At 72.1% G+C, this 57,283-nt stretch carries 52 protein-coding genes and 1 pseudogene (2 of these 53 running past the window's edge); 39 read left to right on the top strand and 14 right to left on the bottom strand.

Features of this window, described 5'->3' with window-relative positions:
• Positions 1–637, bottom strand: the 5' portion of a protein-coding gene (locus OG294_RS36105; protein ID WP_327070782.1) for an alpha/beta hydrolase. Its footprint begins 485 nt before the window's first position; only the first 637 of its 1,122 coding nucleotides appear in the window; it begins with the start codon at positions 635–637; its stop codon lies beyond the left edge, outside the window.
• Entirely contained in the window at positions 634–1,182 is a 549-nt protein-coding gene (locus tag OG294_RS36100; RefSeq protein WP_442789285.1) for a SigE family RNA polymerase sigma factor, read from the bottom strand. Before OG294_RS36100 ends, OG294_RS36105 begins: the two co-directional genes overlap by 4 nt.
• A 412-nt stretch (positions 1,183–1,594) precedes the next feature.
• Here OG294_RS36100 and OG294_RS36095 point away from each other — a divergent pair, with 412 nt between their 5' ends.
• Positions 1,595–1,930 (top strand): NAD-dependent epimerase/dehydratase family protein, encoded by a 336-nt coding sequence (locus OG294_RS36095; RefSeq protein WP_327070780.1) that lies wholly within the window; start codon positions 1,595–1,597, stop codon positions 1,928–1,930.
• Here OG294_RS36095 and OG294_RS36090 read toward each other — a convergent pair.
• From OG294_RS36090 to OG294_RS36080, 3 genes are all read right to left on the bottom strand, one after another.
• Entirely contained in the window at positions 1,914–2,276 is a 363-nt protein-coding gene (locus OG294_RS36090; RefSeq protein ID WP_327070779.1) for a hypothetical protein, read from the bottom strand. The two genes, OG294_RS36095 and OG294_RS36090, sit on opposite strands and share 17 nt — an antisense overlap.
• Positions 2,277–2,382: 106 nt before the next feature.
• Entirely contained in the window at positions 2,383–2,511 is a 129-nt protein-coding gene (locus OG294_RS36085; protein ID WP_327070778.1) for a hypothetical protein, read from the bottom strand.
• Positions 2,512–2,550: 39 nt separating this feature from the next.
• On the bottom strand, positions 2,551–3,399 hold the full coding sequence (locus tag OG294_RS36080) for a patatin-like phospholipase family protein (RefSeq protein WP_327070777.1): 849 nt from the start codon (positions 3,397–3,399) through the stop codon (positions 2,551–2,553).
• A gap of 92 nt (positions 3,400–3,491) precedes the next feature.
• Between OG294_RS36080 and OG294_RS36075 the strand changes: the two genes are divergently transcribed.
• Positions 3,492–4,052 carry a TetR/AcrR family transcriptional regulator gene (locus tag OG294_RS36075; RefSeq protein ID WP_327070776.1) on the top strand — a complete coding sequence of 187 codons (561 nt, stop codon included), beginning with the start codon at positions 3,492–3,494 and terminating at the stop codon, positions 4,050–4,052.
• Between the two features lie 222 nt (positions 4,053–4,274).
• On the opposite strand, the gene deoC is transcribed toward OG294_RS36075, so the two are convergent.
• On the bottom strand, positions 4,275–4,964 hold the full coding sequence (gene deoC, locus OG294_RS36070; protein WP_327070775.1) for a deoxyribose-phosphate aldolase: 690 nt from the start codon (positions 4,962–4,964) through the stop codon (positions 4,275–4,277).
• 313 nt (positions 4,965–5,277) lie between these two features.
• Here deoC and OG294_RS41265 point away from each other — a divergent pair.
• The 6 genes and pseudogenes from OG294_RS41265 to OG294_RS36045 form a co-directional block, all read left to right on the top strand.
• A pseudogene (locus tag OG294_RS41265) lies at positions 5,278–5,499 on the top strand (GntR family transcriptional regulator); the annotation flags it as partial.
• 84 nt (positions 5,500–5,583) lie between these two features.
• Positions 5,584–6,027, top strand: coding sequence for a GntR family transcriptional regulator (locus OG294_RS36065; RefSeq protein ID WP_327070774.1), 444 nt, complete (start codon positions 5,584–5,586; stop codon positions 6,025–6,027).
• A gap of 151 nt (positions 6,028–6,178) precedes the next feature.
• Positions 6,179–7,324, top strand: a complete 1,146-nt coding sequence (locus OG294_RS36060) for a zinc-dependent alcohol dehydrogenase (protein ID WP_327070773.1) — start codon at positions 6,179–6,181, stop codon at positions 7,322–7,324.
• A complete protein-coding gene (locus OG294_RS36055) occupies positions 7,321–8,499 on the top strand; it encodes an MFS transporter (RefSeq protein ID WP_327070772.1) in 1,179 nt (392 codons plus the stop codon). The genes OG294_RS36060 and OG294_RS36055 overlap by 4 nt, the downstream gene beginning before the upstream one ends.
• 36 nt (positions 8,500–8,535) lie before the next feature.
• On the top strand, positions 8,536–9,819 hold the full coding sequence (locus OG294_RS36050; RefSeq protein WP_327070771.1) for an MGH1-like glycoside hydrolase domain-containing protein: 1,284 nt from the start codon (positions 8,536–8,538) through the stop codon (positions 9,817–9,819).
• Positions 9,820–9,828: 9 nt separating this feature from the next.
• Positions 9,829–10,782, top strand: a complete 954-nt coding sequence (locus OG294_RS36045) for a Gfo/Idh/MocA family protein (protein ID WP_327070770.1) — start codon at positions 9,829–9,831, stop codon at positions 10,780–10,782.
• Between the two features lie 229 nt (positions 10,783–11,011).
• On the opposite strand, the gene OG294_RS36040 is transcribed toward OG294_RS36045, so the two are convergent.
• The gene (locus OG294_RS36040) at positions 11,012–11,860 is read right to left on the bottom strand and encodes a helix-turn-helix domain-containing protein (protein ID WP_327070769.1); all 849 of its coding nucleotides are present in this window, start codon (positions 11,858–11,860) and stop codon (positions 11,012–11,014) included.
• Between the two features lie 312 nt (positions 11,861–12,172).
• On the opposite strand from OG294_RS36040, the gene OG294_RS36035 reads away from it, so the two are divergent.
• The 7 genes from OG294_RS36035 to OG294_RS36005 all read left to right on the top strand — a co-directional run bounded on the left by OG294_RS36035 (position 12,173) and on the right by OG294_RS36005 (position 16,920).
• Complete coding sequence (locus OG294_RS36035) at positions 12,173–12,862, top strand: aldehyde dehydrogenase family protein (RefSeq protein WP_327070768.1); 690 nt, start codon at positions 12,173–12,175, stop codon at positions 12,860–12,862.
• A gap of 41 nt (positions 12,863–12,903) precedes the next feature.
• Complete coding sequence (locus OG294_RS36030) at positions 12,904–13,260, top strand: nuclear transport factor 2 family protein (protein ID WP_327070767.1); 357 nt, start codon at positions 12,904–12,906, stop codon at positions 13,258–13,260.
• Positions 13,261–13,329: 69 nt separating this feature from the next.
• Positions 13,330–13,554: a hypothetical protein gene (locus OG294_RS36025; RefSeq protein WP_327070766.1), complete on the top strand. Its 225-nt coding sequence runs from the start codon at positions 13,330–13,332 to the stop codon at positions 13,552–13,554.
• 84 nt (positions 13,555–13,638) lie between these two features.
• On the top strand, positions 13,639–14,562 hold the full coding sequence (locus tag OG294_RS36020) for an FAD-dependent monooxygenase (protein WP_327070765.1): 924 nt from the start codon (positions 13,639–13,641) through the stop codon (positions 14,560–14,562).
• Positions 14,559–15,128, top strand: a complete 570-nt coding sequence (locus OG294_RS36015) for an FAD-dependent monooxygenase (RefSeq protein ID WP_327070764.1) — start codon at positions 14,559–14,561, stop codon at positions 15,126–15,128. Before OG294_RS36020 ends, OG294_RS36015 begins: the two co-directional genes overlap by 4 nt.
• A gap of 26 nt (positions 15,129–15,154) precedes the next feature.
• Positions 15,155–16,432, top strand: a complete 1,278-nt coding sequence (locus OG294_RS36010) for an amidohydrolase family protein (protein WP_327070763.1) — start codon at positions 15,155–15,157, stop codon at positions 16,430–16,432.
• Positions 16,433–16,434: 2 nt separating this feature from the next.
• Positions 16,435–16,920: a VOC family protein gene (locus OG294_RS36005; RefSeq protein ID WP_327070762.1), complete on the top strand. Its 486-nt coding sequence runs from the start codon at positions 16,435–16,437 to the stop codon at positions 16,918–16,920.
• A gap of 300 nt (positions 16,921–17,220) precedes the next feature.
• On the opposite strand, the gene OG294_RS36000 is transcribed toward OG294_RS36005, so the two are convergent.
• The 3 genes from OG294_RS36000 to OG294_RS35990 all read right to left on the bottom strand — a co-directional run bounded on the left by OG294_RS36000 (position 17,221) and on the right by OG294_RS35990 (position 20,017).
• Positions 17,221–17,847, bottom strand: coding sequence for a TetR/AcrR family transcriptional regulator (locus tag OG294_RS36000; protein WP_327070761.1), 627 nt, complete (start codon positions 17,845–17,847; stop codon positions 17,221–17,223).
• 420 nt (positions 17,848–18,267) lie between these two features.
• The gene (locus tag OG294_RS35995; protein ID WP_327070760.1) at positions 18,268–19,182 is read right to left on the bottom strand and encodes a glutaminase; all 915 of its coding nucleotides are present in this window, start codon (positions 19,180–19,182) and stop codon (positions 18,268–18,270) included.
• A 322-nt stretch (positions 19,183–19,504) separates the two neighbouring features.
• The gene (locus OG294_RS35990) at positions 19,505–20,017 is read right to left on the bottom strand and encodes a MarR family winged helix-turn-helix transcriptional regulator (RefSeq protein WP_327070759.1); all 513 of its coding nucleotides are present in this window, start codon (positions 20,015–20,017) and stop codon (positions 19,505–19,507) included.
• 274 nt (positions 20,018–20,291) lie between these two features.
• Between OG294_RS35990 and OG294_RS35985 the strand changes: the two genes are divergently transcribed.
• Positions 20,292–21,998, top strand: coding sequence for a chloride channel protein (locus tag OG294_RS35985; RefSeq protein WP_327071796.1), 1,707 nt, complete (start codon positions 20,292–20,294; stop codon positions 21,996–21,998).
• 171 nt (positions 21,999–22,169) lie between these two features.
• Here OG294_RS35985 and OG294_RS35980 read toward each other — a convergent pair whose 3' ends face one another.
• Positions 22,170–23,942 (bottom strand): PucR family transcriptional regulator, encoded by a 1,773-nt coding sequence (locus OG294_RS35980; protein ID WP_327071795.1) that lies wholly within the window; start codon positions 23,940–23,942, stop codon positions 22,170–22,172.
• Between the two features lie 339 nt (positions 23,943–24,281).
• Between OG294_RS35980 and dnaK the strand changes: the two genes are divergently transcribed.
• The 8 genes from dnaK to OG294_RS35940 all read left to right on the top strand — a co-directional run bounded on the left by dnaK (position 24,282) and on the right by OG294_RS35940 (position 33,540).
• Positions 24,282–26,180: a molecular chaperone DnaK gene (dnaK, locus tag OG294_RS35975; RefSeq protein WP_327070758.1), complete on the top strand. Its 1,899-nt coding sequence runs from the start codon at positions 24,282–24,284 to the stop codon at positions 26,178–26,180.
• 10 nt (positions 26,181–26,190) lie between these two features.
• On the top strand, positions 26,191–26,757 hold the full coding sequence (locus OG294_RS35970) for a nucleotide exchange factor GrpE (RefSeq protein ID WP_327070757.1): 567 nt from the start codon (positions 26,191–26,193) through the stop codon (positions 26,755–26,757).
• Between the two features lie 7 nt (positions 26,758–26,764).
• A complete protein-coding gene (locus OG294_RS35965) occupies positions 26,765–27,742 on the top strand; it encodes a J domain-containing protein (protein ID WP_327070756.1) in 978 nt (325 codons plus the stop codon).
• Positions 27,739–28,128 (top strand): chaperone modulator CbpM, encoded by a 390-nt coding sequence (locus OG294_RS35960; protein WP_327070755.1) that lies wholly within the window; start codon positions 27,739–27,741, stop codon positions 28,126–28,128. Before OG294_RS35965 ends, OG294_RS35960 begins: the two co-directional genes overlap by 4 nt.
• Positions 28,119–30,743 carry an ATP-dependent chaperone ClpB gene (gene clpB, locus OG294_RS35955; protein ID WP_327070754.1) on the top strand — a complete coding sequence of 875 codons (2,625 nt, stop codon included), beginning with the start codon at positions 28,119–28,121 and terminating at the stop codon, positions 30,741–30,743. Before OG294_RS35960 ends, clpB begins: the two co-directional genes overlap by 10 nt.
• Entirely contained in the window at positions 30,743–31,273 is a 531-nt protein-coding gene (trxA, locus tag OG294_RS35950; protein ID WP_327070753.1) for a thioredoxin, read from the top strand. The genes clpB and trxA overlap by 1 nt, the downstream gene beginning before the upstream one ends.
• Before the next feature lie 109 nt (positions 31,274–31,382).
• Complete coding sequence (locus tag OG294_RS35945) at positions 31,383–33,053, top strand: FAD-dependent oxidoreductase (RefSeq protein ID WP_442789384.1); 1,671 nt, start codon at positions 31,383–31,385, stop codon at positions 33,051–33,053.
• Positions 33,054–33,099: 46 nt separating this feature from the next.
• Positions 33,100–33,540: a DUF1931 family protein gene (locus OG294_RS35940; protein WP_327070752.1), complete on the top strand. Its 441-nt coding sequence runs from the start codon at positions 33,100–33,102 to the stop codon at positions 33,538–33,540.
• A gap of 285 nt (positions 33,541–33,825) precedes the next feature.
• On the opposite strand, the gene OG294_RS35935 is transcribed toward OG294_RS35940, so the two are convergent.
• A complete protein-coding gene (locus OG294_RS35935; protein ID WP_327070751.1) occupies positions 33,826–34,308 on the bottom strand; it encodes a DoxX family membrane protein in 483 nt (160 codons plus the stop codon).
• A 36-nt stretch (positions 34,309–34,344) separates the two neighbouring features.
• Entirely contained in the window at positions 34,345–35,007 is a 663-nt protein-coding gene (locus tag OG294_RS35930) for a hydrolase (protein ID WP_327071794.1), read from the bottom strand.
• Positions 35,008–35,358: 351 nt separating this feature from the next.
• On the opposite strand from OG294_RS35930, the gene OG294_RS35925 reads away from it, so the two are divergent.
• The 6 genes from OG294_RS35925 (at position 35,359) to OG294_RS35900 (ending at position 41,878) form a co-directional block, all read left to right on the top strand.
• Positions 35,359–36,192 (top strand): alpha/beta fold hydrolase, encoded by an 834-nt coding sequence (locus OG294_RS35925; protein WP_327070750.1) that lies wholly within the window; start codon positions 35,359–35,361, stop codon positions 36,190–36,192.
• 28 nt (positions 36,193–36,220) lie between these two features.
• Positions 36,221–38,110, top strand: coding sequence for an amidohydrolase (locus OG294_RS35920; RefSeq protein ID WP_327070749.1), 1,890 nt, complete (start codon positions 36,221–36,223; stop codon positions 38,108–38,110).
• A 96-nt stretch (positions 38,111–38,206) separates the two neighbouring features.
• Positions 38,207–38,902: a YoaK family protein gene (locus tag OG294_RS35915; protein WP_442789284.1), complete on the top strand. Its 696-nt coding sequence runs from the start codon at positions 38,207–38,209 to the stop codon at positions 38,900–38,902.
• A 164-nt stretch (positions 38,903–39,066) separates the two neighbouring features.
• Positions 39,067–39,987, top strand: coding sequence for a glyoxalase (locus tag OG294_RS35910; RefSeq protein ID WP_327070748.1), 921 nt, complete (start codon positions 39,067–39,069; stop codon positions 39,985–39,987).
• 161 nt (positions 39,988–40,148) lie between these two features.
• Positions 40,149–41,246 (top strand): LLM class flavin-dependent oxidoreductase, encoded by a 1,098-nt coding sequence (locus OG294_RS35905; RefSeq protein WP_327070747.1) that lies wholly within the window; start codon positions 40,149–40,151, stop codon positions 41,244–41,246.
• Complete coding sequence (locus tag OG294_RS35900) at positions 41,243–41,878, top strand: FMN reductase (protein WP_327070746.1); 636 nt, start codon at positions 41,243–41,245, stop codon at positions 41,876–41,878. Before OG294_RS35905 ends, OG294_RS35900 begins: the two co-directional genes overlap by 4 nt.
• 376 nt (positions 41,879–42,254) lie before the next feature.
• Here OG294_RS35900 and OG294_RS35895 read toward each other — a convergent pair whose 3' ends face one another.
• Positions 42,255–43,226: an alpha/beta hydrolase gene (locus OG294_RS35895; RefSeq protein ID WP_327070745.1), complete on the bottom strand. Its 972-nt coding sequence runs from the start codon at positions 43,224–43,226 to the stop codon at positions 42,255–42,257.
• 437 nt (positions 43,227–43,663) lie between these two features.
• On the opposite strand from OG294_RS35895, the gene OG294_RS35890 reads away from it, so the two are divergent.
• The 9 genes from OG294_RS35890 to OG294_RS35850 all read left to right on the top strand — a co-directional run.
• Positions 43,664–44,644 carry a helix-turn-helix domain-containing protein gene (locus OG294_RS35890; protein ID WP_327070744.1) on the top strand — a complete coding sequence of 327 codons (981 nt, stop codon included), beginning with the start codon at positions 43,664–43,666 and terminating at the stop codon, positions 44,642–44,644.
• 121 nt (positions 44,645–44,765) lie between these two features.
• On the top strand, positions 44,766–45,359 hold the full coding sequence (locus OG294_RS35885; RefSeq protein ID WP_327070743.1) for a Dps family protein: 594 nt from the start codon (positions 44,766–44,768) through the stop codon (positions 45,357–45,359).
• Between the two features lie 49 nt (positions 45,360–45,408).
• Complete coding sequence (locus OG294_RS35880) at positions 45,409–46,731, top strand: cytochrome ubiquinol oxidase subunit I (protein WP_327070742.1); 1,323 nt, start codon at positions 45,409–45,411, stop codon at positions 46,729–46,731.
• On the top strand, positions 46,724–48,016 hold the full coding sequence (locus OG294_RS35875) for a cytochrome d ubiquinol oxidase subunit II (RefSeq protein ID WP_327070741.1): 1,293 nt from the start codon (positions 46,724–46,726) through the stop codon (positions 48,014–48,016). Before OG294_RS35880 ends, OG294_RS35875 begins: the two co-directional genes overlap by 8 nt.
• The gene (locus tag OG294_RS35870; protein WP_327070740.1) at positions 48,013–49,779 is read left to right on the top strand and encodes an ATP-binding cassette domain-containing protein; all 1,767 of its coding nucleotides are present in this window, start codon (positions 48,013–48,015) and stop codon (positions 49,777–49,779) included. Before OG294_RS35875 ends, OG294_RS35870 begins: the two co-directional genes overlap by 4 nt.
• Positions 49,776–51,428 (top strand): ATP-binding cassette domain-containing protein, encoded by a 1,653-nt coding sequence (locus tag OG294_RS35865; RefSeq protein ID WP_327070739.1) that lies wholly within the window; start codon positions 49,776–49,778, stop codon positions 51,426–51,428. Before OG294_RS35870 ends, OG294_RS35865 begins: the two co-directional genes overlap by 4 nt.
• Before the next feature lie 47 nt (positions 51,429–51,475).
• Positions 51,476–52,942, top strand: coding sequence for a dihydrolipoyl dehydrogenase family protein (locus OG294_RS35860; RefSeq protein ID WP_327070738.1), 1,467 nt, complete (start codon positions 51,476–51,478; stop codon positions 52,940–52,942).
• Positions 52,943–53,035: 93 nt separating this feature from the next.
• Positions 53,036–55,258 (top strand): helix-turn-helix transcriptional regulator, encoded by a 2,223-nt coding sequence (locus OG294_RS35855; protein ID WP_327070737.1) that lies wholly within the window; start codon positions 53,036–53,038, stop codon positions 55,256–55,258.
• Positions 55,259–55,325: 67 nt separating this feature from the next.
• Positions 55,326–57,283 carry the 5' portion of an AfsR/SARP family transcriptional regulator gene (locus OG294_RS35850; protein ID WP_327070736.1) on the top strand. Its footprint extends 850 nt past the window's final position, so the window shows 1,958 of its 2,808 coding nt (coding positions 1–1,958); it begins with the start codon at positions 55,326–55,328; the stop codon falls past the right edge of the window.

Genomic DNA, 57,283 nt, shown 5'->3' with positions numbered 1-57,283 from the left:
GGATGTCGGAGCAGTCCAGCGACCGGTGCTCGTCACCGGTCAGGTTCTGCACCGGCATGATCATGATGAAGGGGTGCGCCTTCTGCTCCTGGACGAGCTGGGCATCGATCTCCTGGATCGGCAGTTGGTTGTCCGCCCAGGTGTTGTAGCCGTCACCCCGGCCGCCCCCGAAGAGGGTGAGCACGGGGAAGCCGAACTTCGCGTACTTCGGGTCGTCGTACTGCGGCGGCAGCCAGACCCAGACCTGGCCCGACACGCCGGACTTCCGGCCCGCCAGGGTGGTCACCATGATCGGCCCGGCCTTGGTGTCACGGTCCTTCTTCAGGTCGGCAGCCGGACCCGTCGGCATCACGACCCTGGAGTCCTTAGGCGCCGCGCCGCCCGCCGCCGGAGCCCGGCCGGGCGGGGGAGCCGGATGGCGGCCCGGGAGCAGCGCGAGGGTGAGGGCGGGCAGGACGACCATCGTGACGGCCAGCGCGGTACGCACGGCCGTCCGGCGCCGGCGCAGCCCCCGGCCGTCACGGACGATCGCGGTGTACGGCGCCGGGGAGACGACGATGTCCGCCGCGCCCTGGGCGAGCGCGCGGCGCAGCCCTGGTTCGTCAGTGGGGATGTGGCTCTCGTCAGGCCAGGTCATGCGGACACCTTCCATCGGGAGTCGGTCGTGGCCGGCGTGCTGAGGTCGGTGAGGCCGGAGTCGGCGCGCAGCTTGGCCAGTCCCTTGGCGGCCTGGCTCTTGACGGTGCCGGTGGAGCAGCCGAGCGCGGCGGCGACCTGCGCTTCGGAGAGGTCCTCCCAGTAGCGCAGCACCACCACGGCTCGCTGCCGCGCGGGCAGCGCGGCGAGAGCGGCGAAGAGCACTTGGCGCTGGTCGACCTGCGCGCTGGCGTCCGTCGGGTGCGGGCCGCTCGGCTCCAGCGGTTCGTCGGTCGAGTACTCCGCCAGGCGGTGCTTGCGGAAGCGGTCGAAGTTGCTGTTCACCAGGATGCGGCGCACGTACGCGTCCGGGCTGTCGCTGCCGCTCACTCGTCGCCAGGACGCGTACACCTTGGCCAGCGCGGTCTGCGCCAGATCCTCCGCGTCGTGCTGGTTCCCGGTCAGCAGGTACGCCGTCCGGACCAGCCCGTTCCACCTGCCCTGTACGAAGTCACTGAACTCCGCCTCCTCGTCGTAGCTGCCCATCAGCATCACCCCCCTCAGATGTTCAGACCACGAACTCCGTGAATCAGGTTGCCTGGGGGGAGCAGTCAGTACTCAGTGGGCATGTGACGAGAGCATTTTGCCCTTTGTGTCCCAGCAGGTGGCTCGCCAGGTCGATGTGCTCCCGTCCGTCATGGGCGCTGCGGGTGTCGCATTTTCGTCAGCAGCGCGAGCAGGGTGTCCTGTTCCTGCGCGTCGAGACCGGCGAACAGCCCGGAGGCGTGCAGCCGTGTTCTGAGCGCCTCCTGCCACATCCCGCATCGTCGGGGGTCCGGTTCCCGGGGCAAGCGCCCACAACGTGCCGGCGACGGAGGTCGGGACTCCGAACTCGCCGAGCACCTGGGCCACGACCCCGTCCGCGGCGTGCCCACCACCGATGCCCTTCGGCTCGGGCGTGGACCTCATCACCACCGCCCGTGAGGGCACCCGTCGCGTCCTGGGCGCCGCCGCGCTCGCCGGGGTGAGGCGCGCCGCGTTCACCTCGTCCGGCGTCACGGCCGACACCGGCGCCCCGGACACACCCGCGACCGAGACGACGTGGACCACGCCATCGGGCACCCTGGTTCGCGCGTGCCCCGATTCCAAGATCCTCGCCGAGCGCGACGCGTGGGACCTCGCCGCCGCTACCGGGATCGAACCGACCGCCGTCCTCCAGACGTTCGTGCAGGGCCCGATGCTGGGCACAGCGATCAGACGACGCCCGGTGCTATCGGCTATCGGGGAGCCGTGAGGGCGGCATCGCTCACCAGGACGCGGTCCCCGAGGTGGTCACTCTGGTAGCCGGCCTCCGCCAGGGTCGTCGCGAGGCGCAGCGCGAGCAGGAAGCCCTCGGAGCGGACGGCCGCACTGCCGTGGACCCGGATGCGCCCGGTGGTCGCCCCGCCCCGCACTCCCGGGCCCGGTTGGCCCCCTCGTGCGCCGGCCTTCCAGGACACCGTCACGCCGTGCTTCCCGCAGGAGACGGCCACACCTTCACCGACGCCGCCGCCCCCGGCAAATGGGTAGCCGGCGGCCCGCAGGGTGTCGATCACGGAATGGTGCAGGACGGAGTGCGTGGCGTGATCCTGGCTGGGCATGACAGCCAGCCTACAGGCGAACATCGGATTAACTGATGATGAAGCTGACATGGCGTCAGTCGGCGGCCTCGGACACGGCGAAGGAGCACCACCGCCCTCGACACCTTCACCACCTCGCGTACATGATCCAGCTGCCGCAGGTCATCGCCGTGATCGCCGACGACCTGGCCTCGGCCATCGAGGCCCGGAGCAGCACCGACCAGCTCCCGCCGCCGCGCCCCGCCTGGCGGCTCAACCTCCCGGGTCCAGGTGGCCGACCCGACCTGATCGGCGGTCAGCCCGCGGCGGCTGCTGTCCTCCAGGTGGAGCGGAGCTGTGCGCCGACCTCGCCGGCCTGGCGAAGGCCCGCCCGGTAGGCCGGTTCCCAAGCTGCCAAGTCGCCCGGGTTCGAGCCGAAAGCGCGCACCGAGGCGGGATCGGGGCCGATGGTCACCACGGTGTCCGCTGCCACGGCCGCCAACTGCCGGTCGAGCGGCTCGCGGGGAAACAGGTGCGCCATCGGCTCGACCACGACCAGCGTGCGGGCGCCGGCCGCGAGGTCGGCGTTGGTGCCCGACCGCAGCGCACCGTCCATGTACCGCCGGCCGTCGATGGCAACCGGCGGCGCGGCCCCGGGGAAGGCGCTGCTCGCCGCCACCGCGGACACCAGTGGCACGCCGCTGTCGCGGTCCCACACCACGGGCTCACCGGTGGTCGCGTCCACGGCGGTGAGCACGAGTCGCCGCTCCGGCCACGCGTCCGCACCGATCAGGGCGGCGCGCCCCGCGATCAGCGCCTCCTCGGCCCGGGGGTCGGCGCCGTCGAGCGCCAGCCGGCCGACCCGACGCCTGGCCTCGCCGGGTTCCAGGCTGCGGTCGCCCAGCACGGCGAACACCTCGCCCATCCGCGCGGGGTCCGCCTTGAGCCGGTGGGCGTCCGGGCGAGCCGACGTCGCGAGCCGCCCCGGGTTCTGCCCGGTGGCGAGCAGTGCTCCGACGATCGCGCCGGCCGACGTGCCGACGATCAGGTCGGCTTCGCCCAGATCCACGCCGTCGCGGCGCAACCCGTAGGCCAGCCCGGCCGTCCAGGCCGTGCCGACGTGACTGCCCGGGCCCAGGACGAGCACTCGGTCGTAGGTGTGCACAGTGGTCTCCCCTCGTTGTTGAAACAGTCGTACCATATACTCGACACACACTGACGCTGTTCCAATTCCGAGCCACCGAGAGGAGATCCACCGTGGGGCGACCGGCAGATCCCGCCCGGCGCGAGCGCACGCTGGCGCGGGCGACCGACTACGTGCTGGCGCACGGGTTGGCCGGGCTGAGCCTGCGGCCGCTGGCCGCGGCCCTCGACACCAGCCCGCGGATGCTGCTCTACGACTTCGGCAGCAAGCAGGAGTTGGTCGCCGCGGTCCTGGCCGAGGCCCGTCGCCGAGGTGCGGTGCGCCTGGCCGGGCACCGTCCGGCCGCGACGGGCTCCGTGCAGGAGCGGCTGCGCGACATCTGGGCGTGGCTCAGCGCGGACGAACGTGCGCCGTTCGTCCGGCTCTTCTTCGAGGTGCACGCCGACGGCCTGGTCCACCCCGAGAACTACCCCGATCAGGGCGAGGCGATCACCGACTGGTTCGACACCCTCGGTGCCACCTTCCGCGACGTCTCCACCGGCCCCGAGGACACCGTCACGCCCACGTTGGTCATGGCCGTCGTCCGGGGTCTGCTGTTCGATCTCACCACCACCGGCGACCGCCACCGCACCGATCGTGCGCTGGACCGCTTCGCCGAACTCCTGGGGCGGTGAAGGCCGGACGGCATCGGCCCCCTCAAGGGGCTCTCATCAGCCGTCGACCGGCTCCATCCGGGACTGCGCGGCCGCGGCCTGTCCGGGGCATCCCGGCTCCTGCCCATGGAGAACATCCACGGCACGAACATCACAGCCAGGCGGACTGCGTCCCGTGCGCAGCCCCGGGCGGTCCGTACCAGCCGGTGCCGACTGTCAGGTACGGCACCGGCTGATACGGAGTCAGGGGGCCAGGCGGGAGGCGAGGTCGTCCAGCATGGCGGCGGTGGTGGTGGCGCCGAACCGCACGGCTCCGGCGTCGATCATGTCGAACAGTACGTCGAGGGTGCGCACTCCCCCGGCGGCCTTGACCTTGACCCGCTCGGAGACCGAGGAGCGCATCAGTCGCACGTCCTCCAGCGTGGCACCGCCCGGGGCGAAGCCGGTGGAGGTCTTGACGTAGTCGGCACCGGCGCTCTCGGCGAGACGGCAGGCGCGAACCTTCGCCTCGTCGGTGAGGTAGGCGTTCTCGAGGATCACCTTCACCAGGGCTCCACCGGCGTGGGCGACCTCGACGACGGCGCGGATGTCGTCCGCCACCGCCTGGTCCTCGCCGCTCAGCAGTCGGCCGATGTTGAGGACCATGTCCAGCTCGCGCGCACCGTCCTCCAGTGCGGCCCGGGCCTCCGCGGCCTTGACCGCGATCACCGAGGCGCCGTGCGGGAAGCCGACCACGGTGCCGACGAGGACGGACGTGCCGCCCAGCTCCTCGGCGGCCAGCCTCACGTCGGCCGGCTTCACGCAGACCGAGGCGACGTTGTAGCGAGCGGCCAGTGCGCAGCCGTCATGCACGTCCCGCACGGTCAGTTCGGGGCGCAGCAGCGAGTGGTCGATCATCTTGGCGACCCGGGCGACGGTGAGGGTGGTGGTCACGGGCCTTCGTCCCTCCGTGGTGATGGGCGATCGGGGCTGTGTGCGGGCCTTCGGGCCCCCTCGGGGCCGCTGCGGCAGCCGGCCTGACGTCCGCAGTGGTGGGCGGCCCGGCGGGGCATGATCGGGTTCAGTGCATCCCTGGCACCATAGAGCAGGCGCACTCCAGCTGTCTATACAGCCAAGGAGTGTGGGAGTCGGCGCGGTGGCCATCCGCTGCGCCGGATGCCGCAGGTGTCACCATCACCGGCGGCCGCCTTGGGAGTCAATGTCCCGAAAAGTCCTGTTTCATCAGGTTGACTAGACAGCTAGACAGATGGTTCGATCCAGAAGGGAACGGCGCATGGCCGCGGACTTTGCCCCCAGGTACCACCAGATTGAGCAGATCCTTAGGGGGAGGATTGCACAGCAGCGAGCACATGACCCGTTGCCCTCGGAAAGCGATCTTTGCGCCGAGTTCGGAGTCAGTCGCATGACTGCCCGGGCGGCCCTTCAGGGCCTGGTCGCAGAAGGCTTGATCTACCGAGTGTCCGGCCGCGGTACTTTTGTTTCCGAGCCCCCCGCCCGACGGCGTGCGGAGAACTTGGTCCGCTTCAGCGAGGAAATGCGCCGAAGAGGGCGTGTGCCTTCTTCGAAGCTCATTTCGTCGGAATCCAGAAAGGCTCAGGACGATGAGATTCATCGCCTCCGCCTGACCGATCCCGCCCACGTCGTCGCCGTCACCCGGATCCGCCTTGCGGACGATGTTCCGGTGGCGCTGGAACGGGCGGTCTTCCCGGGAGAGCTTTCGGCCCTCCTGGAGGTGGACGCTGCCACGCACTCGATCCACGACGCGCTGGGCAGCCTCGGGAGATATCCCCAGCGGGGGTACTCGTCCATCGGGGCGGACATCTCCGGAGACCTCGAATCCCATCTGCTGGGCATTCCCACCGGATCCGCGCTGCTCATCGAGAAGCGCCTCATCCTGGACCAGGACGACCGGCCCATCGAACTGACCGAGTCCCGGTATGTCAGCAGTCGGTATGCGCTGGACGTCGCCTTCCAGGTGGATGCTTCGGGCGAGTAGCGCCTTGAGCCGTGTCTTGAGCCGTGTCTTGAGCCATGTCTTGAGCAGCGGCTGGACAAAGCACAGAAAACCTTGCAGGGCCCCCTCGCCAATCACCTTGGCGGGTGCACAGTTATGTCGATTTCGGGAAGATCTATCAACCTCTAGGGGCATGATGTATGCGTACCTGATGACCTCCCCCGGGCATATCGAACGTGCCACAGTACCGGATCCGGTGTGCCAGTCGGACGAGATCCTGCTGAGCACCGAGGCCGTGTCCATCTGCTCCACCGACGTGTCCTACTTCCGCGGGCACCTCTTTCCGGAATCATGGCCGATCATCCCCGGGCACGAGTATGTCGGCCGTGTTCTGGAGGTCGGACGCAAACTGCAGGGATCCGTGGCGGTGGGCGACCGGGTCTGCTACTGGGGACAGACCGACTTCGGCGGAATGGCCGAGTACCGGGCGCTGCGTCCGATCTTCCCAGGCGCCCGGAACATGGAGACGACCTGGTACACCGAACGCAATTTCTACGATGCGGACCAGGCCGCGGCCGTGGTCCTTCCCGAATCCGTGCCGTCCGATCTGGCCACCATCATCGAGCCCCTCACCTCGGTGCTCCGGTCCCTGCTCCTCAATCCGCCGAAGCCCGGCGACACCTGCGTCGTCCTCGGCGCCGGCCCCAGCGCGCTCCTCGCCGTCCAGGTCCTCACCCGGTACCTGGGGGTGGGCTCGGTCATGGTGCTCGACCAGAACCAGGCCCGGCTCGACCTGGCCCAGGCCTACGGTGCCGGGCCGGCCTTCAACACGGACACACAGCTCAGCGCGGTCGACGACTTCGTCCGCGACCACCACGACCAGTACGCCGACTACGTCTTCGACGCCCTGCCACACGTCGGGGCCGCGAAGCCGGGCGAGAAGGACATCCGCGAGCTGGCCATGGGGCTGCTGCGCCCGGGCGGTGAGTACGTCCTGTACGGCGCCACCGCGGTGCCCCAACAGATCAACACCTGGATGATCCTGGCCAAGGGGCTGAAGCTCCGCGCCACGCCCTTCGACGTCCGCCTGTTCCCCATGACCCGGTCGGCCAATGTCTGCGGCATCGCGCTGCGCCTCATCGAGACCGGCCTCGTGGACGCCCGTCCGCTGGTGACGGCCAGAGTCTCGATCCATGACGGGTCCGGCGTGCTGCGAGCGTTCAGCGAGTACGGACAGGGAGCGTCCATGAAGACCTCCATGCTCGCCCCGGAGATCCTGGTGGCCGCCGAATCGGCTTCCGCCCGCATCCGCGCGGAAGCGGTCGGGATCGGGATATGACGGTTACGGTGGCCCCGTTCGTCCGGGACGGGAAGACTCGCCTTGCCTACGGTGGACTCTCGGTCTACGCCTACGCGCTCTACGCGCTGGGTCCGCTGCTGCCCCTGCTGCGGCACGACTTCGGGCTGTCCTACTCGATGATGAGCGCGCATTCGACGGTTTTCGCCGCCGGGGCGATCCTCGCCAACGCGCTGATCGAACGGCTGACCGGAACGTTCGGGTACCGCAGAGTCTTCTGGACGTCCCTCGCCGCGCTGGTGCTCGGTGCGGTGCTGCTCGCCGTCGGCCCCAACGTGGCGGTCACGCTGAGTGCTACGGCTGTGATGGGCGTGAGCGGCGCGTTGGTGCAGACCACGGTGTTCGCCGTTCTGGCACAGCACCACGGCCCCCTGCGGGAGCGCGCCATCGTCGAGGCCAACGCGGGTGCCAGCGCGGCCGCACTGGTGGCGCCCCTGGTGATCGGAGCGTGCCAGGCCGCCGGTGTCGGCTGGGGCCCGAGCATGCTGCTGCCCCTGGTGATCGCCGGGGGCCTGTACCTGACGCTCGGGCACGAAACCCTGCGGCCCCGCCTTGCGTCGGCCGGCGAGGCCGCGCCGCCGGGACCGCTGTCGGCCGCCTACTGGCTGCTGGCGGCACTGGCCGGAGTCGTCGTCGGAGCCGAGTTCTGCCTGGTCTTCTACGGCTCCCCGCAGCTGACCAGCAGCATCGGCCTCACCGATGGACAGGCTGCCACGGCGATGAGCCTCTTCTACGGCGGCTCACTGATCGGGCGGCTCACCGGCAGCCGGCTGTCCGCGACGCGGGCCACCGCCACGCAACTCGTGCTCGCCTCACTCGGGGTCACCGTGGTGGGCTTCCTGCTGCTGTGGACCAGCAGCAGCACGGTGGTCTGCCTCCTGGCGCTGCTGGTGACCGGGCTCGGCATCGCGAACCTGTTCCCGCTGACGCTCTCGCTCGCGGTGGTGGCCGCACGGGGCAGGACCGACCAGGCCACCGCCCGGGTGCAGCTCATCGTCGCGGTGTCGATCATGCTGGCTCCGTTGATCCTCGGTGCGCTGTCCGACCACTTCGGGGTCGGCCGTTCCTTCGCTGTCGAGGGCGTCCTGCTCACGGCGGCCGTCGCGCTGCTGCTCCTGGGAACCGCCGCCCGGTCGCGGCCCTCCCGCACGGGCTGAACTCCAGCCGACGTCACAGAAATCCACAGGGGAGCAATGAAGAACAGCCAACACGTCTCCCGGGCCGCCGAGGCTGCCCGGGAGACACTGAAACGCAATCATCGGTCGGGATACTCCACCGGAGCCGGCCTTCCGTACGACTACACCTGCCCGTCCCCGGAGACCTATCCGTTCCAATGGGCCTGGGACAGCAGCTATCACGCCATCGCGCTGCTCCACCTGGACACCCACAGGTCCCGTACGGAGATCAGCTCACTCGTCTCGGCGACAACCCCTGCGGGTTTCCTTCCCCACATGGTGCTGTGGCAGGACGACTCGCGCGCGCAGGCGACAGCGGAGTTCCGGATCGACCTGTGGCAGGGCTGGCGGTCCGTCACCATCGCTCCTCCCGTGCTGGCCAGGGCAATCGAGCGGGTCTTCGAGGCGACCGGGGACGCCGACTGGCTCGCCGAGGTCCTGCCGCCGGCGCTCGCCTTCTTCTCCTGGCTCGCGGAGAACCGGACGAGCCCGCAGACGGGCCTGCTGGAGATCTACCAGCCCGACGAGTCCGGGCTGGACATGAGCCCCAAGTACGACCGGGCGCTGGGCATCCACGGGTCGGCGTCCGGCCGGATCGCAGACGACTGGCACCAGGCGATGCGTGGACTGATCGCCTCCTACGCGCATGAGCGGACGCCGGAGAGCCGCCTCGGGGAGCACCGCACGTTCGTGTGGAACGACGTCCTGGTCAACACCGTCTACGCCGACGGGCTCCTTTCGCTGTCACGCCTGGCGCTCGCCGCCCGGCTTCCCCGCGAGACCTCGGACGCCCTCTGCGCGCGGTCGAAGGGGATCGCCGAGTCCCTGCTGCGCCACTGCTGGGACGATGCGGCAGGAGCCTTCTTCGACCTGGATCTGGTGGCCGGAAAGCGGGTCGACGTCCTCACCGCCAGCGCCCTCTTCCCGCTCGTCCTGGATGCGGTTCCCGACTCCCACGCCGAGCGCCTCATCAAGGAACACCTGCTCAATAAACGGGAGTTCTGGCACCGGTACCCGGTCTCCAGTGTGGCCGCGACAGAACCCTCCTTCGACCCGGACTTCAGTACCCGGGCCATCTTCAGGGGTTCCAGCTGGCTGAACCTCAACTGGTACCTGTACTGGGGGCTGCGCGGCAGGGGCCACGAAGCCGCTGCGACCGCCCTGGCGGAGCAGACCGTCGAATTCGTGGCGAATGCCGGCATGCGCGAGTGCTACGGGCCGCACGACGCGGCCGGACACGGTGCCCGGTCCTTCGGCTGGAGCTCCCTGGTCCTCGACCTCATCCACGCCGAGAATCTCTGAGGGGCCGTCGTGATCAACTGGGGATTTCTGGGAGCGGGATCGATCGCCTCGTCGAGCCTGGCGCCGGCGGTGCACGCCACCGCGGACGCCTCGCTCCACTCCGTAGCGGCCAGGGACCCGGAGCGCGCCGCCGCGCTCGGGCCAGGGAGGACGTACGCCACGTATCAGGAGCTCCTCGGCGATCCCGAGGTGGAGGTCGTCTACATCGCGCTGCACAACAGCGCCCATCGCGAATGGGTCGAGGCAGCGCTTCGGGCCGGGAAGAACGTGGTCTGCGAGAAGCCGATCGCGCTCTCCACCGCGGAGATCGACTCGATGACCGCCGCGGCCGATGCCTCGGGGAAACTCCTGGTGGAGGCCGCGTGGAATCGCTGGCACCCGCGGACCCGCGCCATGGAGGCCCTGCTCGAACAGGGCGCCATCGGTGAGGTCAGGCGCGTCGCCGCGTACTTCGACGGAATCGCTCCCACGCCCGGCAACTACCGCCTCCACCCCGCCCGGGGCGGCGGAGCGCTGTACGACGTCGGCTATTACGCCGTCTCCGCCACGCTCGCCGCGTTCGGCTGGCAGCAGCCGGAGGTGCGCGAGGTGCGGCAGGAGCGGTGGAGTGCGCAATCCGCCGACCGCCTGACCTCTTTCGTGCTGGACTTCCCGGGCGGCGGTTCGGCGGAGGTCTTCAGCGGGCTCACCGGCGACTGGACCGAGACCCTTGAGATCGACGGGAGTACCGGTGCTGTCCGACTCACGGCCCCCGCGTTCACGGCCGGTTCCCTGCCGTCACGTCTTGAGATCTCCGGGGATTCCGCAGCTGGTTTCTCACGCTCCTACGCCGCAGTCGATCCCTACCAGCTGATGGTGGCCGACGTGACCCGTGTGCTTCAGGGCCTGGACGGCCACCTGGTCCCGCTCTCGCAGTCCCGGGCCATCGCCCAGGTCATCGACCAGGTACGCGCTGCGGCATGAGTCGCCCCCTCGTTTGAAGATCAAGTAAAGCAGTCGAAGAGCCACGGTCAGCGATCCTCCCCGAGAGCCGCCCACTCGCAAAGCCGCTGCACACCGCCCCGACCGCTCGGCGTGGATTGCCCCGAGTACCGGTGCTTCGACATCCGGGCCCGGGCGCCAACGAGTGCGTCGCCAGGTGGTCAGGCCGGCTGCGGCCGGGGATCGCGAAGGGGGCGGGTCCCGGTGCGGGTCAGTCGCTGGCGGGCCGTGCGCCGTCCCGCCGTCCTGCTGCCTGGAGGGAGCCGAGGAGTGCCAGGGAGTCGGCGTCGGTGCTGCCCGGCTCGGCGGTGCCGACCAGGAGGTACTGGCCGTCGGTGGCCTGCACGTCGAACGCCTGGTAGGTGAGGGTGATCCGGCCGACGTCGGGGTGGTTGAAGACCTTGGTCTTGCGGCCCAGGCCGCTGACGCTGTGGTCTCGCCACAGGGCGGCGAACTCCGGGCTTTCGGCAATCAGTTCGTGCACTATCGCGGCGAGCTCGGGGTCCTGGCGGTCGTGTCCGGCGGCCAGGCGCAGTGCTTCGACGGTGTCGCGGGCGACGCTGTGCCAGTCGGCGAAGAGTTCGCGGGCGGCCGGGTCGTGGAAGAGGGAGCGCACCATGCGGTGGGGGTCGGCCAGGGGTGAAAGCAGGGCGTCGGCGAGCGCGTTGGAGGCCAGGACGTCCAGGCGGCGGTTGATGACGTAGGCCACGGCGGTGGGGAAGGCGTCCATGAGCTGGAGGAGGGCGGGGTGCACCTGGTCGTGCGGGTGGGCGGGTGCTGACTTGGGCAGCAGGCCGGCCAGGCGGTAGGCGTGCCAGCGGGCGTCGATGCCAAGGCGCAGGGCGCCGGCGATGGCGTCGATCACTTGGCCGGAGGGGTTGGTCTCGCGGCCCTGTTCCAGGCGGGCGTAGTAGTCGGCGCTGACCCCGGCCAGGACGGCGACCTCCTCGCGTCGCAGTCCCGCGACCCGGCGGGAGCCGGAGGTGGGCAAACCCACGTCGGCGGGCGTCACCTGGGAGCGGCGTGCCCGCAGGAACGCGCCCAGCTCGTGGCCACTCATGCTCGCATCGTACGCCGCTGCCTGGGCTGCCAGCGGTGGTGCACGCGGGGCCCGGCGGCCGGTGCGCCTCTGGCCCCCGGGTCAGTTCCCCGTCGCCCGAGCCACCCGGTCCCCGGTCGCGGCTCGCACGGTCGTGGTGTGGTTCGGGCGGCTGTTCCTGGGTGTGGCACTCCTAGGCAGGCCGGGCCTTCCTGGCGGGCGGCCAGGTGCCGATAGTCGATGGTGTGCCGGCCCACAGCCCTGGGGCACCGGACCGGACGTCCGCCCCGAAGGCGGGCACACACCACCGATCGTCGTGCCAGGAGAACCGCCATGGACACCAGTGCCGCCACCGACTTCACCATGACCATCGCCGGCCGGGCGGTGGCGGGTGCGTCGTCCTACGAGGTCCTCGACCCGGCCGACGAGACGGTAGCGGCCAGGGCGCCGGTCTGCTCGCCCGAGCAGCTCGACCAAGCGGTCGCCGCGGCCCGGGCAGCCCTGCCCGGCTGGTCCGCGACGCCGTTGGAGGAGCGGCGCAAGCTCGTCCTGGCGGTCGCCGACACCGTCGAGGCGCAGCTCGATACGCTCAAGCGGCTCCTGACCCGGGAGCAGGGCAAGTCGTTGGACGACGCCGCCGCGGAGATCCTCGGGTTCGGGTACTGGCTGCGCGGGACGACGTCGCTGTCGCTGCCGGAGACGGTGAACGAGGACAGCGCGGAGCGGCTCTCGGTGACCCGCCGGGTGCCGCTGGGAGTGGTGGGCGCGATCGTGCCGTGGAACTACCCGCTGGGCAACGCGGGGTTCAAGCTCGCCCCGGCGCTGCTGGCGGGCAACACGGTGGTGTGGAAGCCGTCCCCGTTCACCCCGCTGGTCACGCTGAAGGTCGGCGAGCTGCTGCGCGAGGTCCTGCCGCCCGGTGTCCTGAACGTCGTCTCGGGCGGCGCCGAGGGCCTGCTCGAATACACCGCGCCCCAGACCGTCACGGTCCGCCGCACCGCCCCGCCCGCAGCCTCGGCCTGAGACCCGAGCGTGAATCGACTACACCGAAGGAGAGGCCGGCGATGCCGACCGAGCAGCAGGTCAACGAGTGGGTTCAGGCGTACGTGCGGGCCTGGCGCAGCAATGCGCCCGAGGACATCGCGGCCCTGTTCTGCGCCGGGGCGGAGTACCACGAGTGGCCGTACGAGACCGACTGGATCGGCCGCGAGGAGATCGTGAAGGGCTGGCGGTCCCGGGAGGCGTGGCAGCAGGGCGGCTGGGACTTCGAGTGGTCCGTCCTCATGATCAACGGGGACACGGCCGCGATCAAGGGCACCGGCGCCTACGAGGAGCTCGGCACCTTCGCCAACCTGTGGACGGTGACCTTCGACGACCAGGGCAGCTGCGCGATGTTCCGGATGTGGAACAACCAGGTCTGACGCGGCGCGGACAACAAGCGGCACGGCCACCGGCCGCGCCCGGAGTCGGAACACACGAGGAGAGCGATGATGGTCGACTACGCGCACTTTAAGGCCCTGGGCCCCTTCATGGAACTGGTCGAGGAGTCACTGGCAGGGCTGACCGACGGTGAGCACTACTTCGACCTGTTCGCGGACGACGTCGTCATGGAGTTCCTCTACGCGCCCCCGGACACCGCCCGCGCTGCGCGGATCCCCAAACAAAGCGAAACGATCGTTTGCGCTATGGGATCGGGGTTGCTACCGTCAAGGTGAAACGGAAACGTTCGTTTTCGCTGGTTGCGCGCTGCTGCGGGGAGCCCTCCGGCGGCCGCCCTCCTGTACGGCGAGGAGCGTGTCATGACCGCCTTACCGCTTGTCGAGCCTCTTCCCTGTCAGACCGCTGTGCTGATCGTCGGGGCCGGTCCCGCCGGCCTGGCGCTGGCGGTGAGCCTCCGTCAGCTGGGCGTGGACCACGTGCTGATCGACCGGGGTGCCGGGATCGGGCCCGGCAGCAGGGCGGCGGCCGTACAGCCTCGCACCCTGGAGTACCTGGACCGGATCGGGGTCGGCGCCCCGCTCGTCCGGGCCGGGACGAAGGCGCGGGGGTTCAGCCTCCACGACCGCGACCGGACGCTCCTGCGGGCCTGCTTCGACCAGCTGGACACTCCCCATCCGTACATGCTGCTCGCCTCCCAGCAGACCACCGAGGAGCAACTGCTGGCGCGGCTGGAGGAGTTGGGCGGAACCGTGCACCGCCAGCACCGCCTCCTCGGCATCACCCCCGACCACCCAGGCGTGATGGCGACGGTCGCCGGGCCGGACGGGGTGGTGCGTGCCGTGTCCGCCCGCTACCTGGTCGGCTGCGACGCCCTGCACAGTACGGTGCGCACGGCGGCGGGCATCGCCTTCCCCGGCACCGCGCGGGAGCAGCTGTTCGCGCTCGCCGACGTCCGTCTCACGGCCGGCACCCGGACCACGGCCTGCGAGGACCCCACGTTCTTCCTCTCCGGGGCGGGCATGCTGCTGCTCTCCCCGCTCGCCGGCGGCCTGCACCGGCTGGTCGCCCCCACCGCGCCCGGATCGGTGGCCCCGTGCGCGGCGGACGTCGAGCGGCTGCTGTCCGAGCGCGGTCCCGCGCGGGAGGCGGCGCGGGTCTCCGAGGTGGTCGCCGCCTCGACGTACCGGGTGCAGGAACGGGTGGCCGAGTCGTTTCGCGCCGGGCCCGTCCTGCTGGCCGGCGACCCGCCCACACCCACAGCCCGGCCGGCGGCCAGGGCATGAACACCGGCATCCAGGACGCCGGGAACCTGGCCTGGAAGCTGCAGGCCGTCCTGAACGGGATGGCACCGGACGCCCTGCTGGACAGCTACCACCGCGAGCGGCACCCCGTCGCCCGCGCACTCGTCTCCTTCACCGCCCGCTTCGCCGAGGCCGCCACCCTGACCGACCCGACCGCCTGCCAGCTGCGCAACGCCCTGCTGTCCGCCGCCGCCGACACCCCGGGGATCACCGACTGGATCGCCGCCAAGCTCGCCCAGCTCGACATCGGCTACACCGACCAGCCCGACCTCGGCGCCCCGCGCCCCGGCACGCGGGTCAGCCCACGGCTCGTCCCTCCGGACGGCCTGCACTGGACCCTGGCCCTGCCCGGCACACCCGCCGAACCGACCGCCGGCCCGGACACGTCCGCACTGCACGGCCTCCTGACGGTCCGGCACATCCCCGCGCTGGACAGCACCCTGCTGGTCCGCCCGGACGGCTACCTCGCCGCCCACGGCCTGCCGGCCACGCCCGGCGAGGTCCTCGACCGCCTGGCCGACCACCTGCCCCTTGAGCCCGCGGCCTGAACCGCACGTTCGAAGGAGTCACGGACATGACCACTGCCGCCTCCCGCCCCACCCTCATCCGCCGGGCCGCCGTCTTCGACGGCACCCGCCTCCACCCGGCCCGCGACGTCCTGATCGAGGGCCCGCTCATCACCGCCGTCGGCAACGCCCTGCCCCTGCCCGAGGGCGCACAGGTCGTCGACGCGACCGGCCGCACTCTGCTCCCCGGCCTGATCGACGCCCACACCCACGCCACCGACACCGGGCAGCTGCGCCAGTCCCTCCTGTTCGGCATCACCACCGAACTCGACATGGGCGGCGCACCCGCCACCGCCCGCCGACTGCGGGCCGCCGCAGGCGACCGGGACGACCTCGCCGACCTGCGCGTCGCCACCACCGGCGCCACCGCCCCCGGCGGACACCCCGGCCAGCTGGTCGAGTCCGGCCTGCTCGAACCCTTCCCCACCGTGGCCGGACCGCAGGACGCCGACGCCTTCGTCGCGGCCCGGGTCACCGAAGGCGCCGACCACCTCAAGATCTTCATCGAGGACGGCACGGCGATCGGCCACCCGATGCCGCTGATGTCGGCGCAGACCGTCACCGCCCTGGTGCACGCCGCCCACGAACACGGCCTGCGCACCGTCGCCCACACCCTCACCCGCACCGCCGCCCGCCAGGCGATCGACTGCGGCATCGACGGCCTCGCCCACTCCCCCGCCGACGGCCACAGCAGCGACGACCTGATCGAAGCCGCCGCCGCACACGGCGTCTTCGTCGTCCCCACCCTGACCGCACTCACCGGGATGACCCCCACCCCGGCCGAGTACGAACTCGCCGACGACCCCCGGCTGCGCCCCTATGCCGACCCGCGATGGCTCGACGAACTCGACCGGATCCGCACCACGAACCCCGCGGAGCGCGTCGGCCCGATCCGCATGGACCCGGCCCACGCCGCCGACGCCGCCCTGCGCATGTTCCGGCTCGGCGTCCCCCTGCTGGCCGGCACCGACGGCACCGGCGGGATGGGCCACCCCACCACCCACGGCATCAGCTACCACGGCGAACTCGCCCTGCTGGTGGCCGCCGGACTCACCCCCACCCAGGCACTGACCGCCGCCACCGCCGCGCCCGCCGACGCCTTCGCCCTCACCGACCGGGGCCGCATCGCCCCGGGACTGCGCGCCGACCTGCTCCTCGTCGAAGGCGACCCCACCCACGACATCGCCGCCCTGCGCGCCATCACCCACCTGTGGCGCCGCGGCACCCCCGTCGACCGCCCCGCCCTCGCCACCACCGGCGCCAGCGCCGCCAAGATCCGGAGCTGACCATGAACCCCACCGCCACCCCGCCCCACGCGGGAATCCACCACCTCAAACTGCCCGTCACCGACCTGGAGCGCAGTGCCCGTTGGTACACCGCGGTCCTCGGCGCCAGCCGGGTCGAGGCGCTCGACCACCGCCGCCCCGACGGCACCCTGTTCGCGGTCATCCTCGATGTCCCCGGGCTGGGCACCCGGCTCGAACTGCGCCTCGACCCGGCGACCTGCACCGCCCTGAACGGCTACGACTTCCTCACCCTGGCCGTCGACGACCGCACCGCCCTCGACGGGTGGACCGTCCATCTCGACGCGCTCGGCGTCCCGCACTCGCCGCCGGTCGTCGCCATGGCGGGCTGGCTCCTCGTCGTCCCCGACCCCGACGGGCTGCGCCTGCGCCTCTACACCAACGCGCCCCACGGCCTGGGCCCCGAGCACATCGAGTACGACTCGCCCTGGCTCGCCCCCGCCCCGCCGGACACGGTTCCCGCCCCGTGAACCCGGTCCACCTCTCGTGCCCCGGTCGCACCTGCGGCCGGGGGGCGAGCCACCGGACGGTCGGGACCGCAGGCGGTGAGAGGACACCTGGGCGGAAGGCCGGGCTACGTTCCTTGGTGCTCGGCAACTCCCGGAAGAAGCCGGCGAGTTCGTCAGAATCGGTAGAGGGTGTGGCTGTCGCCGCCCGAGGTGGGCGCCTGCGGGTGCGGCACCCGGTAGTCCCGCCATCGGACCGGCGAACGGCCCGGGTCTCATCTCGGCCCGTGGGCGCGAACAGGAGTTGACGGTTCCGCAGAACTGCTACAGCCCGTCGCCGCCCTGCCCCGGAGGGAACGCCGAGGCGAGGGCCGACAGGCCCTCGACCATGCGATCCACCGAGACCGGGTCCACCAGGTAGCGCCCGACCAGCAGTCCCGGCATCAGGGACATCAGCACCGACGCCACCGCCTCCGGGTCCGCCTGCGGCCCGAGCCGGCCCTCCTCCCGCCACCGGCCGGCCAACTCGGCGAGACTGCCGCGCACGTCCAGGTAGAACGAGCGGGTGCGCTCCGCCAGCTCCGGCCTGCGCAGCGCTTCCCCCCACGCCTGGATGGCGATGCGCCGCAGGTCGTCACCCTGTCCCGGGTCGCAGTCGCGCAGCTCGGCCACCATCGCGGTCACGACCTGGGCCGGTGACGGGGTGGGGCGCTGCTCCAGGAGACCGCTGAACAGGTTGCGGACCAGGGCCAGGGATTCGTCCGCGGCGGCCAGGATGAGGTCGTCCTTGCTGCGGAAGTACCGGTACACCGCGCTGGAGGACATGCCGGTCGCGGTGATCACGTCGTCCATCGACGTGGCGTGGAATCCGTCGCGGGAGAAGCAGCGCCAGGCGCTGGTGAGGATGTGGCGACGCCGCTCCTCCCGGGTCTCTTCACTCAGCCTGGGCATACCGCACACTCTAAACGAAAACGTCTGCTCCCGTTTTAGGTTCAGCGGGGCCACCGGACCTGTTCCGCAGGTGCCGGAGTGAACTCGTTCACGGTCACGCGCCCGTCGTCGTGCTCGACACGCGCCGACTGGCGGAGAACTCCCATACACCCTCGGGTTGACCCCTGATTGTCACGCGGCGGTTCCGTCCGGGCCACCGGTCACGCAGGGCTTCGCCGGGGATCACTACCGGCTGCGACGCCGCAGGAGGCCATGGCCGAGCGCTCTCGACCGACGCGTACAAGAAGGCCCACGAGCTGTGCGAGCAGTACATGCGTGAGGCTTCCGTCGGCATCCACTCGGCACGCGTCGACGAGACCGTCACCTTCGTGTGGAACCGGGCAGCACCCGGCGGTCCGGGCCGGGTGTGTGCGCCGCCGGTCAGAAGATGGACCAGCCGGTGTGAGTGGTGAGGGTGTCGAGCGCGGTGATGCCCGCGATCGAGTTGCCGTGGCTGTCGAGAGCCGGCCCCCAGGTGCAGAGCGTCCCGCGCCCCGGGATGACGGCCAGGATGCCCCCGCCGACACCGCTCTTGGCGGGCAGGCCGACCCGGTGGGCGAACTCGCCCGCGGCGTCGTAGGTGCCGCCGATCAGCATGACGGCGTTGACGCGCTTGGCCTCGCTGCGGGTGAGCAGCCGGGTGCCGTCGGCCCGTAAGCCGTGCCGGGCCAGGAACCCTGCGGCGAGGGCGAGGTCGCGGCAGCTCATGGTGAGGGCGCACTGCCAGAAGTAGTGGTCGAGGACGTCCGGGACGGGGTTGTCGAGGCGGCCGTGGTCGGCCAGCAGGTGGCCGAGGGCGGCGTTGCGGTGTCCGTGGTGGCTCTCGCTCCAGGCGACCTGGGCGTCGAAGTCGATGTGCGGGTTGCCGCTCTCGGTGCGGAGGAACTCGCGCAGGGTGCCCCGGGAGTCGCCGGTGAGGGTGAGCAGCCGGTCGGTGATGACCAGGGCGCCGGCGTTGACGAAGGGGTTGCGCGGGATCGCGTTCTCACGTTCCAGCTGGGCCAGGGAGTTGAAGGGTGACCCGGAGGGCTCCTTGCCCACCCGGGCCCACAGCGAGTCGCCGTCGGCGGCCAGGACCAGGGCGAGGGTGAACACCTTGGAGATGGACTGGATGGAGAACGGGACCTGCCAGTCCCCGGTGCCGCGTGGTTTGCGGGTGCCGGTGTCCGCGATCGCGAGGCCGAACCGGTGGGGGTCGACGGCGGCGAGGGCCGGGATGTACTGGGCGACGGTTCCTTCGGCCAGGACGGGGTGGACCGCGCGGTTGATGCGTTCGAACAGGTTCTCGTAGTCCATGCCGGTCCCCCTCCGCGGGCAGGACGCCGTTGTCCGGCCCGGCATCAGCATGCGCCGGGGCGCTCGCGGGGGGAAGGGCGCCCGCAGCGGAGAGGAGAGGTCCGGTTTCCGGCTGTGGTGATGTTCGGGCACGTTGCATGACCGGAAAGTGACGGACGTCGGAATGGCGGATCGCCTCACCCGGACCCACAGCGCCCCCTCCCCGCGGTCGTCGGACCAGGAGAGCCCCCACAGCGGACATCGCGGCACTCCACGGAACCGTCATGAAGTGCACGGGCCGTACCTGCCAGGGAGGCGCCGGGACCAGGGGCACCAGCGGTGGTCACCAGCCGAGCAGGTCCAACTGCCTGAGTGGCGCCGCCGGTTCACCGCCGGCCTCGGCGAACGCCCGCAGCGCCGCGACCAGGCCGGAGCGCTGCTCCGGCGGCATCGCCGCGACCACCTGGGCGATCTCGGCCCGGCGCCGGTCGGTGGCATCCACCACCGTGCGAACCCCCTCCTCGGTGAGCACGATCCGCACCTCGCGCCGGTCCGGCAGACCCGTCTCGCGCACCACCATGCCGGCCGTGACCAGACGCTCGATCATCCGCATCGCCGTGGACGGGTTGACCGCCAGGAACTCCGCCAGCCGGGACAGGCTCATCGCACCACGGCTCTGCAGCACGACCAGCATCCGGAACTGAGGCAGCGTCAACGACTCCTCCACCTCGCCCAGCGACCTCGCGGAGATCGCGACCAGGACGCGCGAGGCGGTGAGAACCGCCGTGACGAGGTCCTCCTCCGCGCTGAGCGGGGACGGATCGGCGGCGGGCGGCTGGGCGCGGTCGTGCGACATGCCTCCTTTCTACCTCCCGCACGCCGTGGCGTGCGCCGCTCCGGGGGCGTACGCGCTCCGCAGGGCCCGCCGTGCCCCCGCCTGTCCCGCATCGCGGATCGGCCATCTCGAAACGAGAGACCCTTGCGCAGTGCAAAGATATTATTTGCATAATGCAAGAGTGACCGCAGCCGAAGCCATACCCCCAAGCCCCCAGCCCCTCGACTCCCGCACCCCCGTCGTACGACGCGGCCTGGCCGCCGCCCCCACCGCCCTGCGCGAATCCAAGGGCGGCCTGCTCGTCCTGGCCCTGCTGGTCGGCGCCGGAGCCGGCCTCGGGGCGATCGCCTTCCGCTGGCTGATCAAGACGTTCACCCTGGCGCTGTCCGGCCATCCCGACTACGCGGCCGCCGGGCACGCCGCCAACCCGCACGTCCCCTGGCTCGGCCGCTGGTTCGTCCTGCTCGCCCCGGTGGTGGCCGGACTCCTGTACGGCCCGCTGGTCCAGCGCTTCGCCCGCGAGGCCCGCGGCCACGGCGTACCCGAGGTCATGTACGCCGTCGCCCGGCGCGGCGGACGGATCGCCCCGCAGGTCGCCCTGGTCAAGTCCCTGGCCTCCGCGCTGACCATCGGCGGCGGCGGATCCGTGGGCCGCGAGGGCCCGATCGTCCAGATCGGCTCCGCGCTCGGCTCCACCCTGGGCCGCGTGGTCAGGGTGCCCGAGGACCGGATGAAGGTGCTGGTCGCCTGCGGCGCGGCGGGCGGCATCGCCGCCACCTTCAACGCCCCGCTGGCCGGGGTGTTCTTCGCGATGGAGCTGATCCTGCGCGACTTCACCGCCGAAGCCTTCGGCATGGTCGTGCTCTCCTCCGTGACCTCCTCGGTCATCGGCCGGGCCGCCTTCGGCAACACCCCGTTCCTCCAGTTGCCCGCCTTCGGCGTCCACCACCTCGCCCAGTACCTGCTCTTCGCCCTCCTCGGCGTGATCGCCGGGGCGGTCGGCGTCGGCTTCACCCGGATCCTCTACTGGATCGAGGACGCCTGCGACTATGTGTGGCGCGGTCCCGAATGGGCCCGCCCCGCCGTCGGCGGGCTCCTGCTCGGCCTGCTCCTGCTCGTCCTGCCGCAGATGTACGGCGTCGGCTACCCGGTACTGGAGAACGCCGTCAACGGCAAGTACGTAATCGCCTTCCTCCTCCTGCTCCTGGTGGGGAAGATCGCTGCAACCAGCCTCACCATCGGCATCGGCGGCTCCGGCGGCGTCTTCGCCCCCTCCCTCTTCATGGGCGCCATGCTCGGCGCCGCCTTCGGCGCCACCGCCCAGCACCTCGTCCCCGGCATCACCGGCCCGCTCGGCGCCTACGGCCTGATCGGCATGGGGGCCGTCTTCGCCGGCGCTGCCCGCGCCCCCATCACCGCCGTCATCATCCTGTTCGAACTCACCGGCGAATACACGATCATCCTGCCCCTGATGACCGCCATCGTGCTGGCCACCGGGGTCAGCCGCGCCCTGTCCCGCGACACCATCTACAGCCTCAAACTGCGCCGCCGCGGCATCGACCTCGACGAGAAACCGACCATCTCACCCTTCTCCGGCCTCACCGCCGCCGAAGTGATGGAGCCGCTGCCCGAGGCTCTCAGCGAGACGATGCCGCTGACCACGGCCGCCGACATCCTCGCTGCATCCCGGCACGGCGTCCTGCCCGTCCTGGCCACCGATGGCAGCTACCTCGGCACCGCCACCGCCCGCGCCGCCACCGAAACCCTCGCCGACGGCACCCACGGCACCACCACCCTCGCCGCCATCACCCACCGGCCGCACCAGGTCGCCGCCGACACCGATCTGGCCCAGGCCCTCGACGCCCTCGCGACCACCGAAGGAGCCGGACTGCCCGTCCTCGACCCCACCCGCACCCGCCTCGCCGGGTGGCTCACCCACCGATCCGTCCTCGCAGCCCTCCACCGCAGGCCGGACCAGGAGAACTCCAACTCCACCGCATGACCCAGCTGGAGTGTCCTGATACTCCCGGACGTCCACGGTTCGCGGACCGGCTCGGGGTAGTCCAGGCGTTCTACGGTCCCCCCGTCGGCGTCGCACTGACCGGTGCCGCCTACGTCCAGGGACAGGGCAAAGATCGTCACCCACAGTGACCGCCACGGGCTCGTCCGCGACTCAACGCGGTGGGTCGAGCACGTTGCGGATGTGGGTGGCAATGTGCAGATTGAGGCGCGTCTCGGCGACGCCCAGGTCGTGGCCGGTGATCTCGCCGATGCGCTGGAGGCGGTAGCGGACGGTGCTGCGGTGGATGAGGAGCATCTCGGAGGTCGCGTCGTAGCTGCAGCCGCTCTCCAGGTAGCGCGAGAGTGTCATCACCAGCTCGGTGTGGTGGTGGGCGTCGTAGTCCAGCAGCCGTCCCAGCCATACCCGGACGAAGCGGTCGGCTTCCCGCTCGCCTTCGCCGGTGCCGATCATGCGGCACAGGCCCAGCTCGTCGAAGCCGGTGCTGCCGTACGGGTCCTGGGAACGGCGGCGGACGGCGAGGGCACGGACGGCCTCGCCGTAGGAGTGCGGCAGATCGGCGAGGACGTCGCACTGGCCGCCGACCCCGATCGCGCCGGCGCCGGTGCCGAGTTCGTCCGAGACGGCCCTGTACAGCTCGTCTCCCGGATCACGCCGGTCCTCACCGGCCACCAGGACGACCGTGCTCGCGCCACGCGAGCCGACGAGCACGTCCCGGCGCAGCCGCTCGGCCGCCCGCGCCACCGCGTCGCCGAGCGCGGCGCCCTCGGCCGCCCCGAGCCACTCCAGTACGGCGACTCTGTGCTGCCGGTGCAGGTCGTGGCCCAGGGCTGCTGCCTGGGTGAAGGCGTCCTCGGTCCACTCACCCGAGACCAGCCGGTCGACCAGGTCGCGGCGCAGCCGGGGCTCCAGCTCGGCCAGCCTGCGCTCGTGGGAGAGCAGGGGAGCCAGCACCAGAGCGGCCTGTTCGAGCGCCGAGGTGTCCGCTTCCGCCGCCCGCTGGTCCGGATCAACCAGCGCGACGACACCGAGCAGATCTCCCGCCATCGCTACGGGCATGACCAGCCGGTCCCGGTCCTGGACGGCGCCGGGCCGGCGCCGCGCGCGGTGCATCAGGGCGTCCCGGCGCCGGTTCTCCGGCTCGGGGCGCATTCCGCTGCCGGTTCCGCTCCGGGGGTCGCCCCCTCGGGGGCCCGCCCATGCCCGCGGGTTGCCGAAGCGGTCCTCGGTGAGGGCCGCGAATCCCGTGTGTTCGTGCAGGGTCTGGAGGATTCCCGCCTCGCCCCTGCCGGAGACGCCGGCGCGGGAGAGCGCCTCGTGGGTGGCGAGCCGCGAGGCCAGGGCGGCGGCGGTTCTGTCGCCGAGGCCGGCGGTGGGTGAGCCGTCCTCGGGCTCCGGCAGGTTCCCGGTGCCGGACAGGTCCCCGGTCCCCGGCACGTCCTGCGACCCGCCGGCCGGTGGGCCCCGGCGCCCGGTGAGGCGCGCGAGGACCATCCCGGTCTGCTGCGCGAGCAGATCGGTCAGGGCGGTCTCCTCGGCCGAGGGCGTGGTCAGGGATCGGACGACGAGATAGCCGAGGCAGATTTCCCGGTACCGCAGCGCGATGGCCCGTGCCCACGGCCCGCCCGGCTCGTGAAGGTTCTGGCTGCGGCCGTCCAGAGCGCCGATCCGCCGGTCGAGCCGCTCGGCGTCCACAGCTTCGGCCACTGCTTCGGCGGGAGCCTTGCCGTCGGGATCCACCGCCGGCTCCCGCGCCGCCGCGCTCCCGGCCCTGGCGACGGTGGAGGCCGTCGCCGGGCGCGGTGGGCAGCGCCGCGCCAGACCGTGGTGCACGGCATACGCCGCCTCGGCGGTGAACGGGCCCACGGCGGCGATCGCCGCCATGGCCCCCCACAGCACCTCGCGCTCGTCGTCGCCGTCGAGCATGACCGTCACCAGCCGTAGCAGTGCGTGTCGCGCGGCCCCCAGGTGCGGATTGGAGTGGAGGGGCCGGGCGGTCGGAAACGGAACAGCGTCCATCGCGGGTCCATTCGCGGCTCGACAGCGGCTTCGCACTGTCGACGCTACGCCGCTCGGCACGGGGGCTCACCTGCGAGCTGTGCCGGATCCCCGTCCTCGCGGACTGAAAGGACGGCGCAGTTTGGTCACGCCAGGGCCAGGAAGCGCGCCGCGTACCGCGCGAGGCTGCACAAGGGTGCGGTGGGCGCGGCGTCGTATGCCTGGCAGCCCGCCGATCGGTCCCGTGTCCCGGCGGAGGAGATTCCCATGGCGAAGGCAGTAGGCATCGATCTCGGTACCACCAACTCGGTCATCGCGGTCTGGGAGGGCGGTGAGCCCTCTGTCGTCCCGAATGCCGAGGGGGCCAGGACGACCCCGTCGGTGGTCGGTTTCTCCGATGACGGCGAGCGGCTGGTGGGACAGCTCGCGCGCCGACAGTCGATCCTCAACCCCAAAGGCACCATCACCTCGGCGAAGCGGTTCATCGGGCGCCGCTACGACGAGATCTCCGACGAGGCCAAGGCGGTCTCCTTCGACGTGGTCGAGGGGCCCGGCGGGGTGGCCCGCTTCGAGGTGAGAGGCAAGCAGTACGCGCCGGAGGAGATCAGTGCGCAGGTGCTGCGGAAGCTGGCCGACGACGCCGGCAAGTCCCTCGGCGAGAAGGTGACCGAGGCGGTCATCACCGTACCGGCGTACTTCAACGACGCCCAGCGCCAGGCCACCAAGGACGCCGGGAAGATAGCCGGTCTCGAAGTCCTGCGGATCATCAACGAGCCGACCGCCGCGGCGCTGGCCTACGGGCTGGACAAGAAGGGCCACGAGACGGTCATGGTCTTCGACCTCGGCGGCGGCACCTTCGACGTCAGCCTGCTGGACGTCGGCGACGGAGTGGTGGAGGTCCGCGCCACGGCAGGCGACTCCCACCTGGGCGGCGACGACTTCGACCGCCGGCTGGTGGACCACCTGGCGGACGGCTTCCAGCAGGCCGAGGGCATCGACCTGCGCAAGGACCCGCAGGCGCTGCAACGCCTGTTCGAGGCGGCCGAGAAGGCGAAGACCGAGCTGAGCTCGGTCAGCCAGACCCAGGTGAGCCTGCCGTTCATCACGGCGGACGCCTCCGGGCCGAAGCACCTCACCGAGACGGTCCGCCGCTCCACCTTCGAGCAGATCACCTCGGACCTGGTGGAGCGCTGCCTGGAACCGGTCCGGACGGCGATGAGCGACGCCAAGGTCACCGACAACGACATCGACGAGGTCATCCTCGTCGGCGGCTCGACCCGTATGCCGGCCGTGCAGAACCTGGTCCGTCGGCTGACCGGCGGCAAGGACCCGAACATGAGCGTGAACCCCGACGAGGTCGTGGCGCTGGGCGCCGCCGTCCAGGCCGGAGTGCTCAAGGGCGAGGTCAAGGACGTCCTGCTGCTGGACGTCACCCCGCTCTCGCTGGGCGTCGAGACGGCCGGCGGCGTGATGACCAAGATCATCGAACGGAACACCACCATCCCCGCCCGCCGCTCCGAGACCTTCTCCACGGCTGAGGACAACCAGCCGGCCGTGGACATCGTGGTGCTCCAGGGCGAGCGCGAACTGGCCGCCGACAACCGGGTGCTGGGCCGCTTCCGGCTGGAGAACCTGCGGCCGGCCCGGCGCGGGGAGACCCAGATCGAGGTCACCTTCGACATCGACGCCAACGGCATCCTCAAGGTCAGCGCCAAGGACCGGGACACCGGCGCCGAGCAGTCGATCACCATCAGCGAAGGCTCCAACCTCGACCCGTCCGAGGTCGAGCGGATGATCAACGAGGCCGAGAGCAACCGCACCAGCGACTTGGCCCTGCGCGAGGCCATCGACGCCCGCAACGAGCTCGACACCTCCGCGTACCAGGTGGAGCGCCGGCTGGACGACCTCGGCGACGCCGCACCGGAGCACGAACGGGCCCGCGCGCGACTGCTGATCGACGAGGCGCGTACCGCCGTCAAGGAGGAGGCGCCGGCGGACCGGGCCCGGAGCCTGACCTCGGAACTCCAGCAGATCCACGCGGCGCTGGCCGCCCACCCCACCGGACCGGCGGGCGCCCAGCCCGGCGCGGCGCCCGGCCAGGGCCCCCAGAGCCGATCCGCGGGGGGCGACGACGACGTCATCGACGCCGATTTCGACAAGAGCTGAAGGCGGCGACATGTCGGATCAGGAACAGATGCGTCCCGCCGAGGACCGCCCCCCGCCCGAGCAGACCTCGCCCGAGCGGACGCCCCCACTGCAGACGCCCCCGCCTGCCCCCGAAGCCGGGGAACAGGCGCCAGGACCCCGCAGCCCGGAGGTAGCGGAGCTGGAGGACCGGTGGCGGCGAGCCCTCGCCGACCTCGACAACCTCCGCAAGCGCTACGCCCGTGAGCTCCCCCGGGAACGGGAGGCCGAGCGGGCCAGGGTGGCCGCGGCCTTCCTCCCGGTCGTCGACAACCTCGAACTGGCCCTCGCCCACGCGGGCGCCGACGACCACGGCGCGATCGTCAGCGGGGTGCGGGCGGTCCGCGACCAGGCCGTCGAGGTGCTGCGAAGCCTCGGCTACCCCCGCTACGAGGAGACCGGCGTCCCCTTCCAGCCCGAGCAGCACGAGGTGGTCTCCGTGGTGGATGCACCGGACACCGCTGCGGGCACCGTCGTCCAGGTGCTGCGGCCCGGCTACGGCGAACCCGGCCGCCAGCTGCGGCCGGCCGCGGTAGTGGTCACCCGCAAGCAGGATTGAGGCCGCCATGGCACGCGACTACTACGAGCTGCTGGGCGTCCCGCGCACCGCCGACGCGGCCGAGATCCAGCAGGCGTTCCGCACCTTGGCCCGCCGCTACCACCCGGACATCAACCGCGATCCGGCTGCCGAGGAGCGCTTCAAACAGATCAACGAGGCGTACAGCGTGCTGTCCGACCCCGACACCCGGTCGCGCTACGACCGCTTCGGCCCGGACTTCCGGCAGATTCCGGAGGACTTCGACGAGCGTGTCGCGGCCGGCCAGGGCTTCGGCGGTGGAGCCGGCGCTCACCGCGGCAGTCCCTTCGGGCGGGGCCGAGGCGCCGACCGGGCGCGCGCACGGACCTGGACGGAGACCGACTTCGACACCTCCGGCGTGGACTTCGAGGACCTCTTCGGAGGCGTGTTCAGCGGCCGAGCCGGCCGCGCCGGGCGGGGCGGCCCGATCCCCGGCGCGGACCAAGAAGCCGAACTCGCCCTCAGCGTCGAAGACGCATACCGCGGCGGCCGGCGGAAGATCACCCTCGGCGGGCCCGGAGGGGAGCGCACCTATGACGTCACCGTTCCGGCCGGCGTCGTCGACGGACAGCGCATCCGGCTCGCGGGGGAGGGCGGCCAGGGCCGCGGCCCGGGTTCCGCCGGGGACCTCTACCTGGTGGTCCGTATCGCTCCGCATCCCCGCTACCGGCTCGTCGGGCGCGACATCCACGTCGATCTGCCGGTCACCGCCTGGGAGGCCGCACTGGGTGCGACGGTGCCGGTCTCCGGTCCGGGCGGGACGGCCAAGGTGCACGTGCCGCCCGGGACCTCCACCGGCCGCCGGCTGCGGCTGCGCGGCGAGGGGATGCCGCATCCCAGGGGTTCCCCCGGTGACCTGTATGCCGAGATCAAGGTCATGGTGCCGCCCTCGCCCGGCCCGCGTGAGCGCGAGCTGTTCGAGGAACTGGCCGCAGTCTCCTCCTTCGACCCGAGGAAGCAGACATGAGAGCCGAACGCCGTTCTCCCGCCGCAGGCGCCGGACAGGCCGGCGCCAGGGCTGCCTATCCCCTGGTGCGGGTCTACCGGACCAGCCCCAGCCCCTATCGGCTCCCCATGGCCGACGTGGCCTCCCGCAGCGGACTGCCGCCCGAACTGGTCAGCCGCTTCGTCGCCCTCGGCCTGGTGGACGCCGAGCGTGACGCCCGGGGCCGGATGTGGTTCCGGGGCGGCGCGCCATCGGCCATCGCCCGCGTTCAGCGGCTGCGGGCCGGACTGCACCTCAACTACGCGGCCATCGGCGTCGTCCTGGACCTGCTCGACCGCATCGAACGTCTGGAGACCGCACTGCGGCGCAGCGAACGAGCCGCCAAGGAGTCGACGACATGGACATGAACCGCCTCACCCAGAAGTCCCAGGAGGCACTGCAGGAAGCGCAGAGCGTCGCGGTACGGATGGGACAGGCCGAGGTCGACGGGGAGCACCTGCTGCTGGCCCTGCTCGATCAGCAGGACGGCCTGACGACCCGTCTACTGGCCGATTCCGGCGCCGACCCGGCCGCCCTGCGCGCCGCCGTCGAGGCCGATCTCGCCAAGCGCCCGCGCACGACCGGTCCGGGCGCCACCCCGGGCCAGGTGATGGTGACCCAGCGGCTGGCCCGGCTGCTGGACAGCGCGGAACAGGAGGCCAAGCGACTCAAGGACGAGTACGTCTCCACCGAGCACCTGGTGCTGGCCCTGGTGGACGAGGGGCCGACCACCGCGGCCGGCCGTCGGCTCGGCGAACAGCGCGTGAGCAAGGACTCCTTCCTCGCCGCCCTCACCACGGTGCGCGGGAACCAGCGGGTCACCTCCGCCAATCCCGAGGAAGCGTACGAGGCCCTGGAGAAGTACGGCCGCGACCTGGTGGTGGAGGCGCGCGCCGGCCGCCTGGACCCGGTGATCGGCCGGGACGCGGAGATCCGCCGGGTCATCCAGATCCTCAGCCGCAAGACCAAGAACAACCCGGTGCTGATCGGCGAACCGGGCGTCGGCAAGACCGCCATCGTGGAGGGCCTGGCCCAGCGGATCGTGCGCGGCGACGTGCCCGAAGGGCTTCGGGACAAGACGGTGTTCTCGCTCGACATGGGATCGCTGGTGGCCGGAGCCAAATACCGCGGCGAGTTCGAGGAGCGCCTCAAGGCCGTTCTGTCCGAGGTCAAGGGCGCCGAGGGCCGCATCCTGCTGTTCGTGGACGAGCTGCACACCGTCGTCGGAGCCGGCGCGGCCGAGGGTGCCATGGACGCGGGCAACATGCTCAAACCGATGCTGGCCCGCGGTGAGCTGCACATGATCGGCGCCACCACCCTGGACGAGTACCGCAAGCACATCGAGTCCGACGCCGCGCTGGAGCGCCGCTTCCAGACCGTGCTGGTGGACGAGCCGACCGTCGAGGACGCGATCTCCATCCTGCGCGGCATCCGCGAGCGGCTGGAGGTCTTCCACGGCGTCAAGATCCAGGACGGCGCGCTGGTAGCCGCGGCCACCCTCAGCCACCGCTACATCAGCGACCGCTTCCTCCCGGACAAGGCCATCGACCTGGTCGACGAGGCCTGCGCGCGACTGCGCACCGAGATCGACTCCATGCCCGCCGAACTCGACGAACTCACCCGCCGGGCCACCCGGCTGGAGATCGAGGAGGCCGCGCTGGACCAGGAGACCGACCCGGCCAGCCGAGCCCGCCTGGAGGACCTGAGGCGTGAACTGGCCGACCTGCGGGGCGAGGTGGACGCCAAGCACGCCCAGTGGGAGGCCGAGCGCCAGGCCATCCGCAAGGTCCAGGAACTGCGCCAGGAACTGGAGCGCGCCCGGCAGGAAGCCGAACAGGCCGAACGTGCCTACGACCTCAACCGGGCCGCCCAACTACGCTACGGAACCATCAGCGAACTGGAGCGCCGCCTGGCCGCCGAGGAGGAGCAGCTCGCCACCAAGCAGGGCGAGACCCGGTTGCTGCGCGAGGTGGTCACCGCCGAGGAGATCGCCGAGATCGTCTCCGCGTGGACCGGCATCCCCGTCACCCGGCTCCAGGAGGGCGAGCGGCAGAAGCTGCTCAAGCTGGACGAGATCCTGCGCGAGCGGGTGGTCGGGCAGGACGAGGCGGTCCAGCTCGTCGCCGACGCGGTGATCCGGGCCCGCTCCGGCGTGCGCGACCCGCGCCGGCCGATCGGCTCGTTCATCTTCCTCGGCCCCACCGGCGTCGGGAAGACCGAGCTGGCCAAGACGCTGGCCGCCGCACTGTTCGACAGCGAGACCAACATGATCCGGCTCGACATGAGCGAGTACCAGGAGCGGCACACCGTCAGCCGCCTGGTCGGCGCGCCCCCCGGCTACGTCGGCTACGAGGAAGGCGGCCAGCTCACCGAGGCGGTACGCCGCAAGCCGTACTCGGTCGTCCTGTTCGACGAGATCGAGAAGGCGCACGCCGATATCTTCAACACGCTGCTCCAGGTGCTGGACGACGGCCGGATCACCGATGCACAGGGCCGTACCGTCGACTTCCGCAACACCGTCGTCATCATGACCTCGAACCTCGGCTCCCAGTACCTGCTCCAGGACGCCACCCAGGCCGGCGAGATCAAGCCCGAGGTGCGGGCGCTGGTGATGGCCGAACTCAGCAGCCATTTCCGCCCCGAATTCCTCAACCGGGTCGACGACATCGTCCTCTTCCACCCGCTCGGCGTCGCACAGATCGAGCGCATCGTCGATCTGCTCCTCGCCGAGCTGCGCGACCGCCTCGCCGAGCAGCGCATCACGCTCGTCCTCACCGAGCCGGGCCGCCGGCTGATCGCGAGCGAGGGCTACGACCCGGTCTACGGGGCCAGGCCGCTACGCCGCTTCATCTCCCACGAGGTCGAGACCAGGATCGGCCGCGCGTTGCTCAGCGGAGAGGCACGCGACGGCGTGACCATCCTGGTCGACGCCAGGGACGACGAACTGACCGTCACCCTCCAGGACGAGCCGCAGGATCCGTGATGAGCGCTTCTCCCCAAGGCCGCCCCGACCGCGACGGCCGTGACGACACCGCCGACGGCGCCGAGACCTCGGTGCGGACGGTCGCCTGCCCCAGCTGCGGCCGGACCAATCGCGTACCCGCCGCGGCGCAGGGCAGCCCGCGCTGCGGGAACTGCCGGGCTGCGCTGCCGTGGATCGCCGAAGCGGGCGACGCCGACTTCGGGGAGGTCGCCGAGCAGGCGAGCCTGCCGGTGCTCGTCGACCTCTGGGCCACCTGGTGCGGTCCCTGCCGCATGGTGAGCCCCGCCCTCGAACAGGTCGCCAAGGACCTGGCCGGCCGGATCAAGCTGGTGAAGGTCGACATCGACACGTCGCCCGCCCTGGCCCGTCGGTTCGAGGTCCAAGCCGTACCCACCCTGCTGATCCTCGACCACGGCAGGCCCATCGCCCGCCAGACCGGCGCCGCGCCCGCGAACGCGCTGCGCCGATGGGTGGACGAGTCGCTGTCGACGTCGCACGGACCGGCCGATCCCGCCTCCCGGAGGCCGTGATGACCACGCTTCCTCCAGCCTGCTGCCTCCGCACATGCTTCCGCTGCTGTCCTCCGCCGCTGCTTTCCACCTCGGCCGCTGTTTCCGACGAAGGGAGTGAACCGTGTCGATGCCGACTCCGACGGCCGACGTCCACGGCGCCTACCCGCAGCTGACGGACGACCAGATAGCGATCCTGAGACCGTGCGGACAGGTACGGCAAGTCCGCGAGGGGGAACAGCTCTTCCGGGCGGGCGAACCCAGCGAGGAGTTCTTCGTCGTCCTCAGCGGCACGGTGGCCGTGGTCGAAGGCCAGGACGACCAACAGCACGTCATCCAGTTGCACGGTCCGCACAGTTTCCTCGGCGAACTCGGCGTACTGGAGGGCCAGACCGCCTTCGTCAGCGCAGTGGTGAACAGACCCGGCGAGGTGCTGACGGTGGGTTCGGCCGCTCTGCGCGACCTGCTCAGCCGCGAACCCGCGCTCGGCGACGTGATCCTGCGGGCGTACCTGCTGCGCCGCACGATGCTGGCCGGCACGGGGACGGGCTTCCGTATCATCGGCTCCGCCTTCTCCCCCGACACCCGGCGGCTGCTGGAGTTCGCCGCCCGCAACCGCCTCCCTCACCGCTGGGCGGATGTGGAGAAGGACACCCACGCCGAGGCGCTGCTGACGCGTCTTGGGATCGCTCCGGAGGAGACCCCGATCGTTGTGTGGCACGACTACCGGGTGCTGCGCAACCCCTCCAACGTCGAACTCGCCCAGGTGATCGGGCTGCGGACCGGAACCGCCGCGAAGGCCGTCTGCGACCTGCTCGTGGTCGGCGCCGGCCCTGGGGGCCTGGCCGCCGCGGTGTACGGCGCCTCCGAGGGGCTCTCCACCGTCGTCCTGGACGCGGTGGCGACCGGCGGCCAGGCCGGTACGTCCTCCCGGATCGAGAACTACCTCGGTTTCCCTGCCGGGATCTCCGGCATGGAGCTCGCCGAACGCGCCGTCGTACAGGCCACCCGGTTCGGCGCCCGGATCGACGTCCCCGCCGAGGCCGCCGGACTCGAACAGCGCGACGGGGCCAACGTGGTGCGGCTCACCGAGGGCGGCACGGTCGCCGCCCACAGCGTGGTGGTGGCCACCGGCGCTCGCTACCGGCGACTGACCGTCCCCGGCGTCGAACGGTTCGAGGGGCTCGGGGTCCACTACGCCGCCACCCTGTGGGAGGCACGGACCTGCCGCCTTGACGCGGTGGCCGTTGTCGGCGGCGGCAACTCCGCCGGCCAGGCAGCCCTGTTCATGGCGCGCGAGTCGCCCGCTGTCCATCTGCTGGTCCGCGGCGAAGACCTGGGCCACAGCATGTCCCGCTATCTGATCGACCGGATCGAGCGGCACCCCCGGATCCATGTCCGACTGCATACCGAGGTCCAAGAAGTCACCGGCGAGGACCGGGTCGAAGCCCTCGTCGTCCAGGACAACCGCACCCGCGAGCAGCAGGTGCTGGCGGCCCGCGCCCTGTTCGTCTTCATCGGCGCGCGCCCCGCCACCGCCTGGCTCGCAGCCGCCGTCACCCTGGACAGGCGCGGCTTCATTCCGACCGGGCAGCATGTGGACCAGGTGGCAGCGGACCTCTGGAAGCCCCTGGCCCGCGCCCCACTCGCCCTGGAGACCGGCCTGCCGGGGGTCTTCGCCGTCGGCGACGTCCGCAGCGGCTCGGTCAAGCGGGTGGCCTCCGCAGTCGGCGAGGGCGCCATGGCCGTCCGCCTGGCGCACGAGCACCTCGGGGAGGTGAGACCACCCGCCACTCCATGACCTCAGCCCGTCCATCGACGCGAGAAGGTGAAATGCCATGCCCGTCATGGGTGTTTCCAAGTTCGAGCGCTTCTTCCGCGCTGCCGCCGGCCTCGACGTCAACAAGAACGACCTCAAGCGCTACAACGACTTCCTGGACGCCAAGCTCTACGACCTCTTCCTCATCGGCACGGCCAACGCCAAGGCCAACGAGCGGGACATCATCGAGCCGCAGGACCTCCCCGTCACCAAAGGCCTGCAGGAGAGCATCCACGCCTTCAGGAAGCTGGAGGAGGGCATAGAACTGCGCCCGCTGCTCGACCAGCTCGCAGCCCGCCCCGCCCTCGGCATGGAGGCCGCCGAGGACACCCAGCAGCGGCTGCCCGACCTGGCCGGCGGCCTCAGCGTCGCCCTCGCCCGCGCCCTCAAAACCATCGCCCGCGACACCCGCCGCCCCTCCACGGACCAGTGGGACGAGGCCTTCGAGCTCTTCGACCTGCTGATCTGAGCGGGACATCCACCGGGCCGGAAGTTCCGCCGGTTCGGCCGGGGTCGATCTTTCGGGGTCGATCGTCCGGGGGCGGTGTCCGGTAACAGCAGTACGCCGCGCCCTCGACTGTCGGCGATCGGCGCCCGGGTGAGGTCGAGCGCGGGAACTGGGCCGGGGCATCCGGTTCGTGCCGATCATCGCCTGATCGGCGAACCGTGAGCCCACTCCTGATCGCCTCGATCAGGAGTGGGCCGTCGGCGTCTGCGCCGCCGTCACGGCAGGGCCACTACCCGGCAGTGGGTCTCAACGCCGGTGCAGGGCAAGGCGGGTGGCCAGGCCGCCGCCGACGCCGGCCAGGATGGCCAGCGGCAGCCACCACGCGGGCCAGGGCAGTAGACCCAGCGGGGCGTCGAGCGACCAGTCGCCGGGCCCCGTTGCGGACAGCGCGGCACCGATCGCGACCAGCACGAGCGGGTACTCGTAGCCGTCGTTCTGCACCCATAGCCCGTGCGGGCGCTTGACGGTCAGCGCGACCGTCATCACACCCATCGCCCCCGCGGCGGCCAGCGGCGTGAGCAGGCCGGCCGCGAGCAGCAGACCGGCCCCGATCTGGCTGCCCCCAGCGGTGAGCGCCGTGAACACCCCGCCACGGAAGCCGTCCTGACGGAACTCCGCGGTGCCGCCGGCCAGCCCCCGACCGCCCAGGTGGAAGCTGACCTTCTGCACACCATGACCCGCGACCAGCAGACCGGCGACCAGTCGGAGCAGGAGGAGACCTGTGTTCACCGGTGAACTCTCTTTCTCGGGTGCCTGGTTGCCGGTTCAGCCGGCCGCATGCTCGTTGATCATGGACTGCGCGTAGACGACGCCCAGGCCGTAGGCCCCGGCGTGCTCCTTGACCACGTCCATGACCGGCAGGTACGTCTCGGTGCGGGCCCAGTCGCGCTGCAGTTCCAGCAGCACCTGCACCCAGGTCACCGGCACCGCACCGGCCGCCGTCATCCGCTGCACGGCGTGCTCGTGGGCCAGCGGGCTGACCCCGCCCGAGGCGTCCGAGACCACGTACACCTCGTAGCCCTGGTCCAGCGCCGACAGGGCAGGCAGCACCAGGCAGACCTCGGTCCACAGGCCGGAAAGGATGATCTTGCTGCGCCCGGTGGCCTTGACCGCCTCGACCAGGGCCGCGTCCTCCCAGGCGTTCATCGAGGTCCGGTCGACCACCTCGTGGTCGGGGAAGACCGCCTTCAGCTGCGGCAGGATCGGGCCGGAGAAGGACTCGGCGGCCACCGTGGACAGCACCACCGGGACGTCGAAGACGCGTGCGGCCTTGGCCAGGCCGACGGTGGCGTTGATGATCGCCGAGCGGTCGCCGCTGCCGGTGCCGAAGAACATCTGCGGCTGGTGATCGACGAAGAGCATCATCGAGTTGTCCGGCGTCAGCAGGTCCGAGCTGGGGGCGGCGTGCACGTAGTCGAAGTCGACCATGGCTGTACTCACTTTCGGATGGGGGTATGGCGCAGGGACGTCGGCGCGGACGTCGCAGGGCTTGGGAGGCTCGGAACCCGAGCGGTGCCGCGGACACGACGGCACAGCCACGACGCTATCCGCGACGCTCGAACATCTCTTCTCCCACTGTGCCCAAGGCTGTTCCCGCACTGCACTCGACTCCCCTGCACCACCGGTCCCAGCGCTGCTCGCGGTGTCACTGCCCGCACAGGTCAGAGCCGGTGCGTGCAGAGAGAAGTCGCAGCTCGACGCCTCCCTAGATTGAGTCGTGCCAGAGCTCAACGAGCTGTGCGGCTTGCGCTGTTCAGCCTGAACGACAAGGACTGCCCCATGCCCTTCCTCACGGTCGGCGAAGAGAACTCCCACCCCGTCAATTTGTATTTCGAGGATCACGGCTCCGGTCGGCCCGTCGTGCTCATCCACGGCTGGCCGCTGAACGGGGCGTCCTGGGAGAAGCAGGTGGCCGCGCTGCTCGCCGCCGGCAACCGGGTGATCACCTACGACCGCCGCGGGTTCGGTGCCTCCGACAAGCCGGCCTCCGGCTACGACTACGACACCTTCGCGGGTGATCTCGATGCCGTACTGACCCACCTCGACCTGCGGGACGTCGTCCTGGTCGGCTTCTCCATGGGCACCGGAGAGGTCACCCGCTACCTCGGCGCCTACGGGTCCGAGCGCGTCGCCAAGGCGGTCATGCTGGGCGTCGTCCCGCCGTTCCTGCTGAAGACCGACGACAACCCCGACGGCGTGGACGGCATCGTCTTCGAGGAGATCCAGGGCGCCATCCGCGCCGACCGCCCGGCCTTCCTCGCGGGCTTCCTCGCCGACTTCTACAACGTGGACGTGCTCGGCGGCGAGCGGGTGAGCGACCAGGTGGTGCAGTACAGCTGGAACGTCGGCGTCGCCGCGTCCGCCAAGGCCACCCTGGACTGCGTCCCGGCCTGGCTCACCGACTTCCGCGCCGACCTGCCCAGGATCGACGTCCCCGTACTGATCATCCACGGCGACGCGGACCGCACCCTGCCGCTGCGCTCGACCGCGATCCCGCTCTCCCGGAGCATCGCGGGCGCCCGCCTGGTGGTACTGGAGGGCGCCCCCCACGGGCTGATCTGGACACACGCCGACGAGGTCAACAAGGAACTCCTCGCCTTCATCGGCGACTGACCGGTCGGCCATTCGAGAGCGAGAACCCATGTCGAGCATGCCTGTGGCCGGGCTCCGCCCCGGCCACCCCGACCACGCCGCCGACCTGGTGGTACGCAACGCCAAGGTGTACACCGGCGACCCGCTGCGCCCACGGGCGAGCGCGGTCGCGATCCGCGCCGGTCTGATCACCGCCGTCGGGAACGACGCCGACGTCATACCCCGGATCGGCCCCGGGACCCGGGTGGTCGACGCGCTCGGGCGACGCGCCGTCCCCGGCCTCAACGACTCGCACCTGCACGTCATCCGGGGCGGTCTCAACTACGTGCTGGAGCTGCGCTGGGACGGCGTGCCGACGCTGCGGCAGGCGCTGGCCATGCTCCGGTCCCAGGCCGAGCGCACCCCGCCGGGCCAGTGGGTGCGGGTGGTCGGCGGCTGGTCCGCCGACCAGTTCGCCGAGCGCCGACTGCCCACCCTGGCCGAGCTGAACGCCGCCGCACCCGACACCCCGGTCTTCGTCCTGCACCTGTACCAGTCGGCGCTGATGAACCGGGCGGCACTGCGGGCCGCCGGGTTCGACCGCAACACCCCCGACCCGGCGGGCGGCCAGATCGTCCGCGGCCACGACGGGCGGCCGACCGGCATGCTGCTCGCCGCCCCCGGCGCCCTGCTGCTGTACTCCACACTGGCCAAGGCGCCGACCTTGGACGAGGCCGAGAAGGCCGCGTCCACCCGGCACTTCCTGCGTGAGCTCAACCGCTTCGGGCTCACCTCGGCGATCGACGCGGCCGGCGGCTTCCAGAGCTTCCCGGAGAACTACGGCACCGTCATGCAGCTTGCGCAGCAGGGCGAGTTGACGCTGCGGATCGCCTACCACCTCTTCCCGCAGACCGCCGGACAGGAGCTGGACGACCTGGCCCGCTGGGTGGCCACCGTCCGCCCCGGCGACGGGGACGCATGGCTGCGCCTCAACGGCGCCGGGGAGAACCTCACCTGGGCGGCGGCGGACTTCGAGAACTTCACCGAGCCGCGCCCCGAACTCGGCCCGTACGAGGCCGGGTTCGAGCAGGCCGTGCGGCTGCTGATGGAGCACGGCTGGGGATTTCGACTGCACGCCAGCTACGACGAGACGATCCGCCGCGACCTGGCGGTCTTCGAGAAGCTCGCCGCCGAGGGCCTCTTCCCGGACGGGAACCGGTGGCTCTTCGACCATGCCGAGACGGTCTCCCCCGCGAGCCTGGACCGGATCGCCGCGCTCGGCGGCGCCGTCTCGGTGCAGAACCGGATGTCCTTCCAGGGCGAGGCGTTCGTGCGCCGCTACGGCGCCGCGGCGGCGGCCGAGGCGCCGCCGGTGCGGGCGATGCTGGAACGCGGGCTCACGGTCGGCGCGGGCACCGACGCGACTCGGGTCTCCTCCTACAACCCGTGGGTGGCGCTGCACTGGCTGGTCTCCGGGCGCGCCGTCAGCGGACGCACGCTGCGACCGGCGGCCGGCCGGCTCAGCCGCGAGGAGGCGCTGGAGCTCTACACCCTGGGCGGCGCCCGCCTCACCGGCGAGCAGAACGTCAAGGGCCGTCTGCGGGTCGGCTGTTACGCCGACCTCGCAGTGCTCAGCGCCGACTACCTGACGGTGGAGGAGGCCGACATCGCGCACATCGAGTCCGTCCTCACCGTGGTCGGTGGCCGCATCGTGCACAGCGCGCAGGAGCACGAGGGCATCGCCCCCGAGCTGCCGGCCGTGGTCCCGCTGTGGAGCCCGGTGGCGCGCTTCGGCGGCTACCAGGCCACCCCCGCGCCCAGCCTGACCGGCGTCCGGCAGGCCGGGCTGGTGGTCGAGGCGGCGGCCGCCTCCGACGAGCAGCGCGACTGGCGGCAGGCGCGCGGGCAACTGCTTCCAGGGCGGAGCGGGCCGGCTCTCGACGATCCGTGCTTCTTCTGAGCCGCCCTCGAATCCGCCGTGCGCCGCCGGGCACTGTGCCCGGCGGCGCACGGCGCCATCAGCCGTCACCGCCGACCACCTTGAAGGGAAGCTTTGTTGACCCCCACCCAGGCAGAGAGCACCATGAGCACCGCCCAGATCCGCGACCGCCATCCGCTGGCCCTGGCCCTGTTCGCGCTGACCGCGGTGAGCGGCCTGATCGATGCCGTGAGCTACCTGGGTCTCGGCCACGTGTTCACCGCGAACATGACCGGGAACGTGGTGGTGATCGCGTTCGCCCTGGTGGGCACGCCCGGCTTCTCCGTCGCGGGCTCGCTGACCTCGCTCGCGGCCTTCCTGCTGGGCTCGGTGCTGGCCGGCCGCCTGGCGCTCAGGCACCCCGACGCCCGCCGGGTGCGCTGGCTGCGCGCCGCGCTGCTGACCGAGACGGCGCTGCAAGGCGCGGCGACCGCCGTCGCGTTCACCTCCAGCGGCGGGCGGGCGCGCGAGGAGGCGCTGATCGCGCTGCTGGCCGTCGCCATGGGCCTGCGCAACGGCACCGTCCGCAAGTTGGGTGTGCCGGACCTGACGACGACGGTGCTCACCCTCACCCTGACCGGCCTGGCCGCGGACTCCTCACTGGCCGGCGGCGACAACCCCCGGCTGGGCCGACGCCTCTACGCCGTCCTGGCGATGCTCGCAGGCGCCGCCCCGGGCGCCGCGCTCGTCATCCACGGACACCTCGCGTGGACCCTGCTGGCCAGCACGGTCCTGGTCGCCGCGATCACGGTCGGCTACCGCGAGCGCGACTGAGCTGTGTGTTCCGTGCGTGCACACCGTCCTGCCGATGCAGGACCGCACCCGGGCTGTTCACTGTCGACACCAGGCCGTGCACGGTCGGTCAACACGCGCCCGCCCGCCGGTCCTACCGTTCGGTGACGGACTCGACCGTCCCCCAGCCCCAGGAGGAACCTCCCATGCCCGTCCGCCTGTCCCTGCGCCTGCTGACCGCGGTCACCGCCGTGACCGCGCTGGCCTTCGCCACCGCACCGTCAGCCCCTGCGGCGTCCGCCACGGGACGCCCCGGCATCGCCGTCGGCCCCCAGTACGACTCGACACACGTCTATGTGGCACCCGGCACGATGGACTCGTTCATCAGCAGCTGGGAGTCGACCTTCGGCGGCACCAACACCACGCAGGTCCTCGCCGACGTCACCCCGACACCGAGCCTGACCAAGTCCGAACTCGTCCTCTCCCCGGTCGGCACGCTGTCCGTCTTCGACTACCAGACGCCCGTCCCCTACCCGTTCGGCGTCGAGCGCACCGGCTGGCTCGTCACGGACCTGGACCGCGGTGTCCACAAGGCCGAGGCGGACGGGGCGGTCACGGTCGTCACGCCGTTCGCCGACCCGATCGGCCGCGACGCGATCGTGCAGTTCCCCGGCGGCATCGACGCACAGCTGTACTGGCACACCAAGGCGCCCTCGTATCCGGCGCTGGCGTCCGTCCCGGAGAACCGGCTGTACCTGCCGAGCGGCGCGGCGGCCTCCTTCCTGCACAGCTATCTGGCCTTCACCGGCGGCACGGTGGTCTCCGACGACCGGCACGCACCCGGCGCCGAACTCGGCCTGCCCGGCACCACCTATCGACGGATCCGGATCAGCTCGCCGTTCGGCGACACCTCGGTCGCGGTCACCGACGGGCACCTGCCCTACCCCTTCGGACGCGAGAGCACCGGCTACGCCGTGAACGACCTCACCGCGACCCTCGCCAAGGCCCGGTCCGCCGGCGCGACCGTGCTGTGGGGGCCGTCCGCCTCCGCCGGGCGCGACAGCGCGATGGTGCAGTTCCCCGGTGGCTACATCGCCGAGATCCACGACGCCGGCCCCCGGTCGTGACCGGTTCGGGACGGCGCGCCCAGCCACCGGCGAGCAGGGCGTTCACGGACCGGAAAGGGTGCACGACCAGGCACGACGACAGCTCGGGCCGGCCCTGCAGGCGGCGACAAGCCCTCGAAGAGCCAGGGCACGCAGACACACAGCACAGAGGGTGATAGCAAGTGCAGTTCGGAATATTCAGCGTCGGGGACGTGACCACGGACCCCACAACCGGGCGGATGCCGACCGAGCACGAGCGGATCAAGGCCATCGTCGCCATCGCGCTCAAAGCCGAGGAGGTGGGCCTGGACGTCTTCGCGACCGGCGAGCACCACAACCCACCGTTCGTCCCGTCCTCGCCGACCACCATGCTCGGCTACATCGCGGCCCGCACCGAGCGCCTGGTCCTCTCGACCTCGACCACGCTGATCACCACCAACGACCCGGTGAAGATCGCCGAGGACTTCGCGATGCTCCAGCACCTGGCCGACGGCCGGGTCGACCTGATGCTCGGCCGGGGCAACACCGGGCCGGTGTACCCGTGGTTCGGTCAGGACATCCGCCAGGGCATCCCGCTCGCCATCGAGAACTACGCGCTGCTGCACGAGCTCTGGCGCGAGGGGACGGTGGACTGGTCGGGCCGCTTCCGCAGCCCGCTGCAGTCCTTCACCGCCACCCCGCGCCCGCTGGACGACACGCCGCCGTTCGTCTGGCACGGCTCGATCCGCAGCCCCGAAATCGCCGAGCAGGCCGCCTTCTACGGAGACGGCTTCTTCGCCAACCACATCTTCTGGCCCAAGGAACACTTCCAGAAGCTGATCAACCTCTACCGCGAGCGCTACGCCCACTACGGCCACGGCACCCCCGAGCAGGCGATCGTCGGCCTCGGCGGGCAGGTGTTCATGCGCCGCAACTCCCAGGACGCCGTGCGGGAGTTCAGGCCGTACTTCGACAATGCGCCGGTGTACGGGCACGGGCCCTCGCTGGAGGAGTTCACCGAGCAGACCCCGCTGACCGTGGGCAGCCCGCAAGAGGTCATCGAGAAGACGCTGACCTTCCGGGAGACCTTCGGCGACTACCAGCGACAGCTCTTCCTGATGGACCACGCCGGCCTGCCGCTGAAGACCGTCCTGGAGCAGCTCGACCTGCTGGGCGAGGAGGTCGTCCCGGTGCTGCGCAAGGAGTTCGCCGCGGGCCGGCCCGCCACCGTCCCCGACGGTCCCACCCACGCCGCCCGGGTCACCGCGGCGGGCACCGAGACCCTGGAGGCCGCCAAGTGAGCGACAGCGCCCTGCGTCTCGTCGTGGTCGCAGCGGGGCTCTCCGTCCCGTCGTCCACCAGGCTGCTGGCCGATCGGGCCACCGACGCCACCGTTCGGCAACTGCGCCACAGCGGACGGGAGGTGGATCTGCGGATCATCGAACTGCGGGACCTGGCCAGGGAGATCGCCGACAACCTGGTCACCGGCTTCCCCGCGGCCGAGCTGCGCGAGGCGATCGAGGCGGTCACCGCAGCGGACGGACTGATCACCGTGACGCCGATCTTCAGTGCCTCGTACAGCGGGCTGTTCAAGTCCTTCATGGACGTGATCGACAAGGACGCGCTCACCGGCTGCCCGGTGCTCATCGCCGCCACCGGCGGGACGGCCCGGCACTCCTTGGCCCTGGAGCACGCCATGCGGCCGCTCTTCGCCCATCTGCGGGCCGTGGTGGCGCCCACCGCCGTCTTCGCGGCCACCGAGGACTGGGGCTCGACCGGGGACGCGAGCGGCGGCCTGGCCATCCGGATCGCCCGTGCGGCAGGCGAGTTGGCTGATCTCATGACCAGTCGGCCCGTGCCCGAGCGCGCCGCGGCCGACACGGTCGTCCCGTTCGAGGAGCAACTGGCGGCGCTCGGTATCGGCCGCCGGTGAGCGTGCCGGCGCTTCCTTGAGCAGCCGGCTCGTCGATGGACACCTGACGCGGGCGGCGGGCCGATCAGCCGGAACGACAGCCGGGCCGCCATCGTGCAGCTCGCGACCGTGGGCAACCCCGACGCGGGCGACCGCCAGAACACCGCCCGGTCACCGAGCCTGATGATCCAGATGCTCTCCGAGGCCGCCCCCACAGCAACTGCCGCCGGCCCCACCGCATCAGCGGTGGGGCCGGCGGCGCGAACGCACCGTGGATGAACACGAAGGTGGGCTCAGGATGCTCGCGCCCCCAGCCGGCCTGTTCGGCTTGTGCCAGCGCCCCGCTGCCGTCGGCCCGAGGACCGACGGCAGCGGGGCGCAGCGGGTGGCGGCCCGGTCAGGCGGTGTGCAGCGCGTCGCGCAGGGTCTGGATCGCCAGGGTGATCGCGGCCTGGGCCGCATGCGTCTCGCGCAGGGCGTTGAGCATCACGAAGTCGTGGATGACGCCCTGGTAGCGGACGGCGGTGACGGGGACGCCGGCCGCACGCAGCTTGCTCGCGTACGCCTCGCCCTCGTCGCGCAGCACGTCGGCCTCACCGGTGACGACCAGGGCGGCGGGCAGGCCGGCGAGCTGCTCGGCGGTGGCGCGCAGCGGGGAGGCGGTGATCTCCGCGCGCTGGGCCGGGTCGGTCGTGTACTGGTCCCAGAACCACTGCATGCCGTCGCGGCGCAGGAAGTAGCCCGTCGCGAACTGGTGGTAGGAGTCGGTGTCGAACGAGGCGTCGGTGACCGGGTAGAAGAGCACCTGCTGGACGAGCGCGACATCGCCGCGCTCCTTGGCCATCAGCGTCAGCGCGGCGCTCATGTTGCCGCCGACCGAGTCGCCCGCGACGGCCAGCCGCGTACCGTCCAGCGCCTTGGTGGCGCCCTCCCGCACGATCCACTGGGCGACGGCGTAGTTCTGCTCGATGGCGACCGGGTAGCGGGCCTCGGGCGACAGGGCGTACTCGGGGAAGACCACCGCCACGCCCGCCCCGACCGCCAGCTCCCGCACCAGGCGGTCGTGGGTGTGTGCGTTGCCGAACACCCAGCCCGCCCCGTGGATGTAGAGGGTCACCGGCAGGGTCGCGGTGGAGCCCGCCGGGCGCACGATCCGGGCCCGGACGCTGCCGGTCGGTCCGCCCGGGACGGTGATCCACTCCTCGTCGACCGCCGGCAGCTCGACCTCGCCCGACTGGACCTCGTCGACCGCCTTGCGGCCCTCCGCGGGGAGCAGGTCGAACAGGTACGGGGGCTCGGCGGTGGCCTGCGCGAACGCTGCTGCCGCCGTCTCCAGTACGGGCCGGACCGGCTGGAAGTCATGCGTCATGTCGTCTCCTCAAGAGTGCGCGTGGTCTGGCCCCGGCGGGGCCGGCCGATGTCCCCAGGCCGACCCCGGCGTTCCGAGGCACGAGCGTCACCGTAGGACCGCTCGCCGGGGACGCGTTGCCCGACGACGCCTCTCCTCTGCTCTCTGCGCGCACTCACGGCCCCGCTCGCAACGGCGCGGGCGTCCTCGCTCTGGCCGGCGCGTACCGCCGCCGCGGCGAGGTCGGCGATGTCCACCCCTGCCCGACGTTGTCCAACGCTGTTCCACGCACGGGACCGGTCATCTGACAGAAGCGAGATCAGCCGGGCCGAGCTCAAGATAGTCCCAGGTCAGCAGGGGTGAATCCAGGCCGGCCGATGACCGGCCGTGCCCCCGCTCCGATGCGGGCACGGCAGCACGTTCGAGAACAGACCTCGCCGCGGGCGAAGGGAACCCTTGTGTCGACCACACTGTCCACCGAATCGCTCTCCCCTGCCGAACGTGCCGAGTGCTGGCACGAGGCCGTCTCCCATGCCTTCATACCGCTTCAGGTCGGCTTCCTGGAGGAGAGCCCCTCCGCCGGAGTCATCAGCAGTGACCAGTTGGGAGCCGTGCAGATCTCCAGGGTGGAAGCCGGACCGCAGGTGGTCACCCGCACCAGGCGCGCGATCGCGGCCGACGGCGAGGGATGGATCACGCTCGCGATGCAGCACCGGGGCTGCGCACGGCTCACCCAGGACGGGCGGGAGGTCGTCTTCGGCCCGGGCGAGTTCGCGATCTCCGACTCCGGTCGCCCCTTCGCCAAGGAACTGCCCACCGCGTTCGACTTCACGGCGTTCCACCTGCCGCGGAGTGCCCTGCACGTGCGCGACGAGGATCTCAGGACGGCCACCGCCACCGTGTTCGAGCCCGACTCCGGATCAGTCGGACTCGTCAGCACCTACCTGCGGAAGCTGGCCTCGGGAGCCGCGGACCTCGACCCCGGCACGGGCCGAAGGCTCGCCGACACGGCCATCGATCTGCTCGCCCTGGTCATCCAGGAGCACAGCGGCACCCTGAACCCGGCGGCGCCGCAGACCGCGCCGGCCATGCTCGCGCGGATCAAGGACTACGCGATGTGCCACCTCGGCGACTCTTCGCTCTCCCCCGAGCAGCTCGCCACCGCGCACCACGTCTCCGTCCGGTACCTCCACAAGCTCTTCCAGGGCGAGGAGACCACGGTGGCCCGCTGGATCCAGCGCCGCCGACTGGAGATGTGTGCGCACGACCTGTCCCGGCGTGCCTTCGCCGTGCCGACCGTGTCATCCGTGGCCCGCCGCTGGGGATTCGTCAGTCCGACCCACTTCAGCCGCGTCTTCCGCGCCGCCTACGGCGTCACCCCCCGCGAATGGCGCGCCCGCGCGGGCGGCAACGAACTCCCGGCCACGCCGGCTCGGTGACGGCGCGCGCCCTGGCCGGGCGCGCACGGGCAACGGTCAGTGCGCTCGGGAACAAACCCGTACTCCGCGCGCCCATAGCTTGGGTCGAGCCAGTGGACCGCGAAGACCCCAGGGAGTACCCATGAGCCGTTCCGACCACGCCGACCACCCCAGCGTCAGCGCCAGCAGCCAGCCACTGCTGCATCAACACGGAAAGGAGATACAGGAGTTCGGAACCGTCAACCAGGTTCCCCTCGGCCTCTCCCACGATGCGCGGCTCTACTCCTGCCAGCGCCTCAACCAGGTCCTCGCGGACACCCGGATCCTCTACACGCTCTACAAGAAGCACCACTGGCTGATGCGCGGGGCGACCTTCTACCAGCTGCACCTCATGCTGGACAAGCACGCGGACGAGCTCCTGGCGCTGGTCGACGTCCTCGCCGAGCGGGTCCAGGCCCTTGGCGGAGTCGCCGTCGGCGACCCGCGGCACGTCGCGGAGATCACCTCGATCCCGCGTCCGCCGGACGGCGTCGAGGAGGTGCCGGCGATGCTGTCGCGCCTCCTGTCCGCGCACGAGGCGATCCTCATCGCCGCCCGCGACGCCGCGTCCCGGGCGGCGGCCCTCGGCGACGACGGCACCAACGACCTGCTGGTCTCCCAGGTCGTGCGGACCGGCGAGGCGCAGGTGTGGTTCCTGGCCGAGCACCTGGTGGACACCCCGCTGGTGCGGCTGTGACCCACCTGCGCCACCCGCACCCCGTCCGCCGGCACTGACAGGAGTCGCCATGGCATCGCCCGCGACGGTGGAGCTGTCCCGCTGGCAGTTCGCCATCACCGCCGTCTTCCACATGACCTTTCCCGCCCTGACCGTCGGGCTGTCGATCCTGCTCGCCGTCGTGTACACGGCCTACCTGCGCACCCGCAATCCGCTCTACCTGCAGATGTTCCGCTTCTGGCGGAAGATCTTCGCGGTCGGGTTCGGCCTCGGCGTGGTCGCCGGAACGGTGATGACCTTCGAGTTCGGCCTGAACTGGGGCAGTTACGCGCACGCGGTGGGCCCCATCCTCGGTGTCACCATCGGCATGGAGGTGATCACCGCCTTCTTCCTGGAGGCCGGCTTCATCGGCATCATGCTCTACGGCGAGGGACGGGTGCGGCCCCGCACCATGGCCTTCGCCTCGTGGATGGTCGCCTTCGGCACCCTGCTCTCCACCACCTGGATCCTCTCCGCCAACAGCTGGATGCAGGACCCGGCCGGCTACACCGAGGTCGCGGGCCAGTTCCAGGCCCGCGACTGGTGGCAGGTGCTGTTCAACCCGGCGTTCTCCTACCGGTTCCCGCACATGCTGCTGGCGGTGCTGATCAGCGCCGCCTGGTTCGTCGGCGCCATCGCCGCCTGGTACCTGGTCAGGCAGCGCTCGCTCCCGTTCGCCCGCCGCACGCTCTCCCTCGCACTCGGGGTCCTGGCCGTCCTGATGCCCGTTCAGCTGTACGCGGGTGACGAGACGGCGGGGTTCATGGGGCAGCACCAGCCCGCCAAGCTGGAGGCGTTCGAGGGCAACTGGAAGACGGACAACAACGGCTACAACCTGGTCGTCGTCCCCGATCCCGGCAAGGGCAAGGACAACCTGCGCATCGAGATCCCGCACCTGGGCGCGGTGATCGGCAAGGACCTGACCGGCCAGGCGCACGTGCCCGGCCTGCTCCGAACCCCGCCGGACCAGCGTCCGAACATGTGGAGCGCCTTCTACGGTTTCCGGGCGATGTACTTCACCGCGCTCACGATGTTCGCGATGGCCTTCGCCGGACTGGTCCTTCGCCTGCGCGGGCGGCTGTTCACCGCCCGGCGCTTCCACCGGCTGATGGTGTGGATGGCCCCCGCCGGCCTGGTCGCGATCACCGGGGGCTGGATCACCGCGGAGACCGGACGCCAGCCCTGGGTGGTCTACGGCCGGATCCGCACCTCCGACGCCGTCTCCCACCTGTCCACGGCCGAGGCCGCACTGAGCCTGGCCGGCTTCGTCACGGTCTACGCCGTGCTGGTGGCGGTCTGGGTCCGCTACATCGTCCGAACCGTCAAGGCAGGGCCGGAGGCCATCCATGGCTGACTACGCTTCCTACACGCTGATCCTGTTCGCACTCGGCGCGTACCTCGTGCTGGACGGCTACGACCTCGGGATCGGGATCCTCGGCCTCTTCGACCGCAGCGACCAGCGGCGCAAGGAGTACACCGAGCTGGTCGCGACGGCCTGGGACGCCAACGAGAGCTGGATCATCCTCGCCGGGGTGACCCTCTGGGCGGCGCTGCCCGGCGTCTACGCCACCGTGCTCCCCGGGGTCTACCTCCCGCTGGTCGTGATGCTGCTGGCCTTCGTGCTGCGCGGGCTGGGACTGGAGATGCAGAGCTCCGCACCGGACTACCGACCCGGTTGGGGGCGGCTGTTCGGCGTCTCCTCGCTGGTGGTGACGCTCTGCCAGGGCCTGGTGGTCGGCACCGTCCTCAGCGGCCTGCCGCAGCACGGGGGCGTCTTCGACGGCAGCGCGCTGCGCTGGCTCACTCCCTACAGCGTGCTGTGCGCGCTCGGGGTGACCGCGCTCTACCTGCTGGCCGGCGCCGCCTGGCTGCAGGCCAAGACGCGGGGCGACGCACGCCGTCGGGCCGCGCGGCTCGGGCGCCCGCTGCTCGCCGTGACGGTCGTGGCCGCCCTGGTGCTGGGCCTGGGCCTGGAGGTGGCCGACCCGCAGCACTTCCGCTTCGACCAGCCGCTGCGCGCCGTCCTGTTCGGCCTCGCGGTGACCGTCGCCGCCGTCTGCGGCGTGGTCTCCTGGTACGGCTTCGGCCGAACGCCCGACGCCCGCCCGTTCGTCGCCGTGGTCTGCGCCCAGGTGGCCGGACTGCTGGCGCTGGTGACGGCGACCGCCCCGGTCGTCGTGCCGCCCGGCTTGAGCGTGCACGCGGCCGCCAGCCCCTTCGGGTCGCAGGTGTTCCTGCTGATCGGCGTCGGCTGCTGCATGCCCGTCGTGCTCGCCTACAACGTCTACGCCTGGTGGGTGTTCCGCGGGAAGTACCGGCCACCGACACCGACCGCACTTGCGCTCCCCGCCGAACCGGAGCGGCCGGCGGAGAACGTCGCCGACACCGGCACCGATCCGACAGGCGCTGATGTCGCCCCGGACGGAGTCGTCGGGACCGTGGTCCGTCGGATCGGTTCCACCGTGCTCGGCCTCGGGGTGGGCGCGGTCGCGCAGGACGTGTTCGGCGGTCATGGCGAATGGATCGCCCCCCTCGCGCTCATCCTCTTCGCCGCCGTCGCGCTCACCGCCTGGCTGGTCGGTGACCGGCGGGCCGCCGCCGCCGGCGAGTTCGACCTCGACCAGGCGGCGCAGCGGTGAGCGACACCGCAGCCCTGCTGGCGCGCCTGGCCGACGACGACGCACAGCAGGACCAGAAGCTGGCGCTGGAACGCCTGCACGCATGGGCGCACGCGCAGGCGCCCGCCTTCCGGCGGGCCGGAACGCTGCGCGGACTGGCAGCCGTCGGCAGTGTCGGGTGGGCGGCCGGGCTCGGCTGGACCGCCCGGCTGGCGCTGCACGGCCAGCGGGCGACGGTCACCCCGGTGTCGGTGCTGCCGGCGGCCTGCCTGGTCGCGGCCGGGCTCGTGCTGCGGGCCTGGCTGCTCGCGGCCGGCGACCGGGCCGCGGACGAGGGGGCCGCCGCGGTCCGGGAGACACTGCGCGCCCGGCTGCTGGAGGCCGCCCTGCCCGCCTGGCGGCGGGCGGCCCCCGCGGATGAGCCGGCGGTGGCCGACACCGCCTTCGTCCAGGCGCTCGACGAGGAGGTGGACCGCCTCACCGACTGGCTGACCGGCTATGTCCCGGCGCGCCGGGCCATGCTGATCGCGAGCGGCGTCGTGCTGGCGGCGATCGCGGCGGGAAACTGGCTGGTGGCCCTGCTGCTGGTGCTGGCGACTCCGCTGCTGCCGGCCAATCTCAAGGTCATCGGCATGGGCACCCGCACCGCCGTCCAGGCACAGCTGACCGCCGCCCGGACCCTCAGCGCCCGGCTGCTGGACCAGTTGCGCGGACTGCCGACACTGGTCGGCCTGGGCGCGGACGAGCGCGCCGCCCTCGCCGTGGAGCGGGACGACCGTGAACTGGCCCACCGCACCCAGGCGGTGCTGCGCGTGGCGTTCCTCTCCACCGCCTGGGTGGAACTGCTGGTCACCGGAACCCTTGCCGTGGTCGCCACCTACTGCGGACTGGTCCTGCTCGACTACCTGCACCTGCCCGGCGTCCCCTCGTCGATGGGCCTGGGCACAGCGCTCTTCGTCCTGGTCCTCACGCCCGCCTACTTCGCGCCGGTGCGGGAACTGGCGCGCGGCTACCACGCCCGTGCCGAGGCGTCGGCCGCCGCCGAGCTCGTCAACGGCCTGCTGTCCGTGACCCCAGCAGGGCGGACGACGCCAAGACCCGCCGACGCTCCGCGCAGCGTGCACCTGTGCGCGGTCGGCGTCGCCTTCCCCGATCGCGACCGGCCCGCCCTCCACGACGTCACCCTGACCGTGCGCCCGGGGCAGGTGCTCGCCCTCACCGGCGCCAGCGGAGCGGGGAAGTCCACCTTGCTGGCGGTCGCCGCCGGGCTGCTCGCACCCGACTCCGGATCGAGCACGCACGAGAGCGGCGGTGCGCGGCAGCCCGCCGACCCCCGGGCGGTGTCCTGGATCGGCCAGCCCTGCCACCTCCTGCCGGGCACCGTGCGGGAGAACCTGCTGCTGGCCCGCCCGGACGCGGACGACCCGGCGCTCGACGCGGCCTTCGCGACGCTCGGCTTCGCGGGCCTGCGGGCGGCGCTGCCGCACGGCCTGGACACCGTCATCGGCGAACGCGGCAGTGGGCTCTCCTCGGGCCAGATCCAGCAACTGGTCTTCGTCCGCGCCCTGTTGCGGGACGCACCCGTGCTCTGCCTGGACGAGCCGACCGCCCACCTGGACCCCGACGCTGAGGAACGCGTCATGGCCGCCGTGCGCACCCTGGCCCGGGACAGGACCGTCCTGCTCGCCACCCACAGTCCCGAACTCCTCAAGATCGCTGACGCCGTGGTCGACATCGACCGGGGCCGTGTCCTCGGAGCGACGTCATGCGGGGTGGCTTCATGAGGGCCCTCACCCTGCTGTGGACCTCGGCCGACCGCCGCGCCCGGCGCGACCTGCTGCTCGGCGCACTGCTCGCCGTCGGCGCCGAGGTGGCCGCCGCCGGCCTGCTCGGTGTGTCCGGCTGGTTCCTCACCTCCTGTGCCCTGGTCACGCTTCGCGCGAACACCACCTGGTCCTGGATGTACCCCTCGGGGACCGTACGGGTCTTGGCCCTCGGCCGCACCGGCCTGCGCTACACCGAACGGCTCACCAGCCACCGTGCCCTGCTCGGCGCGACCGTCGCGCTCAGGGCCCGGATGGTGCGCACCGCCGGCGCGCTCCCGCCACGGCAGTTGCGGGAGCGGCGCGACGGCGCGCTGCTGGCCGAGCTCACCGACGACGTCGCCGCCGTGGGCGCGGCACCCGCCCGGACCGCCGCGCCGCTGACCGGTGTCGGGGCGACCGCCGTGGTCGTGGTGGCGCTGATCTGCGTGGCGAACCCGACGGCCGGGGCCGTGGAGGCACTGCTGCTCGCGCTGGCCCTGGCCGTCGCCGTGCGCATGAACGCCCGGGCCGGCAGCCACCGCGCCGAGGCCACCGCCGAGCGGGCCGCCGCCCGGTCCACCCTGCTCAGCGCCCGGTCCGCGCTCCCCGAACTGCGCTGTCTGGACGCCGTGGAGCACGCCCGCGACCAGGTCGCCCAGCGGGTGGAGCGGGCCCGGCGAGCTGACGCCGCGTCACTGGCGGCCCTGCGCAACAGCCGTCTCCTGCTGCGTCTGCTCGCCGTGCTCGGACAGGTCGCGGTCCTGCTGCTCGCCCTCTCCAGCCGCTCGACGATGCAGCCGGTCGCCGACGCCATCGGCGAGGCGCTGCTGGTCGCCGCCGGCTACGAACTGGTCGAGACCCTGCCGCAGCTGCTGCGCGACCGCGGCTCGGCCGCACATGCCGCCGTACGGCTGACCGACGTGCTCGCCCGCGCCCGCGCCCTTCCTTCCGGGCCGGCCCTCCTCTCCCCCACCGACCCGCCACTGGTCGTGCGCGATCTCCCGGCGGGCCTCGGAGCTGCCCGGACCCGCTGGTCGAGCACCCTCACCGCCGGCAGCGCCACCCTGGTCACCGGGCCGAACGGAAGCGGCAAGAGCACCCTGCTCAACATCCTCGCGGGACGGATCGACAGCCGGCCGCCCGGTGTCGTCCTCCTCGGTGGCTCCGCGCTGCCCACACTCTCCGCGGCGTCGGTGGCCACCATGGCCACCCTCGTCGAGGCCGAGGACTGGCTCGCGGACAGCACCATCGCCGACAACCTGCGCCAAGCCGCCCCCGACGCCGACGACGAGGCGCTGCACGCCGCGCTCACCGCCGCGGCGCTGGCCGACCTCGACCTCGACACACCCACCGGCCCCTTGGGCGGCAAGCTCTCGCAGGGACAGCGGCGCCGCCTCTCCATCGCCCGCGCCGTACTGCGCGACCCCGCCCTGCTCCTCCTCGACGAGCCCACCGCCGGGCTCGACCGGCCCACAGCCGTGCGGCTGCTGGGCGAGATCCGGGCGGCGCTGCCCCGCTGCGCGCTCGTCATCGCGCTGCCGGACCAGCACCACGACCTGGTGCCCTTCCCCGTGGAGAACACGCTGCACCTGGGCCGTCCGGTCGTCCGCGCTGCCACGTCCGTCTGACCGCCTCCCCCGCACCCAGTGATCCGCCGACACGGAACAGAGGAACCATGCAGAACCCAACGGGCCCGGCGCACGGGCCGAACCTGCCGGCAGCGGCCGAGTACGACGTCATCGTGATCGGTGCCGGTCCCACCGGTGAGAACGTCGCCGACCGCGTGGTCAAGGCCGGTCTGAGCGCAGTGGTCGTCGAGAGCGAGCGGGTGGGCGGTGAGTGCTCGTACTTCGCCTGCATTCCGAGCAAGGCCCTGCTGCGCCCGGCCGCGGCGCTGGCGGAGGCTCGCGCGGTGGCCGGTGCGCGCGAGGCGGTGACCGGACTGCTGGACGTCCCGGCCGTCCTGGCCCGGCGGGAGGCGTTCGTCTCCGACCTGCGCGACGACGGCCAGGTGGCCTGGTTGAAGTCGGCCGGCATCGACCTGGTGCGTGGCTGGGGTCGGCTGGTGGGAGAGCGGCGAGTGGAGGTGGACGGCGACGACGGAGCCACGGTGCTGGCGGCCCGTCACGCCGTGGTGCTGTGCACCGGGTCGAGCGCTGTCATGCCGACCGTGCCGGGCCTGGCCGGCATCGGAGCCTGGACCAGCCGGGAGGCGACCACGGCGGGCGCCGCTCCGGACCGGCTCACGGTCCTCGGGGGCGGCGTGGTGGGGTGCGAAATGGCCGCCGCTTGGAGCGCGTTGGGTTCCCAGGTGACCATGCTGGTGCGCAGCGAGGGGCTGCTGCCCTCCTGGGAGCCGTTCGCCGCAGCGCAGGTCGCCGACGGGCTGCGCCGCGACGGCGTCGGGATACGCACCGGGGTCGAGGTCGAGCGCGTGGTACGGGAGAACTCGACCGGCGTGGTCATGGCCTACCTGGCCGACGGCTCCACGGTGGAGTCCGCGGAGCTCCTCGTCGCGACCGGCCGCAGTCCGCGCACCGCCGGGCTCGGCCTGGAGACGGCCGGTCTGGAGCCCGGCGGCCGGCTGCCCGTGGACGACAGCTGCCGGGTCACCACGGTCCCCGACGGCTGGCTCTACGCGGCCGGCGACGTCAACCAGCGCTCGCCGCTGACCCATATGGGCAAGTACCAGGCACGGACCTGCGCGGCCGCGATCGTCGCCCGCGCCGACGGCCACCCGGCGCGACCCGTCCCCTGGGCCCCCTGGTCGGCAACCGCCGACCACCACGCCGTACCGCAGGTGATCTTCACCCGTCCGGAGGCCGCTGCCGTCGGCCTGACCGAGGAGCAGGCCCGCCGGGCCGGCCTCCCGGTCCGGGCGGTGGAGTACCCGATCGGCGACGTCGCCGGAGCCTCGCTCTTCGCCGACGGCTACCAGGGGCACGCCAAACTGGTCGTGGACGAGCAGCGCTCCGTCGTGGTCGGCTGCACCCTGGTCGGCCCGGGGGTCGGCGAACTGATCCACGCGGCGACCGTCGCCGTCGTGGGCGAAGTCCCGCTGGAGCGCCTGTGGCACGCCGTCCCGGCGTTCCCCACCATGAGTGAGATCTGGCTCCGCCTGCTGGAGCAGTACTGGCTCTGACGCCCCCGGGTCAGGTGCTGCCGGCGACGGTCACTCAGAAGTCACCGAGGGCCTCCTAGACTCCCCTTTTCGGGGAAGAACTAGGAGGTCACCGTGGGTGCAGCCGTCGGCCAGGACAGCGTGTCGGACGCCATCACCGCGGTCCTGGCAGTGGAGTCGAGCCCGCCGCCCATCGGCGACGCGCAAGCCGACACCCTGCTGCACGACGCGGGCGTCCGCAGCGCCGACCTGCGCCTGCGGATCATCCGCGACGCGGCCGGCAGTCCGCTCGCCCTGCGGGAACTCGCGATCTCCTGGCGCACAGCAGAGTTCCCCGGCAGCGATCTGCTGCTCCGCTGCCCACCGCTGACGGAACGCCTGGTCCGCTCGGTCGCGCCGGGTCTGGAGCACCTGCCGGCGGACACCGGCACTGTCGTGCTGCTCGCCGCGGTGCACCTGGGCGAGTGCGTCGGCGACGTTCTCGCGTCGGCGGCCCTCCTGACCGGCCGCCAGGTCACCGTGGACGCCTTGGAGCCGGCCCTCACCCACGGCCTGCTCACACTCGACCAGGGACGGATCCGCTTCCGCTCCGTCCTGGTACGCGCCGCCGTCCAGCAGTACGCGAGCGAGCCCGAGCTGCTCGCCGCGCATGCCGCACTCGCGCGCGCCATCGAGGATCCGTACCGCTCGATCTGGCACGCCGCGCAGGGAGCGGTCCACCGGGACGAGCAGGTGGCCGACCGGCTGGAGTCCTCGGCCAGCGAGGCGGAGCGCCGCCGCGACCCCGTCGAGGCGCTGCGCCGGTGGGAGAGTGCGGCCCACCTGACGCCGGCCGCCGGCGAGCGGGCCCGCCGCCTGGTGCGGGCCGGCCGCGGGGCGTTCGAGCTCGGCCGTCCCGATCTCGCCGAGCACCTCCTCGACCAGGCCGAACAGCTGGGCCTCGACGAGGAGCAGCAGGCCCTCAGCGCCATCGCATGGTGCCGGTTCACCGCCCGGCCCGAGCGCGGCTCCCCGTCCGTCACCGAGCGCTGCCTGCTGTCCTCGCGCCTGGCCCGGGCCGGCCGTCGCTCGGCCGCGCTGGACATCCTGGTGGGCGCGGCCGAGGCGGCGACCTGGACCGACCCCGACCCGCAGGCCCGCGCGGCGCTGGCCGACTGCCTCACCGAACTGGCCGACGCGCGCAGCGATCCGCGCTGGGTGCTCGTCCAGGCGACGGTGTCGCCGCAGGCGGCGCAACCGGTGATCGCCCGCACGGACGCCACCGAGGCCGAGGAGCTCTGGCTGCTCGGCACCGCCGCTCTGGCCGTCGGCGAACCGGGCCGAGCGGGCGACCTGCTGGCACGCGCCGCCCGACTGCTACGGTCCGACGGCCGGGTCGGCCTGCTCGCCCAGGTACAGGCCCTGCACGCGCAGGCCGGGGTGCTCGTCGGGGACTGGGACCTCGCCCAGGCGGCGAACGAGGAGGCGCTCGGCCTGGCGGACGCCGGCGGCCAGGAGTTGTGGTCCATCCGGGCCCGGGCCACCCGCGCGCTGCTCCGCGCGTTCCGCGGCGACCTGGCCGGCTCGGCCGCGGACATCGCCTCGGTGGAGCGGAACGCCGCCGGCCGTCGAAGCGGCCCGGTGCATGCCGCGCTGCGCCTGGCCCGCAGCGTGGCACTGTTCTGCTCGGACGACCCGAGCGCCGCCTACCAGACCCTGCGCCCGCTCTTCGCGCCCGGCGCGCTGCCCCACCACCGCGGGGCCCAGGTCCGCACCCTCACCCTCCTGGCCGAAACGGCGCTGCGCGCCGGCGAGGTCGAGGACGCGAGGCAGCTGATCGCGGGATTCGGCGACGGCGACTGGCTCCCACTGCTGACCGCCGTCAACCTCGCCCACGCCAGGGCGCTGCTGGCGGACGGCCCCGACGCCGAGCAGCACTTCGCCCAGGCCCTGGCCCTCACTCCGCGGCAGTGGCCGTGGCCGCGCGCCCGGACAGAGCTGGCGTACGGCATGTGGCTGCGCCGCGACCGCCGCCCGGGCCTGGCGCGGGTGCCGCTGCGGGAGGCGCTGCACACCTTCGAGCTGCTCGGGGCCACGGCCTGGGCGGAGATCACCAACCGGGAGCTGCGGGCTGCGGGGGTCGACCGGGGCACCGCGAGCGGTCACCTGGTCGAGCAGCTGTCGGCCCAGGAACTGACGATCGCCCGGCTGGCCGCCACCGGGCTGACCAACCGTGAGATCGGCGAACGGCTGGTGCTCTCGCCACGCACCGTCGGCTGGCACCTCCACCGCGTGTTCCCCAAGCTCGAGGTCACCTCCCGGGCGCAGCTCGCCTCACTGATGGCGACCGCGGCCTGACGGGCCGCGAGCCGGCCGACGCCGGCGCCTTTGGCCCCGGGCGGACCCGCCGGATAGCCTACGTCCGATGGATGGGCAGGTACGGCTTCAGATCTTCGGGGGGCTTCGACTCTGGCGGGACGGCACGGAGGTGACCGTGGGCCCGCCGCACCGGCACACGGTGCTGGCGGCCCTCGTGGTGGCCCGGGGCGGCACCCTCAGCACGTCCGCGCTGGTCGACGCCGTGTGGGGGGAACACCCGCCGTCCACCGCCGTGAACCAGCTGCACCGCCACATCGGCAACCTGCGCCGGCTCCTGGAGCCTGCCCTGGCCCCGCGCACAGCGGGAAGCCGGCTGCTGGCCGCTCCCTCCGGCTACCGGCTCGACACCTCGGCCGCCGAAAGCGAGGCCGCGTTCTTCGACGACCTCCTGGCGCGCGGCCGGGCCGGCGGGCCGCAGGCGCCCGCCTGTTGGCGCGAGCTCGCGGAGTTGGTCCGGCGGCCGCTGCTGGCCGGGTTGGATCCGGCGGCGTTGACGCGACCCCCTTTCGCGGCCATGGAGCGGGCCCGGATCGCCGCCGCGGCGGAGGCGATGGCCGCGGCCACCGAGGCGGGTGACGCCGCGTCGGTGCTGGCCGCCGTCCGCGAGGTCGCGGCGGACGCCCCCTGGGACGAGCCCCTGCACGCGGCGCTGGTCCGGGGACTGGTCGCGGCGGGGCGCCGGGCCGAGGCGCTCACCCTCTTCGAGGAGATCCGCGTCCGACTGGCCGAGGAACTGGGCGTCGACCCCTCCGAGGTGCTCCGGGCCGCGTACGAGCGGGCGCTGCGCGAGCCGGCCTTGTCCGCGCCCCGCACCGGGCCCGCCGGTCCGCCACCCCCTGCGCCGGGCCATGGACCCGACACCCTGCCGCTACCGGTCGCCGGCTTCACCGAACGCCCCGAACTGACCGACGCGTTGGAGCAGGCCATGGCCGACGTCGGCCCCGGCACGACGGTGGTGCTCACGGCCCTGGCCGGGATGGGCGGTGTGGGCAAGACCGCGCTGGCCGTGCACTGGGCGCGCCGGGTGGCCCGGCAGTTCCCGGACGGGCGCCTCTACCTGAACCTGCGCGGCTTCGATCCGGGCGCTCGGCCCGTGGATCCCGGCGAAGCGCTGGCGATGCTGCTGGTCGCGCTCGGAGAACCCGCCGAGGAGTCGGCGGAGGATCTCCCCCTGCGGGCCGCCCGGTTCCGCGCCGCGGTGGCCGGGCGGCGACTGCTGCTGGTGCTGGACAACGCCCGCGACGCGGAGCAGGTCCGGTGGCTTCTTCCGGGCGCCCCCGGCTGCCTGGTGCTGGTGACCAGCCGCAACCGGCTGAGCTCGCTGGTGGTGCGCGAAGGCGCCCGGGTGGTCTCCGTGGACCGGCTGGCACCGGCTCAGGCCCGCGAGCTGCTGGCCAACCGCCTCGGCCCGCAGCGGCTGGCGGCCGAACCCGCGGCGGTGGAATCCGTCCTGGCGACCTGCGGCGGTCTGCCCCTGGCGCTGTCGATAGCCGCGGCCCGACTGGCCATCAGCCCGGGGCTGACGCTGGCCGACGTGGCCGGCGACCTCGCGGGCCGGCAGCTGGCCGCGCTGGAACTGGGCGACCCGGACACCGACCTGCGGTCGGTCTTCGCCTGGTCCTACCGGGCGCTGAGCCCCTCGTCGGCCCGGCTCTTCCGGCTGCTCGCCGTCCATCCGGGCCCGGAGATCTCGCTCGCCTCCGCCGCGAGCGTGGCGGGCCTTCCGGTGGCCCGGACACGCACGTTGGCCCAGGAGCTCTGCGAGGCCAACATGCTGAGCGAGCACGCCCGCGACTGCTACACCCTGCACGACCTGCTGCGCGCCTACGCCGCCGGGCTGCCCGCCGAGCCCGACGACGACCGCCCCTCGGCGCTGGGACGGCTGCTCGACCACTTCGGACACTGCGCGGTCGCCGCAGGCAGCGCGATCTCCACTCGCCCTGAGCTCAGGGAGCTTCAGGCCGCACTGCCGGGCGCCGTGGTGCTCGAGTTCGCGGACCGGCC

This window comes from Kitasatospora sp. NBC_01302, from assembly GCF_035976515.1.
GTDB lineage: Bacteria > Actinomycetota > Actinomycetes > Streptomycetales > Streptomycetaceae > Kitasatospora.
The sequence above is the reverse complement of the archived record's forward strand: the minus strand, read 5'-3'. Positions and strand labels throughout refer to the sequence as shown.

What these genes read in the sequence shown, in the direction of transcription:
- OG294_RS36100 (WP_442789285.1), bottom strand. Translation starts at nt 1,182, where the DNA reads ATGGGCAGCTACGACGAGGAGGCGGAGTTCAGTGACTTCGTACAGGGC.
- OG294_RS36090 (WP_327070779.1), bottom strand. Translation starts at nt 2,276, where the DNA reads ATGCCCAGCCAGGATCACGCCACGCACTCCGTCCTGCACCATTCCGTG.
- OG294_RS36060 (WP_327070773.1), top strand. Translation starts at nt 6,179, where the DNA reads ATGATGTATGCGTACCTGATGACCTCCCCCGGGCATATCGAACGTGCC.
- OG294_RS36055 (WP_327070772.1), top strand. Translation starts at nt 7,321, where the DNA reads ATGACGGTTACGGTGGCCCCGTTCGTCCGGGACGGGAAGACTCGCCTT.
- OG294_RS36050 (WP_327070771.1), top strand. Translation starts at nt 8,536, where the DNA reads ATGAAGAACAGCCAACACGTCTCCCGGGCCGCCGAGGCTGCCCGGGAG.
- OG294_RS36040 (WP_327070769.1), bottom strand. Translation starts at nt 11,860, where the DNA reads ATGAGTGGCCACGAGCTGGGCGCGTTCCTGCGGGCACGCCGCTCCCAG.
- OG294_RS36035 (WP_327070768.1), top strand. Translation starts at nt 12,173, where the DNA reads ATGGACACCAGTGCCGCCACCGACTTCACCATGACCATCGCCGGCCGG.
- OG294_RS36030 (WP_327070767.1), top strand. Translation starts at nt 12,904, where the DNA reads ATGCCGACCGAGCAGCAGGTCAACGAGTGGGTTCAGGCGTACGTGCGG.
- OG294_RS36025 (WP_327070766.1), top strand. Translation starts at nt 13,330, where the DNA reads ATGGTCGACTACGCGCACTTTAAGGCCCTGGGCCCCTTCATGGAACTG.
- OG294_RS36020 (WP_327070765.1), top strand. Translation starts at nt 13,639, where the DNA reads ATGACCGCCTTACCGCTTGTCGAGCCTCTTCCCTGTCAGACCGCTGTG.
- OG294_RS36015 (WP_327070764.1), top strand. Translation starts at nt 14,559, where the DNA reads ATGAACACCGGCATCCAGGACGCCGGGAACCTGGCCTGGAAGCTGCAG.
- OG294_RS36010 (WP_327070763.1), top strand. Translation starts at nt 15,155, where the DNA reads ATGACCACTGCCGCCTCCCGCCCCACCCTCATCCGCCGGGCCGCCGTC.
- OG294_RS36005 (WP_327070762.1), top strand. Translation starts at nt 16,435, where the DNA reads ATGAACCCCACCGCCACCCCGCCCCACGCGGGAATCCACCACCTCAAA.
- OG294_RS36000 (WP_327070761.1), bottom strand. Translation starts at nt 17,847, where the DNA reads ATGCCCAGGCTGAGTGAAGAGACCCGGGAGGAGCGGCGTCGCCACATC.
- OG294_RS35995 (WP_327070760.1), bottom strand. Translation starts at nt 19,182, where the DNA reads ATGGACTACGAGAACCTGTTCGAACGCATCAACCGCGCGGTCCACCCC.
- OG294_RS35990 (WP_327070759.1), bottom strand. Translation starts at nt 20,017, where the DNA reads ATGTCGCACGACCGCGCCCAGCCGCCCGCCGCCGATCCGTCCCCGCTC.
- OG294_RS35980 (WP_327071795.1), bottom strand. Translation starts at nt 23,942, where the DNA reads ATGCTCGACGGCGACGACGAGCGCGAGGTGCTGTGGGGGGCCATGGCG.
- dnaK (WP_327070758.1), top strand. Translation starts at nt 24,282, where the DNA reads ATGGCGAAGGCAGTAGGCATCGATCTCGGTACCACCAACTCGGTCATC.
- OG294_RS35970 (WP_327070757.1), top strand. Translation starts at nt 26,191, where the DNA reads ATGTCGGATCAGGAACAGATGCGTCCCGCCGAGGACCGCCCCCCGCCC.
- OG294_RS35965 (WP_327070756.1), top strand. Translation starts at nt 26,765, where the DNA reads ATGGCACGCGACTACTACGAGCTGCTGGGCGTCCCGCGCACCGCCGAC.
- OG294_RS35960 (WP_327070755.1), top strand. Translation starts at nt 27,739, where the DNA reads ATGAGAGCCGAACGCCGTTCTCCCGCCGCAGGCGCCGGACAGGCCGGC.
- clpB (WP_327070754.1), top strand. Translation starts at nt 28,119, where the DNA reads ATGGACATGAACCGCCTCACCCAGAAGTCCCAGGAGGCACTGCAGGAA.
- trxA (WP_327070753.1), top strand. Translation starts at nt 30,743, where the DNA reads ATGAGCGCTTCTCCCCAAGGCCGCCCCGACCGCGACGGCCGTGACGAC.
- OG294_RS35945 (WP_442789384.1), top strand. Translation starts at nt 31,383, where the DNA reads ATGCCGACTCCGACGGCCGACGTCCACGGCGCCTACCCGCAGCTGACG.
- OG294_RS35940 (WP_327070752.1), top strand. Translation starts at nt 33,100, where the DNA reads ATGGGTGTTTCCAAGTTCGAGCGCTTCTTCCGCGCTGCCGCCGGCCTC.
- OG294_RS35930 (WP_327071794.1), bottom strand. Translation starts at nt 35,007, where the DNA reads ATGGTCGACTTCGACTACGTGCACGCCGCCCCCAGCTCGGACCTGCTG.
- OG294_RS35925 (WP_327070750.1), top strand. Translation starts at nt 35,359, where the DNA reads ATGCCCTTCCTCACGGTCGGCGAAGAGAACTCCCACCCCGTCAATTTG.
- OG294_RS35920 (WP_327070749.1), top strand. Translation starts at nt 36,221, where the DNA reads ATGTCGAGCATGCCTGTGGCCGGGCTCCGCCCCGGCCACCCCGACCAC.
- OG294_RS35910 (WP_327070748.1), top strand. Translation starts at nt 39,067, where the DNA reads ATGCCCGTCCGCCTGTCCCTGCGCCTGCTGACCGCGGTCACCGCCGTG.
- OG294_RS35895 (WP_327070745.1), bottom strand. Translation starts at nt 43,226, where the DNA reads ATGACGCATGACTTCCAGCCGGTCCGGCCCGTACTGGAGACGGCGGCA.
- OG294_RS35885 (WP_327070743.1), top strand. Translation starts at nt 44,766, where the DNA reads ATGAGCCGTTCCGACCACGCCGACCACCCCAGCGTCAGCGCCAGCAGC.
- OG294_RS35880 (WP_327070742.1), top strand. Translation starts at nt 45,409, where the DNA reads ATGGCATCGCCCGCGACGGTGGAGCTGTCCCGCTGGCAGTTCGCCATC.
- OG294_RS35875 (WP_327070741.1), top strand. Translation starts at nt 46,724, where the DNA reads ATGGCTGACTACGCTTCCTACACGCTGATCCTGTTCGCACTCGGCGCG.
- OG294_RS35865 (WP_327070739.1), top strand. Translation starts at nt 49,776, where the DNA reads ATGAGGGCCCTCACCCTGCTGTGGACCTCGGCCGACCGCCGCGCCCGG.
- OG294_RS35860 (WP_327070738.1), top strand. Translation starts at nt 51,476, where the DNA reads ATGCAGAACCCAACGGGCCCGGCGCACGGGCCGAACCTGCCGGCAGCG.